General features: G+C 62.6%; 56 protein-coding genes and 3 pseudogenes (1 of these 59 cut by a window edge). 18 read left to right on the top strand and 41 right to left on the bottom strand.

Annotated elements, in window-relative coordinates; all coding sequences use genetic code 11:
- The 3 genes from J1M86_RS06365 to J1M86_RS06355 all read right to left on the bottom strand — a co-directional run.
- A protein-coding gene (locus J1M86_RS06365) for a hypothetical protein (protein WP_206509253.1) crosses the window boundary here: on the bottom strand, positions 1 to 154 show its 5' portion. 62 nt of this gene lie to the left of the window's left edge; only the first 154 of its 216 coding nucleotides appear in the window; it begins with the start codon at positions 152 to 154; its stop codon lies off the left edge, out of view.
- Positions 155 to 281: 127 nt separating this feature from the next.
- Positions 282 to 1121 (bottom strand): ABC transporter permease subunit, encoded by an 840-nt coding sequence (locus J1M86_RS06360; RefSeq protein ID WP_075838324.1) that lies wholly within the window; start codon positions 1119 to 1121, stop codon positions 282 to 284.
- Positions 1118 to 2065 (bottom strand): ABC transporter ATP-binding protein, encoded by a 948-nt coding sequence (locus J1M86_RS06355; RefSeq protein ID WP_206509252.1) that lies wholly within the window; start codon positions 2063 to 2065, stop codon positions 1118 to 1120. Before J1M86_RS06355 ends, J1M86_RS06360 begins: the two co-directional genes overlap by 4 nt.
- A gap of 321 nt (positions 2066 to 2386) precedes the next feature.
- Here J1M86_RS06355 and J1M86_RS06350 point away from each other — a divergent pair, with 321 nt between their 5' ends.
- A complete protein-coding gene (locus tag J1M86_RS06350) occupies positions 2387 to 3205 on the top strand; it encodes a DUF559 domain-containing protein (protein ID WP_075838326.1) in 819 nt (272 codons plus the stop codon).
- 97 nt (positions 3206 to 3302) lie between these two features.
- Here J1M86_RS06350 and J1M86_RS06345 read toward each other — a convergent pair whose 3' ends face one another.
- Positions 3303 to 3770, bottom strand: a complete 468-nt coding sequence (locus tag J1M86_RS06345; protein ID WP_206509251.1) for a hypothetical protein — start codon at positions 3768 to 3770, stop codon at positions 3303 to 3305.
- Positions 3767 to 5344 carry an MFS transporter gene (locus J1M86_RS06340; RefSeq protein WP_206509250.1) on the bottom strand — a complete coding sequence of 526 codons (1578 nt, stop codon included), beginning with the start codon at positions 5342 to 5344 and terminating at the stop codon, positions 3767 to 3769. The genes J1M86_RS06345 and J1M86_RS06340 overlap by 4 nt, the downstream gene beginning before the upstream one ends.
- Positions 5345 to 5450: 106 nt before the next feature.
- Between J1M86_RS06340 and J1M86_RS06335 the strand changes: the two genes are divergently transcribed.
- Positions 5451 to 6017 (top strand): TetR/AcrR family transcriptional regulator, encoded by a 567-nt coding sequence (locus tag J1M86_RS06335; RefSeq protein WP_075838328.1) that lies wholly within the window; start codon positions 5451 to 5453, stop codon positions 6015 to 6017.
- On the opposite strand, the gene J1M86_RS06330 is transcribed toward J1M86_RS06335, so the two are convergent.
- The 4 genes from J1M86_RS06330 to J1M86_RS06315 form a co-directional block, all read right to left on the bottom strand.
- Positions 6014 to 6637 (bottom strand): dTDP-4-dehydrorhamnose 3,5-epimerase family protein, encoded by a 624-nt coding sequence (locus J1M86_RS06330; RefSeq protein ID WP_206509249.1) that lies wholly within the window; start codon positions 6635 to 6637, stop codon positions 6014 to 6016. The two genes, J1M86_RS06335 and J1M86_RS06330, sit on opposite strands and share 4 nt — an antisense overlap.
- Complete coding sequence (locus tag J1M86_RS06325) at positions 6634 to 7755, bottom strand: DegT/DnrJ/EryC1/StrS aminotransferase family protein (RefSeq protein WP_206509248.1); 1122 nt, start codon at positions 7753 to 7755, stop codon at positions 6634 to 6636. The genes J1M86_RS06330 and J1M86_RS06325 overlap by 4 nt, the downstream gene beginning before the upstream one ends.
- A gap of 65 nt (positions 7756 to 7820) precedes the next feature.
- Positions 7821 to 8690 (bottom strand): glucose-1-phosphate thymidylyltransferase RfbA, encoded by an 870-nt coding sequence (gene rfbA / locus J1M86_RS06320; protein ID WP_075838401.1) that lies wholly within the window; start codon positions 8688 to 8690, stop codon positions 7821 to 7823.
- Positions 8691 to 8895: 205 nt separating this feature from the next.
- A complete protein-coding gene (locus J1M86_RS06315; RefSeq protein ID WP_206509247.1) occupies positions 8896 to 9657 on the bottom strand; it encodes a response regulator transcription factor in 762 nt (253 codons plus the stop codon).
- A 247-nt stretch (positions 9658 to 9904) separates the two neighbouring features.
- Between J1M86_RS06315 and J1M86_RS06310 the strand changes: the two genes are divergently transcribed.
- The gene (locus J1M86_RS06310; protein WP_206509246.1) at positions 9905 to 10546 is read left to right on the top strand and encodes a TetR/AcrR family transcriptional regulator; all 642 of its coding nucleotides are present in this window, start codon (positions 9905 to 9907) and stop codon (positions 10544 to 10546) included.
- A 23-nt stretch (positions 10547 to 10569) separates the two neighbouring features.
- Here the strand turns inward: J1M86_RS06310 and J1M86_RS06305 are convergent, their stop codons facing one another.
- The 18 genes and pseudogenes from J1M86_RS06305 to J1M86_RS06220 form a co-directional block, all read right to left on the bottom strand.
- Entirely contained in the window at positions 10570 to 11610 is a 1041-nt protein-coding gene (locus J1M86_RS06305; protein ID WP_206509245.1) for a glycosyltransferase, read from the bottom strand.
- A 47-nt stretch (positions 11611 to 11657) separates the two neighbouring features.
- Positions 11658 to 12803 (bottom strand): glycosyltransferase, encoded by a 1146-nt coding sequence (locus tag J1M86_RS06300; RefSeq protein ID WP_075838331.1) that lies wholly within the window; start codon positions 12801 to 12803, stop codon positions 11658 to 11660.
- 63 nt (positions 12804 to 12866) lie between these two features.
- Positions 12867 to 13850 carry an NAD(P)-dependent oxidoreductase gene (locus J1M86_RS06295; RefSeq protein ID WP_075838332.1) on the bottom strand — a complete coding sequence of 328 codons (984 nt, stop codon included), beginning with the start codon at positions 13848 to 13850 and terminating at the stop codon, positions 12867 to 12869.
- Positions 13847 to 15172 carry an NDP-hexose 2,3-dehydratase family protein gene (locus J1M86_RS06290; protein ID WP_230555111.1) on the bottom strand — a complete coding sequence of 442 codons (1326 nt, stop codon included), beginning with the start codon at positions 15170 to 15172 and terminating at the stop codon, positions 13847 to 13849. The genes J1M86_RS06295 and J1M86_RS06290 overlap by 4 nt, the downstream gene beginning before the upstream one ends.
- A 196-nt stretch (positions 15173 to 15368) precedes the next feature.
- Entirely contained in the window at positions 15369 to 16307 is a 939-nt protein-coding gene (locus J1M86_RS06285) for an alpha/beta hydrolase (RefSeq protein ID WP_083667464.1), read from the bottom strand.
- 3 nt (positions 16308 to 16310) lie between these two features.
- Entirely contained in the window at positions 16311 to 16892 is a 582-nt protein-coding gene (locus J1M86_RS06280; protein ID WP_075838334.1) for an NADPH-dependent FMN reductase, read from the bottom strand.
- Complete coding sequence (locus J1M86_RS06275; RefSeq protein WP_206509242.1) at positions 16889 to 18322, bottom strand: MFS transporter; 1434 nt, start codon at positions 18320 to 18322, stop codon at positions 16889 to 16891. The genes J1M86_RS06280 and J1M86_RS06275 overlap by 4 nt, the downstream gene beginning before the upstream one ends.
- A 48-nt stretch (positions 18323 to 18370) precedes the next feature.
- The gene (locus J1M86_RS06270; RefSeq protein WP_187346709.1) at positions 18371 to 19132 is read right to left on the bottom strand and encodes an SDR family oxidoreductase; all 762 of its coding nucleotides are present in this window, start codon (positions 19130 to 19132) and stop codon (positions 18371 to 18373) included.
- The gene (locus J1M86_RS06265) at positions 19129 to 20538 is read right to left on the bottom strand and encodes an FAD-dependent monooxygenase (protein WP_206509241.1); all 1410 of its coding nucleotides are present in this window, start codon (positions 20536 to 20538) and stop codon (positions 19129 to 19131) included. The genes J1M86_RS06270 and J1M86_RS06265 overlap by 4 nt, the downstream gene beginning before the upstream one ends.
- A gap of 2 nt (positions 20539 to 20540) precedes the next feature.
- Positions 20541 to 21485, bottom strand: coding sequence for an aromatase/cyclase (locus tag J1M86_RS06260; RefSeq protein ID WP_075838338.1), 945 nt, complete (start codon positions 21483 to 21485; stop codon positions 20541 to 20543).
- Positions 21486 to 21511: 26 nt separating this feature from the next.
- A complete protein-coding gene (gene fabG, locus J1M86_RS06255) occupies positions 21512 to 22588 on the bottom strand; it encodes a 3-oxoacyl-ACP reductase FabG (protein WP_206509240.1) in 1077 nt (358 codons plus the stop codon).
- A gap of 31 nt (positions 22589 to 22619) precedes the next feature.
- The gene (locus J1M86_RS06250; RefSeq protein WP_075838339.1) at positions 22620 to 23831 is read right to left on the bottom strand and encodes a ketosynthase chain-length factor; all 1212 of its coding nucleotides are present in this window, start codon (positions 23829 to 23831) and stop codon (positions 22620 to 22622) included.
- Positions 23828 to 25099: a beta-ketoacyl synthase gene (locus tag J1M86_RS06245; RefSeq protein WP_075838340.1), complete on the bottom strand. Its 1272-nt coding sequence runs from the start codon at positions 25097 to 25099 to the stop codon at positions 23828 to 23830. The genes J1M86_RS06250 and J1M86_RS06245 overlap by 4 nt, the downstream gene beginning before the upstream one ends.
- Positions 25096 to 25425 (bottom strand): TcmI family type II polyketide cyclase, encoded by a 330-nt coding sequence (locus J1M86_RS06240; protein WP_068380367.1) that lies wholly within the window; start codon positions 25423 to 25425, stop codon positions 25096 to 25098. Before J1M86_RS06240 ends, J1M86_RS06245 begins: the two co-directional genes overlap by 4 nt.
- Positions 25426 to 25434: 9 nt before the next feature.
- Positions 25435 to 26961 carry an FAD-dependent monooxygenase gene (locus J1M86_RS06235; protein WP_075838341.1) on the bottom strand — a complete coding sequence of 509 codons (1527 nt, stop codon included), beginning with the start codon at positions 26959 to 26961 and terminating at the stop codon, positions 25435 to 25437.
- Positions 26962 to 27044: 83 nt separating this feature from the next.
- Positions 27045 to 28001 carry an ACP S-malonyltransferase gene (fabD, locus tag J1M86_RS06230; protein ID WP_206509239.1) on the bottom strand — a complete coding sequence of 319 codons (957 nt, stop codon included), beginning with the start codon at positions 27999 to 28001 and terminating at the stop codon, positions 27045 to 27047.
- Between the two features lie 239 nt (positions 28002 to 28240).
- Positions 28241 to 29866: a chaperonin GroEL gene (gene groL, locus J1M86_RS06225; protein ID WP_075838342.1), complete on the bottom strand. Its 1626-nt coding sequence runs from the start codon at positions 29864 to 29866 to the stop codon at positions 28241 to 28243.
- A gap of 233 nt (positions 29867 to 30099) precedes the next feature.
- Positions 30100 to 30958: pseudogene (locus J1M86_RS06220) on the bottom strand (DMT family transporter).
- A gap of 287 nt (positions 30959 to 31245) precedes the next feature.
- On the opposite strand from J1M86_RS06220, the gene J1M86_RS06215 reads away from it, so the two are divergent.
- Positions 31246 to 33126 carry a BCCT family transporter gene (locus tag J1M86_RS06215; protein ID WP_307786540.1) on the top strand — a complete coding sequence of 627 codons (1881 nt, stop codon included), beginning with the start codon at positions 31246 to 31248 and terminating at the stop codon, positions 33124 to 33126.
- A 59-nt stretch (positions 33127 to 33185) separates the two neighbouring features.
- Here J1M86_RS06215 and J1M86_RS06210 read toward each other — a convergent pair whose 3' ends face one another.
- The 5 genes from J1M86_RS06210 to J1M86_RS06190 are packed head-to-tail and all read right to left on the bottom strand — an operon-like array spanning position 33186 to position 37708.
- A complete protein-coding gene (locus J1M86_RS06210; RefSeq protein ID WP_206509238.1) occupies positions 33186 to 33863 on the bottom strand; it encodes a GPP34 family phosphoprotein in 678 nt (225 codons plus the stop codon).
- Entirely contained in the window at positions 33860 to 34279 is a 420-nt protein-coding gene (locus tag J1M86_RS06205; protein WP_206509237.1) for a DUF1801 domain-containing protein, read from the bottom strand. Before J1M86_RS06205 ends, J1M86_RS06210 begins: the two co-directional genes overlap by 4 nt.
- Positions 34276 to 34626 carry a UBP-type zinc finger domain-containing protein gene (locus tag J1M86_RS06200; protein WP_206509236.1) on the bottom strand — a complete coding sequence of 117 codons (351 nt, stop codon included), beginning with the start codon at positions 34624 to 34626 and terminating at the stop codon, positions 34276 to 34278. Before J1M86_RS06200 ends, J1M86_RS06205 begins: the two co-directional genes overlap by 4 nt.
- Positions 34623 to 36056, bottom strand: coding sequence for an ATP-binding protein (locus J1M86_RS06195; RefSeq protein WP_206509235.1), 1434 nt, complete (start codon positions 36054 to 36056; stop codon positions 34623 to 34625). Before J1M86_RS06195 ends, J1M86_RS06200 begins: the two co-directional genes overlap by 4 nt.
- On the bottom strand, positions 36053 to 37708 hold the full coding sequence (locus J1M86_RS06190; protein ID WP_206509234.1) for an FAD-dependent oxidoreductase: 1656 nt from the start codon (positions 37706 to 37708) through the stop codon (positions 36053 to 36055). The genes J1M86_RS06195 and J1M86_RS06190 overlap by 4 nt, the downstream gene beginning before the upstream one ends.
- Before the next feature lie 375 nt (positions 37709 to 38083).
- Here J1M86_RS06190 and J1M86_RS06185 point away from each other — a divergent pair.
- The 6 genes and pseudogenes from J1M86_RS06185 (at position 38084) to J1M86_RS06160 (ending at position 43692) form a co-directional block, all read left to right on the top strand.
- Positions 38084 to 38885 (top strand): annotated as a pseudogene (locus J1M86_RS06185) (DUF1206 domain-containing protein).
- A gap of 84 nt (positions 38886 to 38969) precedes the next feature.
- Complete coding sequence (locus J1M86_RS06180; RefSeq protein ID WP_075838405.1) at positions 38970 to 39431, top strand: SRPBCC family protein; 462 nt, start codon at positions 38970 to 38972, stop codon at positions 39429 to 39431.
- Between the two features lie 73 nt (positions 39432 to 39504).
- The gene (locus J1M86_RS06175; RefSeq protein ID WP_075838346.1) at positions 39505 to 39771 is read left to right on the top strand and encodes a GlsB/YeaQ/YmgE family stress response membrane protein; all 267 of its coding nucleotides are present in this window, start codon (positions 39505 to 39507) and stop codon (positions 39769 to 39771) included.
- 126 nt (positions 39772 to 39897) lie between these two features.
- Positions 39898 to 40614, top strand: a complete 717-nt coding sequence (locus J1M86_RS06170; protein ID WP_075838406.1) for a phosphatidylserine decarboxylase — start codon at positions 39898 to 39900, stop codon at positions 40612 to 40614.
- A gap of 10 nt (positions 40615 to 40624) precedes the next feature.
- Positions 40625 to 41485, top strand: a complete 861-nt coding sequence (locus J1M86_RS06165; RefSeq protein WP_206509233.1) for a phosphatidylcholine/phosphatidylserine synthase — start codon at positions 40625 to 40627, stop codon at positions 41483 to 41485.
- The gene (locus J1M86_RS06160; protein WP_206509232.1) at positions 41482 to 43692 is read left to right on the top strand and encodes an AAA family ATPase; all 2211 of its coding nucleotides are present in this window, start codon (positions 41482 to 41484) and stop codon (positions 43690 to 43692) included. Before J1M86_RS06165 ends, J1M86_RS06160 begins: the two co-directional genes overlap by 4 nt.
- 51 nt (positions 43693 to 43743) lie before the next feature.
- Here J1M86_RS06160 and J1M86_RS06155 read toward each other — a convergent pair whose 3' ends face one another.
- The 5 genes from J1M86_RS06155 to J1M86_RS06135 all read right to left on the bottom strand — a co-directional run bounded on the left by J1M86_RS06155 (position 43744) and on the right by J1M86_RS06135 (position 46192).
- Complete coding sequence (locus J1M86_RS06155; RefSeq protein ID WP_206509231.1) at positions 43744 to 44496, bottom strand: isocitrate lyase/phosphoenolpyruvate mutase family protein; 753 nt, start codon at positions 44494 to 44496, stop codon at positions 43744 to 43746.
- A 72-nt stretch (positions 44497 to 44568) separates the two neighbouring features.
- Complete coding sequence (locus tag J1M86_RS06150) at positions 44569 to 44922, bottom strand: NUDIX domain-containing protein (RefSeq protein ID WP_206509956.1); 354 nt, start codon at positions 44920 to 44922, stop codon at positions 44569 to 44571.
- A gap of 47 nt (positions 44923 to 44969) precedes the next feature.
- Positions 44970 to 45374: a VOC family protein gene (locus J1M86_RS06145; RefSeq protein ID WP_206509230.1), complete on the bottom strand. Its 405-nt coding sequence runs from the start codon at positions 45372 to 45374 to the stop codon at positions 44970 to 44972.
- 6 nt (positions 45375 to 45380) lie between these two features.
- Positions 45381 to 45854 carry an SRPBCC family protein gene (locus tag J1M86_RS06140; protein WP_206509229.1) on the bottom strand — a complete coding sequence of 158 codons (474 nt, stop codon included), beginning with the start codon at positions 45852 to 45854 and terminating at the stop codon, positions 45381 to 45383.
- Positions 45851 to 46192, bottom strand: coding sequence for a helix-turn-helix transcriptional regulator (locus tag J1M86_RS06135; protein ID WP_075838408.1), 342 nt, complete (start codon positions 46190 to 46192; stop codon positions 45851 to 45853). Before J1M86_RS06135 ends, J1M86_RS06140 begins: the two co-directional genes overlap by 4 nt.
- Positions 46193 to 46438: 246 nt before the next feature.
- Here J1M86_RS06135 and J1M86_RS06130 point away from each other — a divergent pair, with 246 nt between their 5' ends.
- Genes J1M86_RS06130 through mnhG form a run of 6 tightly spaced genes read left to right on the top strand, consistent with a single transcriptional unit; the run spans position 46439 to position 52829 of the window.
- Positions 46439 to 49282, top strand: coding sequence for a Na+/H+ antiporter subunit A (locus J1M86_RS06130; RefSeq protein ID WP_206509228.1), 2844 nt, complete (start codon positions 46439 to 46441; stop codon positions 49280 to 49282).
- The gene (locus J1M86_RS06125) at positions 49279 to 49914 is read left to right on the top strand and encodes a Na(+)/H(+) antiporter subunit C (protein ID WP_075838349.1); all 636 of its coding nucleotides are present in this window, start codon (positions 49279 to 49281) and stop codon (positions 49912 to 49914) included. Before J1M86_RS06130 ends, J1M86_RS06125 begins: the two co-directional genes overlap by 4 nt.
- On the top strand, positions 49911 to 51536 hold the full coding sequence (locus J1M86_RS06120; RefSeq protein ID WP_206509227.1) for a Na+/H+ antiporter subunit D: 1626 nt from the start codon (positions 49911 to 49913) through the stop codon (positions 51534 to 51536). Before J1M86_RS06125 ends, J1M86_RS06120 begins: the two co-directional genes overlap by 4 nt.
- Positions 51536 to 52252 (top strand): Na+/H+ antiporter subunit E, encoded by a 717-nt coding sequence (locus J1M86_RS06115; protein ID WP_206509955.1) that lies wholly within the window; start codon positions 51536 to 51538, stop codon positions 52250 to 52252. Before J1M86_RS06120 ends, J1M86_RS06115 begins: the two co-directional genes overlap by 1 nt.
- A complete protein-coding gene (locus J1M86_RS06110) occupies positions 52249 to 52506 on the top strand; it encodes a monovalent cation/H+ antiporter complex subunit F (protein WP_075838350.1) in 258 nt (85 codons plus the stop codon). The genes J1M86_RS06115 and J1M86_RS06110 overlap by 4 nt, the downstream gene beginning before the upstream one ends.
- On the top strand, positions 52503 to 52829 hold the full coding sequence (gene mnhG / locus J1M86_RS06105; RefSeq protein ID WP_075838351.1) for a monovalent cation/H(+) antiporter subunit G: 327 nt from the start codon (positions 52503 to 52505) through the stop codon (positions 52827 to 52829). The genes J1M86_RS06110 and mnhG overlap by 4 nt, the downstream gene beginning before the upstream one ends.
- Before the next feature lie 16 nt (positions 52830 to 52845).
- Here the strand turns inward: mnhG and J1M86_RS06100 are convergent, their stop codons facing one another.
- The 4 genes from J1M86_RS06100 to J1M86_RS06085 all read right to left on the bottom strand — a co-directional run bounded on the left by J1M86_RS06100 (position 52846) and on the right by J1M86_RS06085 (position 55684).
- Positions 52846 to 53979 (bottom strand): glutamate--cysteine ligase, encoded by a 1134-nt coding sequence (locus tag J1M86_RS06100; RefSeq protein WP_307786539.1) that lies wholly within the window; start codon positions 53977 to 53979, stop codon positions 52846 to 52848.
- The gene (locus J1M86_RS06095; RefSeq protein WP_206509226.1) at positions 53980 to 54690 is read right to left on the bottom strand and encodes a superoxide dismutase family protein; all 711 of its coding nucleotides are present in this window, start codon (positions 54688 to 54690) and stop codon (positions 53980 to 53982) included.
- A gap of 88 nt (positions 54691 to 54778) precedes the next feature.
- Positions 54779 to 55309 carry a LytR C-terminal domain-containing protein gene (locus tag J1M86_RS06090; protein ID WP_206509225.1) on the bottom strand — a complete coding sequence of 177 codons (531 nt, stop codon included), beginning with the start codon at positions 55307 to 55309 and terminating at the stop codon, positions 54779 to 54781.
- Positions 55310 to 55354: 45 nt separating this feature from the next.
- Positions 55355 to 55684, bottom strand: a complete 330-nt coding sequence (locus J1M86_RS06085) for a DUF3263 domain-containing protein (protein ID WP_206509224.1) — start codon at positions 55682 to 55684, stop codon at positions 55355 to 55357.
- A gap of 273 nt (positions 55685 to 55957) precedes the next feature.
- Between J1M86_RS06085 and J1M86_RS06080 the strand changes: the two genes are divergently transcribed.
- Complete coding sequence (locus J1M86_RS06080) at positions 55958 to 56551, top strand: peptide deformylase (RefSeq protein WP_206509223.1); 594 nt, start codon at positions 55958 to 55960, stop codon at positions 56549 to 56551.
- Positions 56552 to 56575: 24 nt separating this feature from the next.
- Positions 56576 to 56674, top strand: a pseudogene (locus J1M86_RS26815) (GNAT family N-acetyltransferase); the annotation flags it as partial.

The following is a 56674-nucleotide window of genomic DNA, read 5'->3' as shown; positions in this document are numbered from 1 at the left end:
CCCCACGTGCATAGCGCGCGGCGAACAACTCCTCCAAGGTGCTGGGACCGGCGATGCTGCCGCTCGGTTCCCAGATTCCAGAACGCGCGCCGAATCGGAGTGCTCCGAAGCTGAACACCGCCGCGAAGATGACGAGAGCGAGAACGAGTGCCATGCCGGATGGTCCTTGTCTGAAAAGGTGCGGGGAACTTGCCGTTACGTCCAGTCTGCAGATCGCCACCGTCCGGTGAATAGGGACTTGTGGCCCATACGGGCGGCCGAAGGTCTCGCTCCGTCCCTGCTCACGCGTCCCGGCGTCGGAGCAGATACGCCGCGAGGGCAAGCAACAGCACCGTCCAGATTGCCGCGACCCCGAAACCCTGCCAAGGGGTCAGAAGGTCATCGGGCGACTGTTGAGGAGAGGCGATGAGAGACCCGGCCTGAGAGGGTAGATATGCCTGAATGTACTTGCCGATGGTGCCGGGGATCAGCTGCGTCAATGGGGCCAGCACGAGAATGAACCCGATAATGCCGGTGATGGCTCCCGCCGTGTGCCGGACGATTGCGCCGACGGCGATAGCCATGACCCCGAGCAATGCGAGATACAAGCCCGCACCGATCACTGCACGCAAGACACCTGGATCGCCCAGGGACACCGACGCGCGAGAACGCATGATCGCCGATCCGAAGAAGAAGGTGGGAAACGATGCGATCTGACCGACCACGAAGACGACCACCATGAACACGCCGGATTTTGCGAGGAGGACCGGTATGCGCGAGGGGACTGCCAGGAGACTGGCCCTGATCGTTCCGCTGGCATATTCGCTGGTCACGACCAGCACACCGAGCACACAGACCGCCAACTGACCCAGCAGAAAACCAGCGCCGAGGATCTGCCGCGCCGGGTCGGCAATGATCTGCGCTTGCGCGATGGGATCCACGTTGTCCCAGTACGCCACGGTGAACCAGGTGAACAGGACCGTGAAACCTATGGTGAGCACTACCAGCAACACCAGCGACGCGATCGTCGAGCGAAGCGATATCAGCTTCGTCCATTCCGATTTCAAGAGTCCGACGACATCGGCGCTACGGTGGCTGTGCGTGGCAGGTGTCGCTGTGACGGGTGGTGAGGTGGTGCTCATGCCATGGCCTCTCCGCGAGAGTGTGAGACAACCGGCTGGTCGTCCTCATCCGAATCGGAGTGTGTGAGTGACATGAAGGCTTCCTCCAGCGATGCCTTCTGCGGCGTCAGCTGATAGATCACGATCTGCTGCTGTGCGGCAAGTTCGCCGATACGGCGTGCGGAAAGTTCGCTCACGGTGAGCGTCTCGTGATCGCGAACCTCGAAGTGTCCGCCGGCTGCCCCGATGGACGCGGCAAGTCTCTTAGAATCGGAGGACGCCACCAACACCGATGCCCGACTACTCCGGGCGATCAATTCACTGGGAGTGCATTCTGCGATCAACCTGCCGTGATCGATCACGACCAGATGATCTGCAGTCTGCGCCATTTCGCCCATGAGGTGGCTGGATACGAACACGGTTCGCCCCTCCCCCGCCAGGTGCTTCATCAGATTGCGCATCCAGTAGATGCCCTCCGGATCCAACCCGTTGATCGGTTCGTCCAAGATGAGCACCGACGGGTCTCCGAGTAGTGCCGCGGCGATCCCCAATCGCTTCCGCATGCCGAGAGAGAACCCACCCGTACGTTCGCCGCTGACGTCGCGCAGGCCGACGAGCTCGAGAACCTCCGTGATGCGCTTGTTCGCAATCGACTGTGTCTGAGCAAGATAGAGGAGATGGTTGTATGCCGATCGGCCAGGATGGATGGCTTCGGAGTCCAACAGAGTTCCGACGGTAAGCAGTGGCCGACTCAGATGCGCGTAGTCGAGGCCACCGATTTTCGCGCTGCCACCGCTGGGGTGATCCAACCCCACGATCAGTCGCATGGTGGTCGACTTGCCCGAACCGTTGGGTCCGAGAAATCCTGTGACGGCGCCTGGATCTACGACGAACGACAGGTCGTCGATCACCAGTTTGTCCCCATAGCTCTTGCTCAGAGCGCGCACCTCGATCGGATAGTTCATCGCGAATCTGCGTTTCCTGCGCTAGCCCTCATCGTCGTTTCCTTTGCCCGGCTGCTGGTGCCGTGAGTTTCGCCCGACCACCATCAGACCTTCCGCGACGTGCTCGACGCAGCGGTACAAAAGCACCGCCATCAGGGACCTTGGTCGTCTGTTCGCGGGTGCGTGAGTGCGCACAAGTCGCCTCGTAGCGTCACATCCGGCCCCGCGGACACGATTTGTGTGCACGCACGCCCTACCACAAAACCCACCGAGTCCAATCGGTTGTACACAGGCTGTGGATAGATTTCGATCCGAAACTCGACTTCCTGCAATCGTGTTCGCATGGGGGTTTACACACGCGAGTCGCTGCTGCATTCAGGCCTGAGCCGTCGGGCTCTGTCTTCGTTTCATCGAGTGCTTCCGCAGATCTATTCGGACACCGAGCCCAGCTATCTCGACCGCTGCACTGCGCTGACGCTGTGGAAGCCGACTGCGGTGCTCAGTCACGCGAGCGCCGCCTGGATGTGGGGTCTGACCGAAGAACCGGCACTCGTCGAAGCAACAGTGCCACTGGGTACCCAGGTCCGCGGCCCGCAATGGGTTCGGTTGCATCGACGGACAGTGACCAAGCAGGCGAGAACGAACGGCTTGCCGGTGGTCCCGATCGAGCACTGCCTCATCGACGTCGCCACAACTATGAAGCGGCCAGACCTCGAGGCGCTGTTCGACGCCGCAATCGGACAACGAGTGAACTGGCGCGCGGTCGCACAGATGTGCGCGGAGTCCTCCGGTCGACACGGAATCGCCGCCGTCCGCGAACAACTGCGCACGTGCTGTCCGATGACCAGATCCGAACCGGAGCGCGCCGTCGCTCGTGCACTGACAGCACGCAACTTCCGGCTCGAGATCAACACCAAGATCGGACGATACTACGGGGACCTGGTGTGTCGTCGCGCCAAGGTGATCGTCGAAATCGACGGACGCGAATTTCACATCGAACCCGAACCGTTCAACAACGATCGCAAACGCCAGAACGCGTTGATCGCCGACGGTTGGCGCATCCTCCGCTACTCGGCCGCGACAGCGATGGCGTACCTGGACGAAGTCGTGGACGAGATAATTTCGGTGGTACGACAGCGTCGGAGAAGTCGCCGTGCATGAGTGCACACAAGTTGCCCCGCAGCGTCACATCCGGCCCCGCGGACCCGACTTGTGTGCAGCCAGGCACGCGGGCCACAGGCACATCAGCGCCGACTGCCTAGTCGATCTCTACCGACATGGGACGACACAGCGCAGCGCTTGCAGTGTGCAGATTGCTCGCCATTCGATCCAGAGTGGTGCGGGTGGTCTCGTAGTCGGCTTCGGAGACGCCCTCGGTCGCAATTTGCATGGTTCGATTCTGTGTCTGCATCATTCGATTCAGCAGTTCTTCACCCTGGTCGGTGAGGACCATGATCCGCTCGCTGTCCGTTGCTCCCTCCACGTCGATCCAACCGTTCTCGGTCAGCGAGGACAGAAGCTCGGCCAACTCCGCGTCACTGTAGAACGTGCGCGCCTCGCTGGTGAACGTTGACAGCAGGAGTTTGCGGTCGCCGAACGCGGTCCGCAACGCCTGCCAATGTGCACGGCCGACCCCATGCTCTGTTCGAAGAGCGGTGTCGACATAGTCGTTCAATTCGTTGTCGAATTGCTTCACCAAGTAGCCGAGAGGTTGATCGCTGCTCATGAGTGGGACTCCTTAGCGTACGAGTTACTGTCGGCCCGAACCGACGTGGATTCGGCGTCCGTCGACTCGCCGCGCATCAACACCGGTACAACGACAGCGAGTGCGAGCATCACCACGGAGCCTGCTGTTGCGGCGACCGACAATCCGGATGTGAACGCTTCCGCAGCATTCTCGAACAGTGCATTTCCAACCTCCTCGGGCAGACTTCTCGAGACCTCACGTGCACTTGCGAAGGACTCTTCAGCAATCGCGGGGACATCTGCAGGCAGATCGAGTGATGTTTTGTACACCGTTGCTCCGATCGAGCCCATCAGCGCGATACCCAACGCGCCACCGAATTCGGATCCGGTCTCCTGGATCGCTGATGCCGCCCCTGCGCGATCCGGGGGTGCGGCCGCGACGATGGCGTCGGTTGCCAGGGTCATGACCGTCGTAACTCCCGCGCCGAGCACGACGCCGCCGCCCACGATGATGGACAGGCCGTCCGCCGCCGGTGTGAATGCGATTACGCCCAGCCCGGTGGCAGCCGCAACGAAACCGATGCTCATCGCCGACGCGGTGCCGACCCATCCGCGCAGCTGCGGTGCGAGCATCGAACCGGCCATCGCTGCAATGGTCATCGGTATCATCCACAGCGCGGCTCCGAGCGGGCTGAATCCAAGTGCCAACTGAAGGTACTGCGCGAGGTACATGTTGGGTCCGAGCAACACCATGATGCCGAGTGTCACGGCCACGAGGGCTCCGACGAAGCGCCTGCTCTTGAAAAGTGTCGTGTCGACGAGTGGGTCGGTGGCCGATCTCTGGCGTACGAAGAACAGCGCGGCGAATACGGCCCCCGCCGCCAGTGAGATCGAGCTCTTCACGTCCCAACCCGTGATTTCGGCGGCATGTTTCGCTGCATAGACGATTGGCAGAACAGCAGCCATCGACAAGGTGGCTCCGGCGATGTCGAAACGTGCAGACGACGGATTGCGGAACTCGGGAACGAGAATGGGGGCTGCAATAAGGAGTCCGATCAGGAACGGGACGTTGATCAGGAACACCGAACCCCAGTCGAAGAAGTTCAGCAACGCGCCGCCTGCGACCGGTCCGAGAGCCCCTCCGCCCGCGAAGGCTGCGGTCCAGACCCCGATCGCCTTTGCTCGCTCGCCCGGATCCTCGAACATGTTGCGGATCAACGACAGGGTCGACGGCATGAGTGTTGCGCCACCGAGCCCCATCAGCGCGCGCGCAGCGATGAGCATCTCGGGGCTTGTGGAGAATGCCGCCAAGACCGAGGCCGCGCCGAACACCACCGCGCCGATGAGCAGGATCTTTCGGCGACCGAACCTATCGCCGAGATTGCCCATCGTGATCAGCAGGCCGGCGAGCACGAAGCCATAGATATCGAGTATCCACAACATTTGGCTACTCGTCGGGGCCAGGTCAGCCGTGATGACCGGGATGGCGAGATAGAGCACGGAAAAGTCCATCGAGGTGAGCAGGACTGGCACGACCAGCACCGCCAGCGCTGCCCAGCGCGCAGGATGTCCGGTTGCCGACTTTTCGCTCGTGCCGAAAGCAGGTGCGTTCATGTCATACTCCTTCTATGCGGATGCCTCCTCCGGATTAATCGGAGACACCCTCCGCTTATAATATGGAGGCAGCGTCCGCTTAAGTCAACAGCTGAGGGAGAAACTCATGAGCGCTCCGGCCGGCCGGCCGCTGAGAGCGGACGCAGTACGCAACCGAAACGCGGTCGTTCAGGCGGCCCGGAGGGCGTTCGTCGATCGAGGGGTGGAGGCCCCACTCGAGGACATTGCAAAATCAGCCGGCGTCGGACCCGGCACGCTCTATCGCCACTTCCCGACGCGTTCGGACTTGATTGCCGCGGCCGTCGAGGATCACGTCGAAGAGCTTCGACGCGCGGTGGATCGCCTGAACACACCCTCGTACGACGCGTCGGATGTACTCCGAGACTGGGTGCGGCTGTTGTCGGACTACTCGGGTGCGTACGGCGGACTGGCCGACAGTGTGCTGGCTGCGAGTTCGCGAGGCGGATCACTCGGCGAGATCTGTCGGGAACTGGAAGATCTCACCGAAGCCGTACTGAAGCGCGTCCGCGCCACAGGACGCGTACGGGACGACGTCGTCGGCGAGGACGTGTTCGTGCTCGCGAACGCGCTCGCGTGGGCGAACGGCCACGATCCCGAGGGAGTTCGCGCGGACTACCGTCTCGAAATCCTGATGCGGGGAATCGCGAATTAGTCATACAGTCCCTTTTCGGCGCGGCGACACTGCTCCATGTTCGGCAGAAGGCCACTCTGGAGAGACATCTCCAACGTCGGAGCGGCGCAGTCGCGTTCGGACCGCGCGAACTGCATTTTGTTCACGGGAAGCGGTAGCCCGATGCGAGGATCGAGTGCCGCCACCGATTGCTCTTGCTCAACCTTGTACGGCGCCGACATCAGATAGCCGACCACAGAATTGTCTTCCAAGGAGAGCAAGCCGTGCCCGACGCCAATCGGCACGTAGATCGCGTCTGCTGCAGCTCCGGTGAGCGTCACACTCTGCCAGCCACCGAAAGTAGCCGAGTCTGTCCGTAGATCGACCAGAAAGTGCTCGGTGTGGCCGCGCGGACAATAGACGTACTTTGCGCGGCCGGGTAGCACGCTGGTGTGGTGAATCCCGCGCAGTACGCCACGCATCGACACGTTGTGGCTAATCTCGCGGACCGGAAACAGTGGGCGACCTGTTCTTTCGACGAAGCGGGTCGAAGTGAACTGGGTGGCGAAGCTTCCTCGCTCGTCGTGGTGGGCATCCGCTCGGAGCACCTCGACTCCGTCGATCCGAGTTCCGAGGACAGGGCGCCGACCGACGGCGGTCACAGCCCTGTGATCACTTCCCTGAGGGCGGCGATGACCCCTCCCTGTTCGGACTCGGACAACGAGGGATACATCGGCAACGAGAAGATTTCGGTCGCGAGCTTTTCCGTGACGGGTAGAGATCCGGATTCGTAACCGAGATGCGCAAAGCCGCTCATCGTGTGCACCGGCCACGGATAGCTGATGTTGAGTGAGATCTCGCGGTCTGCGAGTGCGTCGAGTATGGCATCTCGCTGGGGGTGTCGTGCGACGTATACGTAGTACACGTGACTGTTGCCCTCATTGGTCTTCGGCAACTGTAGTCCACCCGGGCCTTCCAGGTCACCCAGTTCTTCAGCGTAGCGGCGTGCGATCGAATTTCGCGCCGCGATGTAGTCGTCGAGGCGATGGAGCTTTCTTCTCAGTATCTCAGCTTGAAGTTCGTCGAGTCGAGCATTGTGCCCAGGGCTTCGAACGACGTAGTAGGTCTTTTCCATCCCGTAGTAACGGAGTTGCTTCAGTGCGCGGTCGACCTCGGAGTCCGCGGTGACCACGGCGCCGCCGTCTCCGTATGCGCCGAGGACTTTGGTCGGATAGAAGGAGAACGCGGACGCAGCCGACATCGTTCCGGCGATTCTTCCGTTGTAGCGCGCCCCATGCGCCTGTGCACAATCTTCCACAATCGCGATATCGTGTTTGTCGGCGATTCTTCGAAGCGATTCCATATCAACGCACTGACCGTAAAGATGCACGGGCAGAATAGCTTTCGTCTTCGGCGTGATTGCAGCCTCGACCTGAGTGGTGTCCATCAGAAAGTCCTGCTCGCGGACGTCGACGAACACCGGGACTGCACCGGCGCCTACGACTGCCACGACCGTCGGTGCGGCGGTGTTGGACACCGTGATCACCTCGTCACCCGGACCCACACCCACTGCCTCCAGGGCGAGCTTCACTGCGTTGGTGCCGTTGTCGACTCCCGTGCAGTGTGGTGCGCCGTGGTATCGGGCAAATTCGTCCTCGAAGCTGCTAACGCTGTCACCAAGAACCAAACGACCGGATTCGAAGACGGTATGTACAGCGTCCAGGATATCGTCTCGTTCCTTGGCATACTCGGGCAGATAATCCCATACACGCGTTGTCATTCGGCTTCACTCCTTGAATTCGAGTTGGCGAGTTCGTAGTGCTTCAGAGCTGACTGACTCCGGCGTCACTGTCCGGAAGCCACGTCCATGACATATTGCCCGTAGGGGGACTTGGCGAGCTGCTCTCCCAGGCGATAGCACTCGTCCTTGTCGATGAAGTTCATTCGGAGCGCGATCTCCTCGAGACATGCGATCCGTACCCCCTGTCGTCGTTCGAGGGTCTCGACGTATTGCCCTGCATCGATAAGGCTTTCATGCGTTCCGGTGTCGAGCCACACGAATCCCCGGCCGAGCTCCACCAGCTGCGCGCGTCCTTCACGCAGATAGGCGAGGTTCACGTCGGTAATTTCCAGTTCCCCACGAGCGGATGGTTCCAGCGTCTTCGCAATGTCCACTACATCGTTGTCATAGGCGTAGAGGCCGGTGATTGCGATATTCGACAGCGGCGCAGTGGGTTTTTCTTGGATATCGATCAGAGCTCCCACGTCGTCGACTTGTGCCACGCCGTATCGCTGCGGGTCACGGACGGGGTATCCGAACAGAACGCACCCGTCGACACCGCTGGCCGTCTTCTGCAGCGTGGAACTGAACCCCGGTCCGTGAAAGATGTTGTCACCCAACACTAGCATCACGGATTCATGCCCGATATGGCGTTCGGACAGCAGAAAGGCGTCAGCCAGTCCCCTCGGTTCGGCCTGCTCCACATAGGAGATGGCGAGACCGTAGCGCGATCCGTCGCCGAGCAAACCTTCGAATGCCGGTAGATCACGAGGGGTGGTGATGATCTGAATATCGGTGATACCGGCAAGCATGAGCACCGACAGCGGATAGTAGATCATCGGTTTGTCGTACACGGGAAGAAGCTGTTTGGAGACGCAGAGGGTTATCGGATGCAACCGTGTTCCGCTTCCGCCCGCCAGTATTATTCCTTTCATCACTTCAGAGTCCTCACTTTTTCGCCATTCGACTCCGATGACCGAAGTGTTCGTGCCTCGGGATAGTCCGACGCACACGACAATCATCGCGGGGCTGCGGTGTCGACACAAGACCGCCGGTGTCATGGCGAAGTCAAACTTCGTCAAGAACGCGCCGATTCGGTATCGTCCGTACAGCCGTGGATATGCAGTGATGCAACTATTTTCAAGTCGAAGCACGAACGAGACTACGATCGTTCATGGTTCGACTCGCGATGTCGTAGCCAAGCCGGAAGCCGACGCCACGAACTGTGATGATCCAATCGGCGGACCCCAGCTTGCTGCGCACACTGCTGACATGTGTGTCGAGCGTTCGCCGGGACCAGCAGTCACCCCAGACGCGACGCATGATCTGCTTGCGCGCCAGTACGCAACTGGGCGACGACGCGAGCAGATGAAGAAGATCGAATTCCTTGGGAGTCATCGAGATCGGTCTTCCATCGAGGTATACCTGACGCGCGGGTACTTCAATATGAAGGGGCCCATGAGTAATAACACGGTCGGCCGGGTGTGACGAATGTTGGGCTCGGCGGCTGACGGCGTTCATTCTCGCGAGAAGTTCACGGAAGCGATACGGCTTGACCAAGTAGTCATCGACGCCGGCTTGAAAACCGAGAATCAAGTCCAACTCGGTCTCACGCGCGGTGAGCGCGATAAGGGGAACGTCGCTGATAGATCGAATACCTCGGCATACCTCGAGCCCGTCAAGATCCGGTAGTTCCAAGTCCATCAGGACAATGGACGCATCCTCGTGAGCACGAAGTGCCTCGTCCCCCGTGGCGACGCAGTTGACCCTGTGGCCGTGCCGTTCCAAGCCTCGCGCCAACGTCTCGGTATGCGGGAGGTCGTTCTCGACGATCAGTACGTTCGACACCTGAATGTCGGCCGCAGATACACCGTTACCGTGCCATGTTCCCTTGGCGCTCATCGTGTCCAGCATCTATTCCCCGCCTCGATTGAGTAGTTCAATGTCCCGGAAGTCACTGCTCGCTACATACACGTGCGCCGCGCGGCAGCGGGCGGCCCAAGGTCCGATGCAATCTCGGCGAGCGGCGCTCGGCGCGGAACGCCGCTCGGTCTCGGCCTAGGCATTACAGTATGAAATGCAGCTATTTGCCATGGCCGTTGTTGTAGGCTAACACGGGTGAAGTAACCGTGGAAGGGATCAAACCAGCATGAGCACGAACACGCGCCCCAAAGGCGGCTTGATCGACAAACGAAACGCGATCCTCACCGCTGCACTCGCCGTCTTTGCCCGCGAAGGCTTCAGCAGAGCTGGACTCGACGCAATTTCTGCTGAAGCAAAGGTGTCGACGCGCACGATCTACAACCACTTCGAGGACAAGGCCGAGTTGTTCAGAGCCTCCATTCACGAGAGTGCCGCGCGAGTCGCGGACGTTCAGGTAGAGCTCATCGACAGGCATCTCGGTGGTCTGGCCTCGGGCGCGGACGTCGAGGCGGTGTTCGTGGCATTCGCCACTGAGTGGTCCGCCACGGTGACGCGATTCCAGGACCACTTCGCACTTGTCCTGCAGATGCCTGCTGAGTCGAAACACCTTCCGCGAGCGACGGTCGACGCGTGGCTACGAACCGGGCCGATGAGGGTTCGCCGGGAACTCGCCCACTACTTCCAGCGTTTGAACGACAAGGGCCTGCTACAAATCGACGACTCCGATACCGCTGCACAGCACTTCTCGCTGTTGACGTCAGCGGCCATACCGCCCTTCTACTGCGGCAGCGTGCACGAGGAAGGGGAAACCGCCGCCGCAGTCGCAGCGGCGGTCCGGACGTTCCTGCACGGATGCGGAGCCCGCTGATTCCAATGGCGTGAAGTCTTGTCTCACTCGCTGCGGTCTACGAGTCGCTCGAGTTCGTGACAGGTCGATTCGGGACCGTGGGTATTCGCGATTTCGGTCGCGATCTCCTCCAGCCTTCGAATGGCATGGGTATCGGCGAGCACATCGGCGACAGCTGCGGCGATCGCACCGGAGGGTGACTTGGCGGGTACCGACCGGCCAATTCCGAGCTCATCTATTCGCGCTGCATTGGCGAACTGATCGGCCGCCTGTGGAATGACAACCTGCGGAATGGCCGCTGCCAATGCACCGAGCACCGTTCCGGTCCCACCGTGGTGGACTACGACATCCGCTCCTGCCAAAACGTTCGGTTGATCTACGAATTTCAGCACGCGCACCGATGCAGGAACCGGATCGAGTGCACGGGTATCGCCTCCGGGGCCCACTGCCACCAGAACATCGAAGCCCGCAGCAGAGGTCTCGTGAACCGCCTGGCGTAGAGCATCGACTGCGCCGAACGACACTGTCCCCATGGTGAGGTAGGCCCTTGGACGAGTGCCGCTGGAATGACTCCATGGACTGGCGCCACTGGGTTCGCTCCACGCAACGGTCCGAGTATTCAGTCGGCTGGGTGACCCCGCCGAAGTCACCCCGCGCCAGGTAGGTGGCAGTGGATCGATCATGACCTCGGGGGAGATTTTCGCGTCGGCGAACAATTGTGCGGGAAAGCCTTCCCAACGACTGATAGCGAAGGGGATTGCTTGAATTCCCAGGTCTTGCGCGGCAGCGCCGGCACCGATGTTGGTCATTTCGTACACCACGAGATCAGGTTTTCGCCTAGCCCAAATCTCCCGGAGAGCCGCACGAGTTCTCGAACCGATGTACTCACCGAACATCCACCGGGGTGCCGCGAATGGATCCCCTGGATCGAGATCTACCCCTGCGACATATTTTTCGGCGTCGGACAGCGTGAGTTCGTCCGGAAATCCCTCGACGGTCGGGACGGGTAGACGACCGGCGAAAGGAGGTCCACAGGCGACCTCGACGTCGTGCCCATAGTCTCGGCATGCTAGAGCGAGAGGCATGAGTGGGTAAACGTGACCGTAAGCGGGTACCGCTGCTAACGCAATCCTCATCGTCGAAACTCGATTTCGGCAACCTGTTCCGCAGGGGTCGGCATCGCTCGAATCTGTGCCTGAAACTCCTGCGCCGCCGATCGATACGAGTTGTCGGACAAGACCCGGTCACACGCGTCCACCGCACGATCCACCACGTCGGGACCAGGGTGAACCGACACGCCAGCGCCGTACGCCTCGATTCGATCGGTGGTACGTTGCCAGATCTCGGCATCTGGGAGCATAATCTGCGGGGTTCCGGCGTCGAGAGCAGTCAAGGTACTGACTCCGCCTGCATGATGAATGATCGCGTCGCAGGACGGAGCGACGAAATCCAGAGGTATGAATCCTGCGTGACCGTGTGGGATAAGGTGTCGAACACTATCGGCGACCGCACGAGGTGCAGCGACGAGAAGTTCGGCGTCCAAGTGCGACAACGCTTTCACGAGGTCTCTGAGCTTCTTGAAACTGGTGTCGTAGGTATCGGTTGTCTCTACTCTGCTGCCCATCGTGACGCAGATACGCTTTCGACCCGCCGGAGCAGTCAGCATCCAGGGTTCGATCGCTGTTTGCGTATTCGACGGTACGAACCGCAACGGCTTGTGCGGTGAATCGTCATGCCGTGTTTGCAGCATGGCAGGAGAGACATCCAACGTGGTCGACGGTTCCGGGAGGTTCCGAAGCTCGAGTTCCGCCATTTCGGACGCAAGTTCAGCCTCCGCTCCTGGAATATAGGGCGCGATTTCGTACATGTCCCAGGTCTGTCGAACGTAAGGCACCTGTAGCCGGGCTGCAATCAAGGGGGCTGCGAAGGAGAGGCTGCCCCCGACCACTACATCAGGACTGAAAGTCTTCGTAAGCGACTTCAACGAGTGGTATGCAGTCGCCGCGTACCGTCCGAAGAACCGGCCGGCACCGAATACCATGTCTACGTCGGTCGATGCAGGCGGAACACGTTCACCATCACGATCGAAAAGGATGAACTCGGACAGCGGACGTTCAGTGACGGGATATGCAGGCAGTCCGGACGAGGTGATGGCATCGATCGTCTGCATCGAACCTGCCATGACGACTTGATGTCCCGAGTCTTTTGCTGCCCGTGCAAGTGGTGCCAGTGCGAAGGCACTGGCTTGACTGGAGTGTGCTGCGAACAGAATCTTCACGGAGTCCCGCCCTTCGATAGCGCTTCGAGTGTGCACGTTTCGGTGATGATCACACGCCTCCGGTTACGCTCGAGTGGGATGGACGGCGTGGGTATGCGGACGCTCGATGTTCGCGATGGTGTCCAACCAGAAGTCTTCGATCGACCGGTATATGGACCTCGTCGGGACCCATCCCAGATGGTCCCGCGCTGGGCCGATATCCACTTGTGTCCACCGCGGACTTCCACCAGAGGTGACGGGTTCTCTCTCTGCAAGTTCGGCGTCGACCCCGCTGATGTCGAGGAGCATCCGGACCATCTCCCTGACGCCGACTGCTTCGCCGCGTCCGATGTCGAGGACCGTACCCGGTAAGCGCACCCGGGCCGCCGCGACCACCGCGTCTGCGACATCGCGCGCGTCTACGTAATCACGTTGCGCCGTAAGGGCATCAAGCGTGATCGTTGCAGGCACGCCGGAGACTTTTGCATCTGCAAGTTGCCGTGCGACCTGTCCGAGAAGACTGATGTTGGGCGCTCCCGGCCCGGATACGTTCGCGATTCGCAGAACGACTGCGTCGATGTGGCCTTCGACAACCGCATCGAGAATGGATTCCGTCGCGGCAAGCTTTGCCTCGCCGTATGCACCCGTCGGGCGTGCTGCGTCGCGACGTGCATTTGCCGTCTCCCCCACACCGATCGTCCCGTACTCGAGTACCGAACCCAAGTGGACGAGCCATGGCCGGTGATCGGCATTTCTCAGCCCGGCGAGCAGGGACTCTACCGGCTGTGCGGCCGCAGACCACATCTGATCGTCGGATCGCCCCCAGATGCTGCCGATTGTATTGACGACCAGGTCGGGTTCGAAGGAATCCACGACTCCGCCGATGGTGCTCGCAGCTGCTGCCGAGACATCCAATTCGAGGAATGTGTAGGGAAATTCACGAGCTGGTCTTCCACGCGCGACTCCGAGGACCTCGTATCCCGATGCGACAAGCGCGGTGCACACGTGGGTGCCGACGAAACCGGTCGCACCGAGGACTATTGCGCGTCCTACCTGAGGTTCGGTCACCGCGTCACCGCGGTTCGCTCGGCAACTCCGTCAGCCATGCAGCTCAACAAGCAGCGCGCTGCGACGTTGACGTGGTTGCTGTACCGAACGAAGCCGGTCAGTTGTTCGACAGTCATCCAGCAGTAGTTTTCGGGCACCTGTTGTCCGATACTCTCGCCCACGTCAACGACGAGATAGCGGCTCTCGGCGTGGAAGAAGCGTCCCCCCTCTTCGGAATGCACGACGTCGACCAACACATCCACCGTGTCGGACTGCTCCACCAGGTCCAGAAACGGTGGGCGCTCCGCCCTCGGAAGGTTCTCGTAGCTCGCGGGGATGCACGCGACAGTCGGGCCCATCTCGACCACGTCGGCTGTCCCTGCCTCGGTGCGAGCATGAACCAGGATATGAAACTCGTCGTGGAACAACCTTCCGACGAAGGCGATCACGCCGCGACCTATCGGTCGAAGCATGGGCTGTGACCAGTGTGCCACCTCGCGATTGGTGGCAGCAACGTCTACGCCGATCACGGTGAAGTGCCGCCCGTCGGGACGCAGGATCTTGTCGCCGTCGAATTCCCACCCCGGGAGACTGTGCAGTGGTACCGTCCGCCGGTCCAGGCGGTGCCGCGACTTGGCTTCGGTGAACCAGCTCAACAGGTCCCCGAGACTGTGGACCGCTGAACTGTCGGTGGAATTGTCGTCCATGGCGAGGAACGGCAACCCGGACAGGACTGTACGTGAATCCATATTGACCAGATTCGGCACGCGGAGCAGAGCCGCTATCTGCTCGAAGCTCAACCAAATGAAGTCTTCACCTGCGGGCAACCGATCGGGAACTTCGACAATCATGTTCCTGTTCCGCTTTCCGAGAAACCAGGAACCCTGTTCGGATTGCAACGAATCGAACACGACTGAGCCAGGACGGGCGGCAACGAAGTGCTCAAGGAAAGGAACTGCGCTCCCACGGTGCACCCGCGTGTAGTTGCTGCGTGTCGCTTGAACCGTCGGTGAAAGCTGAATGAGATTGATGTTTCCCGGTTCCATTTTGGCCTGCATCAAGAAGTGATAGGAATCGCCGACTTTGGTGACGATGATCCCGAGAATTCCGATCTCGGGCTGGTTGATGATGGGCTGAGACCAGGAGTGCGACTCCATCTCCTGGGTTTCGACCGACAGTCCCTCGATCGAGAAGAACTTGCCACTCCGGTGGCGAATGGCTGAACCATCCGAATCGACCTTCCACCCTTCGAGCGCACTCAGCGATGCAATATCGATGTGATAGTCATTCTTGATATTTCGTTCGGAAAACCAGTCGTAGAATGATGAAAGATTTTCTGACACTGAACTCCTCCGGTCTGTGAGCCCGACCACCAGCCGGAATCCGGATACTGTGAAGGGATATCCAGCGTGGCGGTCTCGTCGCCGATAGCGAATTGCATGTTGACTGCTATGTCGAGTCTGATTCATCTTCTTGCCCACCACAACAGAGCGCAATGTCAAGAAGTGTCAAGTATTCTGCGAAGTTTTCATTCCTGTATCAAGCAGTGCGCAAGCCCGAATTCGATGCACGTTCGCCGAGGCATTCCTCGAGAAATGCAAGCGCCTTGAGGTGGTACGCCGCTGCGGTCCACCCCAGGCTGATGTTGTGGCCGGTTTGCGGTAGAACGTCGATCGATACTCGACAACTACCGAAACGCGAACGCAGTACATCAAGCGCATCGTCGTCGTGAATCCACCACTGTTCGTACTCGGCAAACGTGAAGCGCACCGGCGTGCCAATCCTCTCGGCAACCAGCGAAAAGCGCTCAGGCCATCCGGCGATGTCGTCCAACTCGCACGCAGGTACCTCAGCTACCATGCCGACGGCGAACGTGAAGGTTCGAGGTGGATAGAAGCTCAGCTTCCCCCAGTTCATCGGCCACGCGAGATCTGCATGCGAACGATCCAAAGGTGCGGCGCCGACTGCAAATTCGTGGCCGATACCGGACACGTCGATACCGATGAAGGACGGGCCTCCAGCGTTCGACGCCATCGTCAATGCAACCGCTCCACCGTAGGAATGAGCGAGTAGAAACAAGCCTGCACCGATCGGATGATTGCGCACGAAGTCCTCGAGGGCCTCGCCGATAGCGGTCGCCTGGTCGTCCATGCATAGCCCCGCTGGATAACGGTCCGCGTGTGCACCGTATCCCGGTCGGTCGATCGTCAGTACCGAGTACCCGAGCCGAGTTGCTGTCGCACATAGTGACAACGAAGGCTCGGACCGAGCATCGAAATAGTCCGCCGTCATACCTGCACCGTGGACAGCGACGACCACCGCGCGCGGGACGACGCCGGCAGGCGCATGAAGCGTTGCACCGACCGATACTCTATTGCCAAGCACTAGCGTTCGAACACGAGAGTCATTCGATTCACAGCCCGAAGGAGTCGACGTGTAGTCCGGCGAACCACCCCGCTTGCTATCGCCCGCGATCATCTCTCACCACGTCGGCGGGGTTCGCCGAGCTTCGCGTAATGCATGTCCCCACCAGAGAAGATGCTCGATCATCTTATCTGCCGCGGAGATGGCATCGGTGGGGTCAACGGGTTGCCCTGACTCGTCGAACTTGTTCCAGACGATCGGAAAGCTGACGCTTTCGCGCAGCGCTACTGCGTGTAGTTCGCCCAGCACCGGTCTCAGCTGTTCCACCGCACGCAAACCACCCGCGATGCCGCCGTACGAGATGAATCCGACTGGCTTTGCGCGCCATTGTGTCCCATGCCAATCGATCAGGTGCTTGAGTGACGCCGGGAAACTATGGTTGTATTCTGGCGTCACCAGAACAAAGGCGTCTGCTCGCTCGAGCCTCGGGGTGATCTGCTCGAGTGCGTGCGCATCCTCGGGCGAGGGATTCTCGGAAATTTGGTAAGGCAACGGATGGTCGGCAAGGTCGATGTAGTCAACCTGGAGATCGTCGCGTTGTTTCGCGTGGTCTACGAACCACTCCGAGATCGTCGGTCCGAGCCGACCGTCCCGCACACTTGCGCAGACGACTGCCAATTGCATGGTGCCCTCGGTCATTGTTGCTCCTTCGATCGGTCTTCATCGGATAGTGGGGCCCTCGAAATCCTGATGCCCGCACAAGCGGACAGGATTCCGAGGAGTGCGACGACGATCGCTACACGTGCAGCGAGTTGTTGGTCGACAACCCAGCACAGCGCAACAGCCATCGGGACGAAGGCAGCGGCCAATTGCACTGCAGTCTGATACAGGCCTCCTGCCGCCGACTTGTGGGCGTCGTCGACGGTGCTTGTCGCCCGAGAGTTCAACGCGGCAAATCCGAATGAGAAGCCAGCTCCGAGCAGTAGCATCCCGGGAAGTACATCGACTGTGTAGTCGGTCGGCGCTTCGGGAACTGCGAATGTCAGTGCGGCGCTGCCAGTGCACATCATGCCGGCCGCCGTCAGTGGCGCGGTTCCGAACCTCGCGATCAGGATGCCCGAGAGGGGTGCGGCCAGAACCAGTGGCACACTCGCAGGCAGCACCGCAAGCGCTGCATGTAGCGCAGTCCACCCGAGATCGTATTGCAGCCGCATGGTCACGATCACCAGCAAGGCAAGGTTCGTGCCGTTCATCGCCGCCGCGCAGACCATCGAGCTCAGCAGAGTTCGGTTGGCTAGTGCCGGTGAGAAATACAGGGGTTCCCCGTTGTTTCTCTCCGATCGAACCAGCCCGCCCGCAAAAAGCACTGCAACGGCCACACACACCACTGTTCGAGGGTCGCGCCAGCCGTAGGTCGCGGCTGTACTGATCGCTGAGACTGCCGCAATCACCGCGAGTGCGAAGAACAGGGCGCTTGCTGCACCCAAGGGCGCAAATCGGTTGATCGAATTCTGCCCGCGCCGTGGGTCCTTCGGTATCAGCCGAGCCCCTGCGACGAGAATCACCGACACCACGATCGCAGGTACCAGAAACGTCAGCCTCCAGTCGTGCAGAGTCAGAAAGCCTGCCGCGAGCAAGCCGGCAGCGAAACCGGAGCCGCCCGCGAATGCATAGATCGACAGTGCTCGGTCACGTCCTCGTTTGTCCGCGAATGTCGTAGCGATGATGGCCGAACCCAAAGGCGCAGTGAGCGCAGCACACATTCCCTTGATCACGCGAATACCGCTCAGAAGCACAGGATCTACGACGATGCTGCCCGCCAGCGACACCGTGACGAACAGCACGAGCGCAAGTAGGTACACCCGTCGCCGACCGAACCTCTCGGCCAATCGACCGCCGATCATCAATGCTCCGGCGAACCCACACGCGAACCCGCTGACGAGCCAGACAGCGGTGACACGGTGATAGCCGAGGTCCTCGGCTATCACCGGCATGGCGACCACCATGATGGACACTTCGAGCGCATCGATCAGCATGTTCGCAGCAAGCAACGCCAGCAACCCCCACGCGGCGGCAGGTCGAACTGCGCTGCTGTAGCTACCTTTCGACACTTCGATCGTTCTGTCCACGCTCGCTCCTTGTCGTCGCTCGGAGTGGTTCGCGTCGTCGCTCGAGAATCAACCCAGCAGGGTCCCGCCACTTGCGTCCAGCGTCGAGCCAGTGATCCATCGAGCGTCGTCGGAAGCGAGGAACGCCACCGCATCAGCGATGTCGTCTGGCTCACCGACCCGATTGAAGGCAGACAACGACGCCATCTGTTCGACGACCTCGGGCATACCGAATACCGGATTTCCGTTCCTCGTGATCCCCGGCGCAACACTGTTCACAGTGATACCGCGTGGCGCGAGATGTTTGGCCATGTGCATCGTGAGTTGCTCCACGGCGCCCTTCGTCATCGCATACGCAACTTCTTGCGGATTCGCGACGCGAGTCAAACCTGAAGAGATGTTGATCACCCGCGCCCCGTCGTTGAGGTTGGTAGTTGCCCGCTGCAGGATGAAGAACGGGGCTCGGGCGTTCACGGCGACGAGGCGGTCGAATTGTTCGGGAGTGGTGTCCTCCGGCGAGACACCTCCCATCACTCCGGCGTTGTTGACGAGAATGTCCAAGCTGGAGGATCCGGTCCTCTCTTTCAGGCCCTGTTCGAGTTCGAAAAAAAGTTGATGAATCGCGCCCGGCGTTTCGAGGTCTGCTCGTACTGTGAACGCTCGACCACCGTTCTTTTCGATCGACGTGACGGTGTCGAGAGCAGCATCGGCGTCCGACGACCAGTGGACGGCGACCAACGCACCGTCGGCTGCGAGCCGAGTCGCTATCGCCCGCCCGATATTGCGGCTTGCGCCGGTGACGAGTGCGGTCTTTCCCTGTAGACGAGTCATGAAGTCTCCAATCGTTGTGGTTCTCTGTCGAACTGCGTGAATCGGTGCCATTCTTCGAATGTCGAGTACGGTGAAGATCCGATCCCTTCACACTCTTCGTAACCGTCCGGTCGGATGATCTGCCACCATCGAGGAGAACAATCGGGTCGAAAGTCGATGACAGCGCCGCGGCCCTGGCGCAGATCGTCCGCAGCTCTCGGATCGGAGGCAACGACGTCGGGGTGCACTCGCGATCCGCACACTGTGGACTGCCCAGGACTGCGCTCGCGGCGATAATCGATATCCAATCCGCTGATTGTCGCGGCCAGCTGCTGTTGTACTGATTCGGTCTCGAGGAGTGCAGTGAAGATCGAACGCAGGGGTTCGATTTCGGGCCCGCCGAGCAAGAGCGAGGCCTGGGCCTCGATTCCTGCCAACACACGTGCTCCGACAGCGTGACGTTCGTCGTGGTAGCTGTCGAGCAGACGTTCGTCACCTGAGCCGCACGCAGCCATCGCAAGCTTCCACCCAAGATTGAAGGCATCCTGCATGCCGAGGTTGAGTGCCTGACCACCGACCGGCATCTGCCGATGCGCGGCGTCGCCTGCCAGAAAGAACCGCCCGGCGCGGTACTGCTTCGCCTGCTGTGATGCGTTGCCGAAGCTGTTGACCCACTGTGGCTTCGCGCTTCGGATGTCCTCTCCGGTCACCCGCTCCCATATTCGAGCGATGTCGTCGAACGTGGAATCGCTCCGGCCGTCGGCCGGGTTGGATCCGAACTCGTGAACCATCACCCGTGTGACGTCTTCTCGCCTCGCCGCAATGGCCAAACCCGAAGGGAGACGCTCGAACTTTCGATTGCGAATGTCAATTCCTGTGACATCCACGCGATGCAACAACCGGTCCGAGGACCGACCCGCGAACTCGGTGTTCATCAGCCGTGCGGTCGTACTGGTCTCTCCGTCGCAGCCGACGAGATACGACGCAAGGAGATTGCGCGACCCGTGTCGACTGTCTACCCGGGCCTCGATGCCCGACGGCGTCGTGGTCACGTTGACCAGTGAATGTCCGTCGAGTACGACAACGCCCAGATCGACGGCCCACGTTCGTAGAATGGCGGTCGTACGGGTCTGCGGAACCTTCCACTGCCCTGCGTAAGGACTGGGCAGGTTCAGATCGAGCGGGATGCCTCCGAAATGCCCGAGCGGTTCGTGTGGAAGCTCGCCGAACTCGTCCAGAAGACCGCGCAAGGCGAGAAGCTCCATGGTGCGTGCGTGCAGCGTCGATGCCCGGGATTCCGTTGATGGTTCGTCGCGGCTCTCGAGTACGACGACGTCGACCCCACGCAGGCCAAGCTCGCCGGCCAACGTGAGTCCGACAGGGCCGGCCCCGACGATCACGACGCGAGCCTCGAGCGTAGTGCGCATGGTCAGCGAACTCGTTCGGCGTAGTCTTTCGCATGGCCGAGGGTCGCCCGACTGTTGGCACCCAACGCATCTCGTACATACTTTCGCGCCTGTTCGACTCCGGCATCGGCACCCAGGATCCGCGCGAAATTCTCCTCCCGAAGAACGACGGTGTGGTGCGAGGTTGCTTGCACCCCGTTGTCGTTTTCCACGAAGGTCCACCGGCCTGTGTGAACGCTCATCAGCGCGGGCAATGTGGTTTGTTTGTAAACGATTCGCTCGAATGGCGCGCACACCCTGAACGACTTGGTGGTGTGAGTCGAGCCGTCCTGAGCCGTGGTGTCCATCTCCAGCGTCTGGAGCCCAGCGGACGGTTCGTCCAGGCGCACGCTCGAGACGTGCGGCAGCCGTTCGGCCCAGTGGTGCGCCTCATTGACGAAGTCGAATGCGTCCTTGACTGCACCGTCGATCTGAATCGAATCCTCGAATTCGAGCACGAGATCAGCTGAGTGCAAGGCTAATTCCGAGTTCGCCTTCAATGCCGCAAGCTCCGATCGGGAGTTGCGATCGACGACCTCGGAGATCCACGCGAGTGCCGCCGGATCGTCGTCTACTGCTCGGTAGTCGTGAAGTAGTCGCACCGTCGACGTGGTGTCCGATGACGCCTCGACGATCCATTCTCCGCCCATCGCGGCGACAGGTGGCGTCGAGACCTGCTGGCGGAAGGTGATCCGGCGGGCGGCTGGGTCCAACCTTCGCCGTGACGTCCACGTCTTGGCTTCGCCGTTTGCAGTTGCCCAGATTCGCAGATTCTGTTCGCTGTCCGACTGCTCCTGTAGTTCGACGAAGATCGTCGGCGGGAACAAGCGCGGCCAGCTCTCGACGTCGGCGATGAGTCCGTAGATCTCATCGGCCGGCGCCGCGATATCGATGGTGTGCTCTACTTCGTGCACAGAGTTCGGTTCCATGGTGGTTCCTTTCGGAGAACGAGGTTCTAGAAGTTGCCGAGTCCGCCACACACGTTGATCGCCTGTGCAGTGATCGAAGCTGCCGTGTCGGTGCTCAAGTAGGTGACCAGGCCGGCGACCTCCTCCGGCGTCGAGTACCGTCCAAGCGGTATCTTGGCGGTGAACTTGTCCATCACTGCTGACTCCGATGTTCCGTACGCGGTTGCGTACCCCTGGCGGACACGAGCGGCCATCGGGGTTTCCACGTAACCGGGGCACACTGCATTGACCGTGATTCCGGTAGGTGCCAACTCGTTTCCGAGCGCCTTCGTGAACCCGACCACTCCATGTTTGGACGCCGAGTACGGTGCGCCGAGAACGACACCCTGCTTGCCGGCCGTCGAAGCGATGTTGATGATCCGACCGCGCCCACGGTGGCGCATTCCGCCCGTGTTCAACGCTTCCCTGGTCAGACGGAAGACGCTGTTGAGATTGGTGTCGATGACGTCATCCCACAACTCGTCGTCGATGTCCGCAGTGACCCCGCCGCCACTTCGGCCGGCATTGTTGACGAGCACGTCGACGGATCCATACCTGTCGACCGCTGCCTGAACGAAGTTGTGGATGTCCTGACCAGACCTGACGTCGACAGTGGTTCCGTCCACATCGAGCCCATCCTCGTTCAGTTGCTTCACCGTCGCTGCGACGTTGTCCGCCGATCTGGCCCCGATGAAGACACGATGCCCGGACTCGGCGAGTGACCGCGCAATTGCGAGCCCGATTCCACTCGTCGCCCCCGATACCAGGGCGACCGGTGACGCCGCGCTCGACGCCCTGGGCGAGGCGATCTGATCAGCACTGTGACCGACGCGGTCGAGATGTTCGTTGACTGCCTGGATGAGCAGGCGAGGGGTCGTAGCTTCCACGACGAGCGTCTCGTCGAGCGAAATTCCGTATTCGCGTTCGATTCTGCCGCAAGTTTCAAGCAAGGCAAGCGATTCGTACCCGAGGAGTTCGAATTCGGTGTCGAGGATCTCACTGTCCAAATCCACTGTCTCGTCGGCGCCCGCGCCGGCCAGAAGGATCCTCTTGAGATCGTCGAGCGTAAAGGTCTCTGTGCTCATGAAACTGCCTTTCCTAGTGGAGTGTGGATGATCAGGCTGCGCGGGCAACGACGGCGGAGTTGAAGCCGTGGTGGCCGCGGGCAAGGACGAGTGCATGTCGAACAACTTGTGCTCTGGCGGATCCCGACACCAGATCGAGTCCGAACTCCGAGTCGAGTTCGGTATTGATCGTAGGAGGCACGACGCCCTCGGATATGGACAACAACCCGGTTGCCAGGTCCAGCGCCCCGCCGCCCGAGTACAGACGCCCAGTCATCGTTTTGGGCGCCGTAACCGGTACTCCCCGTTCACCGAACAGTCGCTTCAACGCGTCTGCCTCACTGCGATCAAGACTCGGATCGCCGGCAGCGTCGGCAAACACCACATCGATGTCGTCGGTGCACACGTGCGCGTCCGCAAGTGCGACCTCGATGGCGCGAATCAGTCCCTCGGATCCACCCTTCCGTTCGACTCCATCGAATGTTGCTCCATAACCAGCGATTTCGCCATATATTCGGGCACCTCGGCCACGCGCCTGCTGTGCATCCTCGATGACCAGGATGGCGCCGCCCTCTCCCGGTACGTGGCCGCAGGCGCGTGCGTCGAATGGCAGGTACGCGCTTGCGGGGTCGGGGTTGGTACTGAGTCTGCCGCTGGCAAGCAGTGCTACCCATCCCCAAGGGCAGATCGTCGCATCGATTCCACCCGTGACGACAGCCTTGGTTCCTTTTCGAATTTGCCTCCGCGCGTGGGCAACAGCGTCGAGCCCGCCTGACTGATCGCTCACGACGACGCCGCTCGGACCCCGCATGTTGTTTCGGATGGAAATCTGACCGGAGTTGACAGCGTAGAACCAGGCGAACGACTGGTAGGCGCTGACATGATGATTCCCCTGGCTCCAAAGCTTCTTCAGTTCGTTCTGGCCGAATTCGAAACCACCCGCCGATGCGGCCGTCACCACTCCCATGTCCAAGCTGTCGAATGTGTCTGCTTCGATTCCTGCGTCGAGAAGAGCCCAGTCGGTCGCGGTGAGGGCCAGGCGCGTCATCCGGTCGGTCTGGGGAAGCAGCCGACTCGGCAGATGCACGGAGGCCTCGAAGTTCGAGACCTCGCCGGCGAGGTGAAGGGGATACCCGGTCGCGTCGAAGCTTGCGATCCGATCGATCCCACTCGTGCCGTTGCAAACAGCTTCCCAGTACTGTTGGGTGCCAAGCCCGTTGGGGGCCGCCACTCCGATACCGGTAACTACCGTCGAGCTGGTCATCCCACACCTCTTTCTGGAGTGGTGAGGACCATCGCACTCTGGAATCCGCCGAATCCGCTACCGACTGTGAGTACCGAATCGGTCTTCCAGTCTCTGGCTGTGATCGGGACATAGTCCAGATCACATTCGGGATCGGCGGTGTGAAGGTTGGCTGTAGGAGGCACGACATTGTTGTCCATCGCCAACACCGATGCTGCAATCTCGATCGATCCGATCGCGCCGAGCGAGTGCCCGATCATCGACTTGATGGAACTGACCGGCGTTCGGTACGCGTGTTCGCCGAGCGAACGCTTGAATGCTGCGGTCTCGTGACGATCGTTCTGTTTCGTGCCCGAGCCGTGCGCATTGATGTAGTCGATGTCGCTGGCATCGGTTCCGGCCTCGTCCAGCGCGACACCGATGGCCGCGGCCATCTCGGCGCCGTCCGGTCGCAGACCTGTCATATGGAAAGCGTTGCAACGAGATCCGAAGCCACCGACCTCTGCGTAGATCTTGGCGCCGCGTCGTTGGGCACTGGTCAACTCTTCGAGAACGAACATGGCAGCTCCCTCACCGAGCACGAAGCCGTTTCGAGTGTTGTCGAAAGGACGCGACGCGTGTTCAGGGTCATCGTTTCGAGGGGTTGTGGCCTTGATGGCATCGAAACACGCGAGCGTGATCGGAGACAGAGGAGCCTCGCACGCACCGGCGATCATGACGTCCGCGGATCCCTCTCTCAGCAGGTCGACTGCATGGCCGACCGAGTCGAGCCCCGAAGTGCATCCTGTCGAGATCACCGTCGTCGGCCCCTGCGCGTGCACGGACCAGGCAACTTCTGCCGCGAACGAGCTGGGAACCAGATAGTCGTACAAATGCGGTACCGCGTAGTCATGGTCCACGAGCTCCAGGCGGCCCGAGTCGCTGACCACCTGATACTCCTCCTCGAGGCTCATCGTCGCCCCGACCGCGGTTCCGACGGATACGCCGACCCGGTAAGGATCGTGCTTGTCGAGCTCGATACCGCTGTCTGCCATAGCTTCTCGTGTAGCAACTACAGCGAGCTGCGCGGCCCGGTCCATCCGCCTGATCTCACGGCGGCTGAGGCCGTGCTCGCTCGGTTCGAAATCGATCTCAGCGGCAATACGAGACCGGAAGTTCGATGCGTCGAACGATGAGATCGGACGCGTGGCGGTCTTACCTTCGCTGATCAGTTGCCAGAAGTTCTTGGTACCGATTCCACCCGGCGCCATGACCCCGACGCCTGTGATCACTACACGACGTCGGCTCACCGATTCGCCTCCCAGTCGTAGAAACGTGTGGCCATTGCATCAGCAGGAGACTTCCACGATGAGGGGTCATAGGCCTGGATCAGCGGTCGCAGGTCCTCGCTTATCGTGACGAATCTCGGGTCGGTCTTGGCGGCTTCTATCCTCTCCGGACCGTTCGTCTCGTCGAAGTCCTGGAGGTGGAAGTACAACCCTCGGTAGTGGAAAAGCTGACGGCGTCGGGTTCCCATGAGATGTGGCATGTCACCCTCGTCGAACTCGCCGAAGATCTTTGCGACGTCCACATTCGCCGATGGGTCCATACGCGCGACGATCAAAGTGCTGTGCATGTGCGGTTCCTATCTGTTCGTGAGGACCGAGGTCTTGGAGTCGATCGTGGTATCGGTGCGAGAAGTGCGCTCACGCGCCGGGCCGAACCACCGTTCGAGGGACATCGCCAGATCCGCATGCGTTCCTGGCGCAGCCCAGGCCACATAGCCGTCGGGCCGGACGAGTACGGCCGACGTGCTGGTCGGCCATGACGCGGGGTGCTCGACGATCGCTGCGGTGACGACATCGACGCGGTCCGACCAGCCCTGGGCGATCCTCTGGAGTACCGGGTTGTCCTCGAAGTCGAAAAGCACGCCGCGTGCTCTTGTCAAAGCGGCCGTCGACGTCGCGGGCACTGATCTCTCATCGAAGACGAGTGGAGGCAGTCGGTACCCGAGCAGAGGGTTGGTCCCTCCACCTGAGTCGTATCGGATCTCCAGCCCACTGACCATGCCGGCCAGGTGACGCGTCACATCGTCGTATGCGGTGAGTTCGGAGAGAACCTCACGCAGCGGTTGCATCTCGGATCCGCTCAGAAACAGTGTCCCCTGTGCTCGAGTGTTTTTCAGGAGTCGCTCTCCCACCGGCCAGCGCTCGTCGTGATAGGTGTCGAGTAGTCGCTCCGGCGCACGGCCCGAAGCTACTGCACCCAGTTTCCATCCGAGGTTCACGGCGTCTTGAATGCTCGTGTTCATTCCTTGACCGCCTGCAGGCAGATGGATGTGTGCGGAGTCACCCGCCAGAAATACTCGCCCCCGCCTGTACTCGGCGGCTTGCCTCGTTGCATCGCCGAACGAGCTGACCCACACGGGATTTCCATGCGAGATGTCATCACCGGTCAGACGCTTCCACGCTGACGACACCTCGTCATACTTGGGCGGAGTTTCGCGGCGGCGCGGCGGCGCACCCCGCTCACACACGATCAACCGCGTGACACCCTCGGGGAGCAAACCAACCATGACCATTCCACCGGGAAGGGTTTCACCGATCATGCGGGGTTGTAGGTCGAGTCCCGTCACGTCGGCGAGGAACATCTCCATCGTCGATGCGGTACCGGGAAAATCGAATCCCGCCGCCTTCCGGACGGTGCTACGCCCTCCATCGCATCCGACCAAGTATGCGGCTGTCAGCGTCTTGACCCCGTCCGGCGATGCGACGTCGACCTGAACCGACAGACCTTTGTCAGAGACACCGAGCACCTCGTGATTTCGTCGAAGGTCCACGCCCAGCGAAACGGCCCACTGCTCCAGGACGGTCTCAGTTGCAGACTGGGGCACCGTTTTCGCGGCTTGGTGAGCCCCTTCGAGCAAGCCGAAATCCAAGGGGATTCCACCGAAGTGGCCTTGGGTACTTACTTCGATGGTTCCGAATCGCGGTAGCAGTCCACGCTGATCGAAAACTTCCATTGTCCGCGCAGTGAATCCCAGTCCGCGCGACTCTCCAGTTCTTTTCGGAAGCCGTTCCAATAGAATGACATTCACGCCGGTAAGCCTCAACTCGGCGGCAAGCATGAGACCCGCCGGACCAGCTCCGACAACGATTACTTCAGCATCCATACGTCCTCCTTGGCTTCGATGGCAGTGCACTCGCAGAGGTCACATCGGTGCGCTCTACTACGGATGAGAGTCGAGACAACTAGTCAGGCGACGACAGCGTCGGTCCGTTCGTTCGCCAGAACGTCGTTCAGTTCGCCCAAGGTCGATGTGGCCGCGACACGCAGTTCCGGCGTCGCTTTCTTGCTCAATCCCTTGAGTACACGGCCTGGGCCGACCTCGAGCGCACAGCTTGCACCGAGGCGTTCGAGCGTCCGCATAGTCTCTGTCCAACGAACTCGAGCGGTCAATTGATTAGTAAGAATTCTTCGGGCGTCGACGATGTCGGATACACTTTGCGCGGTAACGCTCGATACGAATTGCGTAGTCGGTGTGTGCATATCGACACTATCCAACGCTGCCGAGAATTCCTCCTCGACATCTGCCATCAACGAGCAGTGAAACGGAGCGCCGACATTCAACGGAATGGTCTTTGCTGCTCCGTATTCGAGCGCGGATTCGCACACCTTCTCTACCGCTGCAATATGTCCTGAAACGACGATCTGCCCAGGGGCGTTATCGTTTGCGACCTCGACAACCTGCGATGTTTCCGCTTGGATCTGGCCGCATAGTGCCTCGACATCCGCGATGCCGAGACCGACAACCGCAGCCATGGCACCCGGCTCGCGCCGACCTACCCGACTCATAAGCTCACCTCGAAGGCGCACCAGCAGAAGGGCGTCGGTCCAGCAGATGGTTCCTGCACATACCAACGCTGCAAACTCACCCAGGCTATGACCTGCCGTGATCGACGGCTCGACCCCGTGCTCTCGCAACACAGCCATCGTCGCAATGCTCGTGACAAACACCGCAGGTTGCGTTATCGAAGTGTCACGAAGAACATCGGCGTCTGCATTCAGGCAGATTCGAGACAGCGGAATTCCCAAAATATCGTCGGCAGAACGGAAGCACTCGGATGCGGTTTCAAAATTTCGTACAAGATCGGATCCCATTCCGCTACGCTGCGATCCTTGACCGGGGAACACAAAAGCTATTGATTTCATGCGGCGTCCTTCTTGCATTGCGCTTGAACGAGTCACCAACTCCGACCATTGCCGTCGGGCTTGGACCCAAGCTTCATACGTGACGGACGGTCGGTCAACGGCGATATGTTCAAAGGAATGCAAAGGAATGCAAGAGAGTGTCAAGGCTTTACCGGACACTTTCGAGCAATTCACACGTGCGCACGAAAAAGCCCGGCCCCTCCGAAGAGGGGCCGGGCTCTTGTCGAGAGAGATGGACTCTAGAAGTCCATGCCGCCCATGCCACCGGTCGGATCGCCTGCGGGCGCTCCGGCCTTCTCGGGCTTGTCGGCGACGACGGCCTCGGTGGTGAGGAACAGAGCCGCGATGGACGCTGCGTTCTGCAGCGCCGAGCGGGTGACCTTGACCGGGTCGTTGATGCCTGCAGCGAGCAGGTCCTCGTACTCGTTGGTCGCGGCGTTGAGGCCGTGACCTGCGGGCAGGTTGGAGACCTTGTCCGCAACAACGCCGGGCTCGAGGCCTGCGTTGAATGCGATCTGCTTGAGCGGAGCGGACAGCGCGACGCGAACGATGTTCACGCCGGTTGCCTCGTCACCGTCGAGCTTGAGGTTGTCGAGTGCGGGCGCAGACTGCAGCAGCGCGACGCCACCACCGGCAACGATGCCCTCTTCGACGGCAGCCTTGGCGTTACGCACTGCATCTTCGATGCGGTGCTTGCGCTCCTTGAGCTCGACCTCGGTCGCTGCTCCGGCCTTGATGACTGCAACGCCACCGGCCAGCTTGGCCAGGCGCTCCTGCAGCTTCTCGCGGTCGTAATCGGAATCGGAGTTCTCGATCTCGGCGCGGATCTGACTGACGCGACCGGCGATGGCCTCGGAGTCGCCCGAGCCCTCGACGATGGTGGTCTCGTCCTTGGTGATGACGACCTTGCGTGCCTGGCCGAGCAGTTCGAGTCCGGCGGTCTCCAAGGAGAGGCCGACCTCTTCGCTGATGACCTCGCCACCGGTGAGGATGGCGATGTCGGCAAGCTGAGCCTTGCGACGGTCACCGAATCCGGGTGCCTTGACGGCAACGGACTTGAAGGTGCCGCGGATCTTGTTCACCACGAGAGTGGAGAGAGCTTCGCCCTCGACGTCCTCGGCGATGATCAGCAGCGGCTTGCCCGACTGGATGACCTTCTCGAGCAGCGGCAGCAGGTCCTTGACCGTGGAGATCTTGGAGCTGACGAGCAGGATGTAAGCGTCTTCGAGGACGGCTTCCTGGCGCTCTGCATCGGTGGCGAAGTACGCCGAGATGTAGCCCTTGTCGAAGCGCATGCCCTCGGTGAGCTCGAGCTGCAGGCCGAAGGTGTTGGACTCCTCGACCGTGATGACGCCCTCTTTGCCGACCTTGTCCATTGCCTCGGCGATGAGCTCGCCGATGGACGGGTCGCCTGCGGAGATACCAGCGGTAGCAGCGATCTGCTCCTTGGTGTCGATCTCCTTGGCGGACTTGAGCAGCGACTCGGTGACAGCTGCAACAGCCTGCTCGATGCCACGCTTGAGGCCGAGCGGGTTGGCGCCGGCCGCGACGTTGCGCAGGCCTTCACGAACCAGTGCCTGAGCGAGAACGGTAGCGGTGGTGGTGCCGTCGCCTGCGACGTCGTCGGTCTTCTTGGCGACCTCCTTGACGAGCTCGGCACCGATCTTCTCGTAGGGATCTTCGAGCTCGATCTCCTTGGCGATGGAAACACCATCGTTGGTGATCGTGGGAGCTCCCCACTTCTTTTCGAGAACGACGTTGCGACCCTTGGGGCCCAACGTCACCTTTACTGCGTCGGCGAGGGCATTGAGGCCTCGCTCGAGGCCACGGCGTGCCTCTTCGTCGAACGCGATGATCTTGGCCATTGCGAAGTGATCCTCCGGATTGGGGGTGACACGCTTGAGCGACCGTGTTCCAGTCGCTCATCTGCACTTGCTCGGCCGAGTTCGGTGCCCGCGACGGACGACCAGGGGTGTCGATGATTCCCAGCCTCACCGTCCCGACCTGGCACTCACACTAAGCGAGTGCCAACTGCATTTCTAGCACTCGACCATGCCGAGTGCAAGGTCGAGCACACTCACCGGGTAAGCGGTGCCGGTCACGAGCCGATCGACGCCGGTGCCTCGTTCCGAGCGGAGGACCGCGCAAGTGCCACAGTTGCCGCGACCATCGCGACCAGAGCGACGAGCAAGACGGCGGTGGCGTCACGGTCCGCGGCCAGGTATTCCCCCAGCACCATGAACCCGAGAGCCGAGGCGACGACGGGTTCCATGACCGTCGATGCCGGTAACGAAGCCTGCAACGATCCAGCTTGGAACGCCGCTTGCTGCACGGTGATCGCACACACTGCAACGACGATCAAGGCGTACAGCTCTACGGAGGTCAACAGCGGACCAACGCCCCGCGACATCAGGTGCACCACACCTTTGGTGAGCACTGCCGCCACGCCGAACAGAGCGCCGGCCGCAGTACCGAGCAGCAGCGCTTTCCGCGGTCCATCGCTGCGCTGGGCCGCGCGGACGCAGGCGAGCACAAAGGGAATACCGATGATGCAGATGGCCGCCCAGTGCCGGGCCTCGGCGCGTTCGACGCCCGGTTTCGGATCGCCGACCACCACGAGGATGGCGACCGAGGCTGTCAACGCCGCAGCCCACAGCCATTCACGGGCACTGACGACTCGATTCGAGAGCCGCGCACCCAGCGGCAGCGCGAAAAGCTAGAGACAACACCAGGAGGGGCTGCACCAGCAGTAGGGACCCGAGCCCCAGGGCTGCTGCTTGCAGGCCGTAGCCGGCTATCGCGAGAACGTTACCCGCCCACCAAGCAGGCTTACGGACGAGCGAGGCGACGGGCCCGAACACCCCGACGTTCTCGGCGGGTACCTCGGCCGCGGTGCGCTGACGTACGACGGTTCCGACCGCGATGCAGAGCGCGGCACCCAAAGCCAGAGTCACCACGACGAGTGTTTGCGACACGTAGACGAATTTTATCGGGTGTGTGTTGCTCCGGCGACTCGGAATTGCATTCTCGCAAGTGAACATCCGTCGAATGCGGCCCGGTGAGAATACTCCCATCGAAACCAGCAGTTCGCCCGGTAGCGCGCAGTTCGGTTACTGTACTTATCGGCACTTGACCAGAAACAGAAAAAGCACGAGAACCGAATGTGGTCGGCCCGGCGCGGTAGCGATCAGCATCGGCCGCCGTCCACAATTCGCATACGAAAATTGTGAGGACGGACGCGCCAGTGAATTCCACAGAACCCAGTGCATTGAAGAAGGCGTGGGGTGGGCTGAGAAAGCCCGTGTTCATTCCCGCGTCGATCGTCATTTTCGGCATGATCGGTTTCGCCGTCGTCTTCGCCGGTACCGCCGAGGGTGCATTCGAATCGCTGAACTCCGCGATCACCGATGGCGTCGGCTGGTGGTACATCCTCAGCGCGACCGGTTTCGTCGCGTTTGCGCTCTACTGCGGCATCAGCCGGGTCGGAAACATCCGCCTCGGACGTGACGACGAGAAGCCCGAGTTCGGGGTCTTGTCCTGGTTCGCGATGCTTTTCAGTGCGGGTATGGGCATCGGTCTCGTCTTCTACGGCGTCGCCGAACCGCTTTCGCACTACGTCGATCCACCCGAGGCCGGTCGCGTGGCGGGCAGCACGGACGCGGCAGCGAATCAGGCCATGGAGCTCACCCTGTACCACTGGGGACTGCACGCTTGGGCCATCTACGTCGTCGTCGGCCTCGGCATGGCGTACATGACGTACCGCAAGGGTCGGCCACTGACGGTCCGGTGGATTCTCGAACCTCTACTTGGGCGCAAGCGCATCGAGGGCGGCATCGGCCACGCCATCGACGCCGTCGCCATCATCGGCACCCTCTTCGGCGTCGCGACCTCGCTGGGATTCGGCGTTCAACAGATCTCTGCCGGCCTCGAATACCTCGGTTGGATCGAGACCAACAACTGGGTCACGGTCATTCTGATCGCGTTCGTCACCGCGTTGGCGACATTCTCGGTGGTATCCGGTGTCTCCAAGGGCCTGAAGTGGCTGTCCAACATCAACATGGCGATGGCGGCGAGTCTCGCGCTGTTCGTGCTGATTCTCGGGCCCACCCTGTTCCTCATGCAGTCCTGGGTGCAGAACCTCGGCGGCTACATTCAGGCGCTCCCCGAGCTCATGCTCCGCACGGCACCGTTTGCCGACGACGGTTGGGCAGGCGCGTGGACCATCTTCTACTGGGGATGGTGGATGAGCTGGGCACCTTTCGTCGGCATGTTCATCGCCCGCATCTCACGTGGCCGCACCATCCGTGAATTCGTCTTCGGTGTCCTGCTCGCTCCCACCGTCATCGGTTCACTGTGGTTCACCATCTTCGGCGACGCCGCCATCCTGCGTCAGCGCGACGACCAGGACCTGCTCGTCGACGGCGAAGTGAGCACCAACACGAGTCTTTTCCAGCTGCTCGACGGCTTGCCGCTGGCCACTATCACCAGTGTTCTCGCGATTCTGGTCGTGGTGTTCTTCTTCGTCACCTCCTCGGACTCCGGGTCGTTGGTCATCGACATTCTCGCGTCCGGCGGAAATCTGGAAACCCCGAAGATCACTCGTATCTACTGGACCACGCTGGAGGGCGCTGCGGCAGCAGTCCTGCTGCTGGTCGGTGGTTCCGGATCTTTGACGGCATTGCAGACGGCCTCGATAGCCACGGCAGTGCCGTTCTCGATCATCATGGTGCTGGCGTGTGTGTCGCTACTGAAGGCGTTCCGCTACGACGTGGCCACCACGCCCCGCTACATCCGTTTGACGACCACTCCGAACACCGAAAGCACGAACGGGGCACCCCCCGTTCCGCTCGACGCGGTCGTCAAGCCGGCTCGTCGATTCGGAATCTCTTCGACGTTCTCCGGACTCAGCGCTTCGACGGACGGTCTCGCGACTCCGGATGGTCAGCACGTGGTGGTGGCGGTGCACGAGGTGTCCAGCGAATCGCTGGCCGTCGACCCCAAGACCGGGGAAGTGGAGTACTCCCACGAGAATGCTCCGGTGGATCCGCTCGGCGGGGAGACCTTCGACACCCCGGAGTTCGCGGACTCCGCTGAAGGTCAAGCACAGAAGAACAACTCGCAGTAACTACAGCGACGAAAATGGGGCCCGGCCGATCAGGCCGGGCCCCTTTTTCGTCGGTCGGGTCAGCTACCTGTCGAGCTGACGATGATCGGCACCATGACCGCCGTCATCACCGCGGTGTTGACGTCCTGCACGGCCTTGCGGACCGCCGCGCTGGCCCACTCACCTTCGGCGATTTCTTTCGCCCGCCTCTTTGCCGCTTTCTTGTCGACGCCGGGGAGGACCTTGGGGATGGCATCGATGGCAGAGATCAGGGAGATCAGGGCCGAGGTTTCGGGGGTCGGCGTGGTGCCGTCGACGATCGCACTTCCTATCGCCTGACGAGCCCGCTCCTGCCGTCGGACATCGTGTGCGGGCCATGTCGTGGTGGGAAACAGCCCCCAGATCTTGTAGTGCTTCTCTGTGACGTAGCCCTGGTGCACGAGCCGCGAGGCGATCTCCTCCTTCAGCTTGCGCTGCAGCTTCTCGATCGCCCTCTGCGGTTTGACGGGTTTCTTCTCGGCTCCGATGACGGAGTGTGCCCGCGCCAGCAACGGATCCTGCGGCGGCGGACCCGACACCACCAGACGGCCCTCCTTGACCGGCTCGTTCGGTGCCGTGATCCGAACCGCTCCGTGCATCGCCAACTCGAGCACCAACGCACCGGCGAGCACCCGCGGGAACTTGGTGCTGTCGACCGTCGGCTTGCCCGTCACATCATCGACCAGAAGCAGGAACACATCCTCGGCGAGCAGCGTCATGAGCTCATGTTTTCGACGATGTGCGGGTAGTTCACCGCGGTCAGCTCTTCGAGAACGCCGAAGTCGACGTCAGCGAGGGTGTTGACGTACAAGCATCCAGCTCCCCGTTTGTGTTTTCCGAGCCGCTCGAGCAGCCCCTCCGACTCCGGTGCGTAGGTGAGCCCATACAGCGACAGATTCGATTTACGCGGCGAGAATCCGACGACGAGGTAGTCGCCTTCCCGCCCGCTTCCGGTCCGGTAGTGGTAAGTGCCGAAGCCGACCATCGTCGGACCCCACATCACTGCGGGTTCACCGGTGACCCGACTCATCATCTCGGCAAGGGCCAGTCCGTCGGCCCGTCGAACCGGATGCTCGACGGCAGCGAGGAACTCCTGGGCCGGGACATCCGTCGGACGCGTCTTGTTCTCGTTCAATTGAGTTCACGCTGCCAGTTCGCGGGCACGAGACCAGCCGGCCCCGGCGTCGGCTGGTCGAGCGGATGATGCTGCGGCGGTGCGAGTTCGGGACCGTCGTACATCTGCTCGTCCGCGTAATTGTAGTACCAGCTCTCACCGGGTTCGAAGCTTCTGATCAGCTGATGCCTCGTGCTCTCGGCGTGTCGGCTGGCATGTTGCGACGGCGAGGAATCGCAGCACCCTATGTGCCCGCACTGCGCGCACCTGCGGAGGTGAAACCACCACCCCTTCGTCGCTGTGCATTCGGCGCAACCGGGCCCCGACGGCGCGGCGGTGACATCGATGCCGGGATTGTCCTCGCTCATGATTCCTCCTGCGCTGATTCCGACGCTATAGGCAGTCTGACAGTGAAGCGGGTGTCACCGGGCTCGGATCGTACGTTCAGCTCACCATGATGTTTGGTCACGACGATTCGCCACGAGATGTCCAGGCCCAGACCGGTTCCCTCGCCCACGGGCTTCGTGGTGAAGAACGGTTCGAAGATTCGGCCTCGGATGCTCTCCGGCACTCCGGGTCCGGTGTCGCAGATGTCCACCTGGGCCGTGTCGTGATCGAGCGAGGTTCGCACTGTCAACGTGCCGGCACCATCCATCGCCTGGACCGCGTTGTCGATCAGATTGGTCCACACCTGATTCAGCTCAGCCGCGTATGCCGGGATCGGCGGCAGCGACGGGTCGTACTCGGTGACGACGGTGACGTCGGGGCCGATCTTGCGCGCCAACATCACCAGCGTGCTCTCGAGCAGGTCCCGCAGGTCGACGGTTTGGTACGGCGCACGATCCATCTGCGAATACTGTTTGGCCGCCCCGACGAGGGTCGACACCCGCGTCGTCGAATCGGCGATCTCGTTCATCAACAACTCGGTCTCGACGGTGTAGCTGAGCCATCGAACCGCGCCCTCGAGGGTCCTCGACTCGTCGACCGTCGCGGCAACCTTGTTCAGCCATGCCACATCCAGGCCCGCCTGCACGAATGTCGGAGCCAGATCCCATCCACCTGCGATGTCGTGATCGTCGAACCAATCACCGAGCTCGTCCTCCCTGTCCGAGGCCTCGAGCGGCGTCAGCTTGGGAGCTTTCGCGACGAGTTCGACGGCTTCTTCCTGCAGGCCGACGAGGGAGGTAAGCGAGGCCCGATCGAGCGAACCGTTCGCAATCATCTTCAGCTTGTGGCGCATGTGTGCGACACGATCGCGCAGCGCCGACGTCGCCCGCACCGCGGCAGCTGCGGGGTTGTTCAGCTCGTGGGTCAGACCAGCGGACAGGGATCCCAGAGCCAACAGTCGCTCTCGCTGATCGATGAGCTGCGTGGTGTTGCGGTTGCCGAAGAACAACCCGTCCAGCAGATGCAGGGCCATCGGGAACCACTCGGAGACGATCGAGGCGAAGCAGTCGGCGTCGAGCACGAAGAAGCGCGAGGTGGCGCTCACGCGCATCGATGACTGGTACACCTGCGGCGCCCGATCACGTAGGTAGGCCTGCCACGCGCCCGCATACACGCCGCGCTGCGAGGTTCGGTTGATGACGATGTCCTCGCCGCCCGAGAGCTTCGTCAACACCAGGGAGCCCTCGATCAACACGTAGAAGCACCTCGCCGGATCGCCCTCGGAGTACACCGGCCCGGGCTCGATGGTTTCGATACTGCCCTCGGCGCAGAGTCTCGCGAGCTGCTCGTCGTCGAGTTTCTCGAAGAGGAACAGTGTTCTCAGCTCTTCCGGACTGCACGGCGCACTCATGGATTGGCCAGATATCTGTGCACGAGCATCACTGCCATCGCTCCCTCGCCCACCGCCGACGCCACCCGCTTGGCCGAATCGGAGCGCACGTCACCGGCAGCGAACACGCCGGGCACGCTCGTTTCGAGGTGGTGGGGCAGCCTGTCACGATCCCATCCGGCCGGCCCCTTGCCGTCCACGACGAGATCGGGTCCGGTGACGACGAACCCATGCTCGTCGCACACGAGGAAGCCGTCGAGCCAGTCGGTGCGCGGCGCGGCCCCGATGAAGAGGAACAGGTACTGCGCGGCGATGGTCTCCTCCGCGCCGGTGGCCCTGTCGCGGACGGTGATGGACCCCAGGTGATCCTCGCCCGCAACCCCGACCACTTCGGTGCAGGTTCGCACGGTGATTTTTCGATGCTCCTCGATCTGCTGAATCAGGTAGTGCGACATCGACGCCTCGAGCGACTGTGCACGAATCAGAATCGTCACCGACTTCGCTCCGCGCGCCAGGTACACCGCCGCTTGGCCGGCCGAGTTGGCGCCGCCGACTATGTAGACGTCTTCCTCCGCGCAGCGAGCCGCCTCCGTCATCGCCGAGCCGTAGAACACGCCGCGGCCGGTGAAGTTCTCGATACCCGGCGTCGCCAGCTGTCGGTACGCCACACCGGTCGAGAGAATCACCGTGTGTGCGGCGATGGTGCGACCGTCTGCGAAATGCACCGTCCTCGCCGATCCGTTGGCCTCGAGCGCAACCACGTCCTGGGTCGTCACCACCTCGGCGCCGAATTTGAGCGCTTGCCGACGCGCCCGCTCGGCCAGCTGAGCCCCGGATACGCCGTCGGGGAATCCGAGGTAGTTCTCGATCCGGGAACTCTGTCCGGCCTGCCCGCCAGTCGCCGTGCGCTCGATGAGCGTCGTGCGCAAGCCCTCCGACGCGCCGTAGAGTGCAGCGCCGAGCCCGGCGGGGCCACCGCCGATGACGACGAGATCGTAGAACTCGTCCGACGGCGTCGTGGTCAGGCCCAGGCGCTGGGCCAGCTCCGCGTCGGTGGGGCCGCAGAGCGCGGTGCCGTCCGAGGTGACGACCACCGGACACGCGGAATCCTCGACGCCGGCGGAGGTCAGCAGCCGAGCGCCCTCCGGTTCGTCTGCCATGTACCAGCGATAGGGCAGTTGGTTGCGAGCCAGGAACTCGCGCACCTCCGAGGATCTCGCCGACCACCGGTGGCCGATGATCCTGGTTTCCTCGACGGGACGATGATCCTGGGAGCACCACGCCTCGAGCTGGGCGTCCAACACCGGGTACAGCTTTTCCTCCGGTGGATCCCACGGCTTGAGCAGGTAGTAGTCGAGGTCGATGACGTTGATGGCGTCGATTGCAGCGTCGGTGTCGGCGTACGCGGTCAGCAGCACTCTTCGCGCATAGGGGTACAGGTCCATCGCTTGTTCGAGGAACTCCATGCCGTTCATCTGCGGCATGCGATAGTCCGCCAGCAACACGGCCACAGGCTGACCGCGCAGCTTCAATTCCTTGAGGGCATCGAGGGCTTGCGGCCCCGATTCGGCACGGATGATTCGGTAGTTCTCGCCATAGTGACGGCGAAGATCGCGGGCGACGGCTCGGGATACTCCCGGATCATCGTCGACACTGAGAATGACAGGCTTCAATGACCCTCCCGGACGAGCGTTACCTGCCCACAAGTATGACTCCGGGAGTCGAGCCGCGCGTGTCAGACCTGCCCGCGCCTGATCATCTCGATTTCGCCGGGGGTGAGGAGTCGCTCGAGCTTCTCACTGGGCCACTTCCTAGGGCTGCCGCTCATTCGAGCGGTTTCCAGCAGGGGTACTTCCGAGCTGGGACGACGCAAGATCGAATGAATGTTCACGATCGATCACTCCGAACACATACTTGTTGTGGTCTGGTTCCTCGTTCGTACTATCGCCAGTGTTCGCTTCCCGTTACCACTTTGGGGGGAGGCGCGCGGTACGTGTTTCCCGGGCGAGGCATTCGGGTACGAAAACCGGACACCACCACCATCGGGGATCTACGTGAATTCATCGGCCGGCGATACCGCCCAGCGCGCACAAGACAGTGACCTGTTCGAGAAGGCCGCACGAGGCGGGCATGTCGTCTCCGGTCTCGTGCACCTCCTGATCGGCTACATCGCGATCCGTCTCGCCTTCGGCGACAGCGGCAGTGCAGACCAATCCGGTGCCCTCGGCACCCTGGCCGCACAACCCGGAGGCAGGATCGCCCTGTGGGTCGCCGTCGTCGCTTTCGCAGCTCGCGCTGTGGCGGATCATCGAAGCGGTCGTCGGTAAGAAGACGGACCAAGATGCGGGCAGCGCGATGGACCGACTGAAGGCCCTGGCTCTCGCTGGGGTGTACATCGCGTTCACGTGGACGACCTTCCAGTTCGCCAGCGGATCCGGTGAGTCCAGCGGGCAACAGAACGCCGGCATGTCGGCACGGCTGATGGAGAACGGCTTCGGCAAGGCGGCGCTCGTCCTCATCGGACTCATTGTCATCGGCGTCGGCGGCTACCACGTCTACAAGGGCGTCTCCAAGAATTTCCTCGATGACCTAGAAGGCCATCAGAGCAAATTGGTGGAACGGCTGGGCATCGCCGGATACGTCGCCAAGGGCATCGCGCTGATCGGCGCAGGGGGCCTCGTCGTCGCTGCTGTGTTCACCTCCGACCCCAGCAAGGCCACCGGCATCGACGGCGCTATCAAGACGCTCGGCGCCCAGCCGTTCGGCCGGTTTCTGCTGATTCTCGCCGGCGTCGGGATCGGCCTGTACGGGCTGTACGCATTCGTCCTCGCCCGTCGCGCACAGATGTAGTGCCGCATCGGTTGTGGGCATGCCTATACGATCAGGCGAAATGTCTGTAACGGTCGGTTGCAAACAACCCCAATGGAGGCGCACGTGAGCAAGACCCTGGAAGCCAGCATCGATGTCGAGGCCACCCCGGAGCAGGTGTGGAAGGTCGTGTCCGATCTCAAGCGCATGGGCGAGTGGAGCCCTCAGTGCAAGAAGATGAAGGTCTTCGGCGGCGATGTGCGCAAGGGCACCACCACGCTGAACATCAATCGCAAGGGCATGCTGGTGTGGCCGACCACTGCAAAGGTCGTGGAATTTCAGCCGAACAAGGCCATTGCGTTCCGGATCGTCGAGAACAAGACGATCTGGTCCTACACGCTCACACCGTCCGCCACCGGCACCGGCACCACCGTCGTGGAAAAGCGCGAAGCGCCCACCGGCACCAGCGCGGTCTCTGGATTCCTGGTCAAGAACGTTCTCGGCGGAACCGAGCAGTTCGATGTCGAGCTCCTGGAAGGCATGAACAAGACCCTCCAGCGCATCAAGTCCGAAAGCGAAAACGCATAACGGTGTTTGCGCCTCGATAGTTCCGGGCAATCCCCCTCGAGTCATCAACGACACCAATAAGAGGGGGCACCACATGTTGGGCTTGGGAATCATCGGCTGGATCATCATCGGCGGCCTCGCCGGTTGGATCGGTAGCAAGATCATGAAAACGGATGCTCAGATGGGCATCATCCTCAACATCGTCGTCGGCATCGTCGGTGGCCTGCTCGGTGGTTGGCTGCTCAGCGCCTTCCTCGACGTCGAAGGCGGCGGAATCATCTTCAGCTTCCTGACCTGCCTGCTGGGAGCTGTCATTCTGCTGTGGATCGTGAAGATGGTCATGGGTCGATCGAAGGTCTGATCTCCCGGCGCACGCGTTCGGCAACTGCCGGGGCTTCTCACGTACTGTGTGAAGCCCCGGCAGTGTTCGTTGGACCATGCTGTTCTTTCGACCATACTGTCCGCCGCGATTCACAAGAGGAGCTCAGTGGCACGCCGTCCAGCCCCGATCGGTCAACCTCCCCGCACCGGCATCGCGCACGTCGCCGAACTGGTGAAGGAAGCCGTTCCACCGCTTCACCCCGCAGGCCTGCCCTTCGTCGCCGGACCCCTGGCGGTTGCCCTGCTCGGCCGTCGGCACCGGTGGATTCGACGCGCAGGACTCACCGCCGCAGGAGCATGCGCCACGTTCTTCAGGCACCCCAACCGCGTGCCGCCCAACCGCCCGGGTGTGGTCGTCGCACCGGCGGACGGACTCGTGACACTCGTCGACACGGCCGTCCCACCGGCCGAACTCGATCTAGGAACCGAAGCGGTCCCTCGCGTCAGCATCTTTCTGTCCGTACTGGACGTACACGTCCAGCGCGTACCGGTAGCCGGTGAGGTCGTGGAGGTAGTGCATCGGAAGGGTCAGTTCAAGTCCGCCGACCTGGCCGAGGCCAGCGAAGTCAACGAGCGCAACAGCATGCACATCAGAACTCCAACGGGACACGACGTCGCGGTCGTCCAGATCGCCGGTCTGATCGCACGTCGCATCATCAACTATGCCAAGGTCGGCGACGTCCTCTCCATCGGTGACACATACGGCCTCATCCGCTTCGGATCGCGCGTCGACACGTATTTTCCGGCCGGAACCACGCTGCTCGTCGAGCGTGGCCAACGATCGATCGGCGCCGAGACGGTCCTCGCGGAACTACCTCGGTAGAGGCGCCACGATGATCACGCGACGATCACGCCGACCGGCGGCTGTCCGTCTACTGCCGTCGGTGGTGACGATTCTCGCCCTGTGCGCCGGCCTCTCCGCGGTCAAATTCGCACTCGACGACCAACTGGGAACCGCGCTGGCAATGATCGGAGCCGCAGCGATTCTCGATGCCCTCGACGGCCGAATCGCTCGCCTGCTCGACGCCACCAGCAAGATCGGTGCCGAACTCGATTCGCTCGCCGACGCGATCTCCTTCGGCGTCGCGCCGGCCCTAGTGCTCTACGTGACGCTGCTGGAGGGATCACAGTTCGGTTGGATCGTCGCGCTCGTGTACGCGGTGGCGGTCGTCCTGCGGCTGGCCCGGTTCAACACACTGCTCGATGTCGACGACTCCCCCGGGTACGCGAGCGAGTTCTTCACCGGAGTACCCGCGCCGGCAGGTGCCCTGATCGTCCTCACCCCGATGGCCGCGTTCCAGGTGTGGGGCGACGGCTGGTGGGCATCATTCCCCGTGGTGACCGGCTGGACCTTGTTCGCAGCCGGTCTTGCAGTCAGCAGAATCCCGACGCTGGCACTCAAGACGGTGTCGGTACCGCCGCGCATGGCAGCAGCCCTGCTCATTCTCGTCGCGCTGACGGCTGCTGCGCTGATCACGTACCCGCTGATACTTCTGATCGTTCTGGTGGCGGTCTACCTGGCGCACATTCCGTTCGCGGTCCGCTCGCAGCGGTGGGTCGCCGCTCGCCCGTACACCTGGGATGCCAAGCCCTCGGAGCGACGGGCCGAACGCCGCGCCATCCGCCGCGCCCCCCGCGGACCGCGCCGGTCCACTGCCCGCCTCGGCCTCCGTCGTCCCCGGAGCCCATCATGACCGAGAGCGCCTCCCGGCCGGAGCTGGTACTGACCGCCCGGCTCAACACCTCCGCCGCCGACGCCAGGCGGGGTGTCGTGCGGCTACACCCCGAAGTGCTGGCGGCACTGGGCATTCGAGAATGGGATGCCATCGCGCTGGTCGGCGGCCGGCGAACCGCATCCGTCGCTGGCCGTGCTCCCGCGAACACACCGCACGGAACAGCGTTGCTCGACGACGTGACGCTGTCCAACGCCGGTATCAAGGAAGACGGTTCGATCGCTGTGACGCCGGTATCGGTGCAGGGCGCGAGGACTGTCACCATCGCGGGATCGGCGCTCGCCACCGGGTCCATCTCCGACGCCACCCTCCGGCAGGCCCTGCTCGGCAAGGTACTGACCGTCGGGGATACGGTCTCGCTGCTCCCCCGCGACCTAGGCCCCGGAACGAGCACGAGTGCCGCTACCCAAGCACTGTCGCGAACGTTCGGTGTGGCGTGGACGACGGAACTGTTGACGGTCTCGTCCACCGACCCCTCCGGCGGCCCGGTCAGTGTCCAGCCCAATTCGGCTGTCGGCTGGGGCGACGGCAACCACGGCGCGAAAGCCCACGGTGCGAAAGCCCCCAGTGCGCAGGTCCCCAGCGTGACGGTCGAACGCCGTATCGCCCCGACCGTGCCCGCCACCGAGTTGGTCGGGGTGACGGCGCAGCTGGAGAAACTCTCCGAATGGCTACGTCTGGCTCTGGACGAATCCGAGCTGCTGGCCAGACTGGGCGCCTCACCGCATCTGGGTGTGCTCGTCACCGGTCCAGGTGGAGTCGGCAAGTCGACGCTGGCCCGCGCCGCGCTGGCCGGCAGGTCGGTCGTCGAGCTCGACGGGCCTTCGGTCGGGGCGCTCGATGCCGCCGCACGCGTGGAGGCCATCTCCTCGGCCGTCGATCGCCTCAGCGGAGGTGGCGTCCTGCTGGTCACCGACATCGACGCCCTCCTGCCCGCCACCCCGGAACCCGCGTCGACGCTGGTGCTGGATCAACTGCAGCGAGCCGTCGACACCACGGGGGTCGCTTTCGTGGCCACCACGGCCCACCCCGAGGGGACCGACTCCAGACTTCGCGCACAGGATCTGTGCGACCGCGAGCTGACGCTGTCCCTGCCGGACGGGGCAGGGCGCACCGCATTCCTCGAGCATCTCCTTCGCACAGCACCCACGGACAACCTCACGCTCGGCGAGATCGCCTCGCGAACACCGGGTTTCGTGGTGGCCGACCTTGCCGCGCTCGTTCGGGAAGCTGCCCTGCGCGCCGCCACGCGAGCGAGCAACGGGAAATCGGAGCCACAGATCATTCAGGACGATCTAGTGGGCGCCCTCGACGTGATTCGACCGCTTTCACGCTCGGGTAGCGAGGAACTCGCCATCGGAAGCATCACGCTCGACGATGTGGGCGACATGGTCGAGACGAAGCAGGCTCTCACCGAGGCGGTGCTGTGGCCGCTACGGCACCCGGATTCCTTCGCGCGCTTGGGTATCGAACCGCCTCGTGGGGTGCTGCTCTACGGACCACCCGGATGCGGCAAGACGTTCCTCGTTCGCGCCCTCGCCAGTTCCGGTCATTTGAGCGTGCACGCCGTCAAAGGTGCGGAGCTGATGGACAAGTGGGTCGGTTCCTCGGAGAAGGCCGTGCGGGAATTGTTCCAACGCGCCCGAGACTCCGCTCCGTCACTGATCTTTCTCGACGAGGTCGATGCGCTTGCGCCGCGGCGTGGACAGAGTGCCGACTCCGGCGTCGGCGACCGGGTGGTGGCGTCCTTGCTGACGGAGTTGGACGGCGTCGAACCGCTACGCGATGTCGTCGTGCTCGGCGCGACCAACAGGCCCGATCTGATCGATCCCGCGCTGCTGCGGCCCGGTCGTCTCGAGCGCTTGGTATTCGTCCCACCGCCGGACGCCGAGGCACGCAAGGCCATTCTCCAGGCGTCGGGCAAGTCCGTTCCGCTGGCCGAGGATGTCGACCTGGATGCGCTGGCAGACGACCTCGACGGTTATTCGGCAGCGGACTGTGCCGCGTTGCTCCGCGAGGCCGCACTGACGGCGCTGCGTAGGTCGATGGACGCCACCGATGTCACCGCCGAGGACGTCGAGACCGCGCGCCGCACGGTGCGTCCCTCGCTCGATCCCGAGCAGGTGGCGAACCTGAAGGCGTTCAGCGAGGGCGCTTCGCGCATGTGAGCGGAAATACGTGTCCCACTATGTATTTCCGCTCACGTGCGCCGGAGGCGCCTATTTCCAGCGGGCCAGCAGCCGGTCGGCCTCGCTGGCGAGCGCGCCCTGCAGCAGCGGGCCGAAGCTGATGCGGCCCACGCCCAACGATGCGAAGTGCGCCAGGTCCCCCTTGGCCGGATCCGCGATGGCGTTGATGGGCAGCGGAAGCTCCTCGGCCAGGCGTTTGTGGTCCGCATCGCTGTGGAAGCCCACGGGGTACAGCGAGTCGGCGCCTGCCTCCGCGGCGAGCTTCAGCCGGGCGATGGCACGGTCGACACGGTCGCTCTCGTCGCCGACCTGCTTGACGAACAGGTCCGTGCGGGCGTTGACGACCACGTGCACGTCGGTCGCGTCCGAGGCGGTTCGCAGTGCGCCGACGAAGTCCGCGTGCTCCTGGGCCTCGCGGAGCCGTCCACCTTCACTGTGCACGGTGTCCTCGATGTTGAGACCGACGGCGCCAGCCGCGATCAAACCCTCGATCAGCCGGCTCGGCTCCTGCCCGTAGCCGGATTCGATGTCGACCGAAAGTGGTACATCGACGGCGGAACTGATCTGGGAGATCCGCGTGAGGAGTTCCTCGAAGGTGATGCCTTCGTTGTCGGGCTTGCCGATGGAGTCCGAGACGGGGTGACTCCCGACGGTGAGTGCGGCGAATCCGGCCGAGACCGCCAGATTTGCCGACCATGCGTCCCACACGGTGGGCAGAACGACGGGTGCGCCCGGCTTGTGCAGTTCGAGCAGGGTGGTGGCCTTCTGAGACAAACTCGTCATAGGTGCTCCTGACCTCGGGTTGTGAGAACGTACGTTCTCGCAGTCCCCAGCGTACCTGCGCCCGCCGCTACGTCAATCGATCAAGCCCAGTTCTTTCATGCGGTCGAACACCATCAACGAGCCAGGGGCGACGTCCGGCATCGCCGCGTACTCATCCCGCGTGAAGAAGCGAATCTCGGCAATCTCACTGGTCGGCTCGGGCTCGGAGAGTAACTCCGCTCGAAAGCAATGAAGCTCGAGCGCAGTGCCGGGGGCGTGCCCCCACGCTTGGCATCGGAACACGCCCAGCAGCTCGACGTCGGCCACCCCGGTGTCGAGCTCCTCGCGAATCTCTCGGTGCAGCGCGTCGACAGGAGTCTCGCCGGGGTCGATCTTGCCGCCGGCCATGTAGAACGCGGACTTGCCCGCAGACCTGGCCTGGATCATTCGACGATCCCGCACATACGCCAGGCCTGCGGTTCGAATCACGGAGGTCACTTCGGGATCAGTGGCTTCTCGGCCCGCACCTTCAACTGCTGAACCGCCCAGGTGTTGCCGTCCGGATCCGCGAAGCCGAACAAGGTGCCACCATCACGCTCATCTACGACGACGATCTCGCTCGCCTCCACGCCGCGGCCGAGCAACTCCTCCCGGGCGGCATAGGCGTCGGACACCACGAGCTGTAGACCTCGCAGCGAACCCGGCGCCATCTCCTGCTGCCCAGGCAACCTCCCGATCACGATGGAGCATCCCGATCCGCGCGGAGTGAGCTGAGCGAAGTTCATGTGCTCGTTCACCGTGTGATGGTCCAGCGCGAAGCCCACCTTGTCGCGGTAGAACTCGATTGCCCGATCGACTTCGGACACAGGAACGACGACAACTTCCAGAGTCCAGTCCATCGCCCGTCAGCTCTCCTGAAGAATCCGGTCGAGACTTCGATATCCCTCGGTCACACCCTGCTCCATCCCGCTCTGCACCATTCCATCGCGCGCCTCGACAGAGGGGTAGACACTGTGGGCTTCCAGACGCGTGCGTCCGTTCAGGTCGACGAACGTCAGCGACTCGATGCTGACAGAATCAGGGAACCCTTCGAACTCGAATGTCTGGATCGCGAACTCGTTCTCGCGCACCACGTGGAATACCCCGTTGAACGCATACTCGGAGCCCTCGGGGTCGATGTGCACATAGCGGTATCGACCGCCCGTGCGGAACTCGTAGATATCTATCCGCATTTCGTAGCCGCTGGGGCCCAGCCACTGCTTCAACAGGTCCGGGTCCCGGTGAGCCCGGAAGACGGCGTCGACCGGCGCGTTGAACTCGCGCGTCATGTCGATGAAGGGGAGGCCCTCCGGTGCTGTGATGTCGACAGGATTACTCATCTTTGTTCTCCCTGTGTGGTGAGCAGCTCGTCGAGGTTTCGGAACTGCTGTTCGGCGATGATTCGGTACTTGTCGATCCACGCGGTCAGCTCCTCGAGCCGGCGTGCGTCGAGATGCACGGGTCGACGCTGGGCGTCACGCGAGCGAGTGACCAGGCCTGCTTTCTCGAGCACCTGGATATGCCGCGAGACCGCTTGCTTGCTGATCTCGAACGGCTCGGCCAGATCGTTCACGGTCTGCGGTCCACGACTCAAACGCGCCACGATTGTCCGACGGACCGGGTCGGCGAGAGCCATGAACGCCGAATCCAGCCGAGCGACGCTCGATTCGTCGCTCATGATCAACTAACTCCTTTATCAACCAATGTGTTGATAACGGTAGCAGCAGGCACACCCACCGGTCAATGGATTCCGACCGCACGGTGCGCAACGAAATATGTACCCGAAGTAAGATGAACTCACCCTGCACTCGAAGGCCGAGTGTCCGGCACGCGAGCACACCCACACCCACACCCACTCGACGCCGCCCCGACGACCACCGTGTCGCATGCACGACACGATCACAGAGACGACGGAGTACCTTCCTTGCTCGCCATCCTGATCGCGCACACGGTGGCAGCTTTGTGCGCGCCGATGTTGGTCCGCTGGTGGGGCCGTAACGCCTTCTTCGCGCTGGCTCTGGTCCCGCTCGTGAGCCTGGGCTGGGTGGTCGAGCACTGGAACACCCAGCAGACGCTGAGCATCGAGTGGGTCCCGGGTCTGTCGATGAACATCGACATGAGGTTCGACTCCCTCGCCGCCATCATGTCCCTGCTGGTCCTCGGCATCGGCGCCCTGATCCTCCTCTACTGCGCGCGCTACTTCGAGGACGACGAACCCCGACTCGGCCTGTTCGCCGCCGAGATGGTGGCGTTCGCCGGCGCCATGTTCGGCCTGATCACCAGCGACAACATGCTGGTGCTGTACATCTTCTGGGAGATCACGACAGTCCTGTCGTTCCTCCTCGTCGGCCATTACGCCGAGCGCGCCTCCTCGCGCCGCGCGGCAACACAGGCACTTCTGGTCACCACCGCCGGCGGGCTGGCGATGCTTGTCGGCATCATCGTGCTGGGCCAGGCGGCGGGAAGCTACAACCTCTCCGACGTCATCGCCGACGCGCCCTCCGGCTGGCTGCCCGGTGTGGCGATCGTGCTCATCCTCATCGGCGCGCTGTCCAAGTCCGCGATCGTGCCACTGCACTTCTGGCTCCCCGGCGCCATGGCCGCGCCGACCCCGGTCAGCGCCTACCTCCATGCAGCGGCGATGGTGAAGGCCGGCATCTATCTGGTGGCCCGACTGGCCCCGGGCTTTGCCGACTCGGGACCGTGGCGCGCCACCGTCATCACGCTCGGCCTGCTGTCGATGATCATCGCCGGCTGGCGAGCCCTACGCGCATTCGACCTCAAACTCGTCCTCGCCTTCGGCACGGTCAGCCAGCTGGGCTTCCTGATGGTTCTCGTCGGCATCGGCACCGAGAAAGCGATGCTGGCCGGCCTGACGATGGTGCTGGCGCACGCGATGTTCAAGGCGACGTTGTTCATGGTGGTCGGCATCATCGACCACACGACGGGCACCCGCGATATTCGCAAACTCGCTCACCTCGGCAAGAAGGCTCCGATCCTCGCGGTCATCGCCGCCCTTGCCGCCGCCAGCATGGCCGGGCTGCCACCGTTCCTCGGGTTCGTCGGCAAGGAGACCGCATTCTCTGCGGTCCTCGACACCCCTGCCCTCGCTCCCGCGGTCAGCGCCCTCGTTCTCACCGGGCTCGTTCTCGGGTCGATTCTCACGGTCACCTACAGCATTCGTTTCGTGTGGGGCGCTTTCGGCCGCAAGCAGCTCGAACGTCCGAGTCCCGCCGTGGCCTCGATGCACGCCCCCGGCGCACTGTTTCTCGCCGCCCCGGCGTTCCTCGCCGTTCTCGGCGCCGTGGCCGGAGTCGCCTCCCCGGTGGTGGGGCGTCTCGTCGAGCCCTACACGTTCACCGTCGACTCCTACGGACAGGCGCCGTACCATCTCTCGCTCTGGCACGGCTTCAACCTGCCCCTCGCGCTGTCGGCGGTAGTCGTCACCGGCGGTGTCGCGCTGTTCATCGCGCATCGCGTGGTCAACAGACTCAACTTCGAGCATCCACCACTCGGCAACGCCGACCGGGCCTACGACGCCGTGCTCAAGGCCATGGACACCATCTCCATCCGTATCACCGGCACCACCCAGCGCGGCTCACTGCCACTGACGCAGGGAATCATCCTCACCACACTCGTCCTGCTGCCGATGATGATCTTGGCCACCAGCAGCGCGCCCGATCTGAAATTCGTCCTCTTCGAGACGCCGCTGCAACTGATCGTCGGGGGCATCATGATTGCCGGCGCGCTGGGCGCGACGGTGATGCGCAACCGCCTCGCCAGCGTGATTCTGGTCGGGTTGACCGGCTACGGCTGTGGCGTGATATTCGCCTTGCACGGCGCCCCGGATCTGGCTCTCACACAGCTGCTGGTCGAGACACTGACCCTGGTCATCTTCGTTCTCGTACTACGCAAATTGCCGGCCGAGGTCGACGACCGTGGATCAGCGGGCTACCGCCTACCCCGAGCCCTGCTGTCCATCGCGGTCGGCGTGACCGTCACCGTTCTCGGCGTCTTCGCCATGAGTGTTCGCAACACCGACCCGATATCGCTGCTCCTACCCGAGGCCGCATACGAACTGGGCGACGGCAAGAACATCGTCAACGTTCTACTCGTCGACATCCGCGCCTGGGACACCCTCGGCGAAATCTCGGTCCTGCTGGTCGCCGCCACCGGCGTCGCGAGCCTGGTATTCCGCAACCGCCGGTTTGGCAGCGCACCGCGTGTGTCCGACGCCCCGGCCACCGACTCCGGCAACGGCGGCAGCTCGGACACCACGTGGCTGCTCGGCGGCGAGCTCATCGATCCTCGACACCGCTCACTCGTCCTCGAAGTCACCACTCGGTTGCTGTTCCCGACGATCATGGTGCTGTCGGTGTACTTCTTCTTCGCCGGGCACAATGCTCCGGGCGGCGGATTCGCAGGCGGGTTGACGGCCGGTCTCGCGCTCGTCCTGCGGTACCTGGCCGGCGGTCGCTACGAACTCGGCGAGGCCGTTCCCATCGATGCAGGCAAGATCCTCGGAATCGGACTGGTCTTCGCCTCCGGCACAGCGCTCGCCTCGATGTTCCTGGGTGCGCCCGTGTTGAGCTCTGCCACCCTGGAGGTCACGCTGCCGCTGCTCGGCGACATCAAGCTCGTCACTGCCCTGTTCTTCGACTTCGGTGTGTATCTCATCGTGGTCGGTCTCGTACTCGACGTACTCCGAAGCCTCGGTGCTCGTCTCGACGCACAGGCGGAGTTGGATGTTCAGGTGAAGTCCCGATGACCGCGAACCTCGGCCTGCTGTCCTTGGCGGGCATGCTCGTCGCGTGCGGGGTCTACCTGCTGCTCGAGCGCTCTATCACCAAGATGTTGCTGGGAGTGTTGCTGTTCAGCAACGGCGTCAACATCTTGATCATGACGGTCGGCGGTCCCAGCGGAAACCCGCCGATCGTCGGCCGGGACAGCGCCATCCACGACACGATGGCCGACCCGTTGGCGCAGGGTGTGATCCTCACCGCGATCGTCATCACGATGGGTATCGCGGCGTTCGTCCTCGCCCTCGCCTACCGCTCGTTCACCCTCAACACCAAGGACGCGATCGAGAACGACCCGGAGGACACCAAGGTCTCCAGGCGACGCTCCGTGGCCGAGGCGCCCGACCGAGACCGTTCCGACGACCCGGTCACCGGTGAGCCCAGCTTCGGCGGAGATGCGTTCGACTCCCGCGGAAATCCCATCCCGATCGAGGAGTTGAAGAACCTCGAGGACCTCGAATGCTACGAGGATCTGCATGACGGTGACTTCGAGGACGACGAGGACGAACTGCACGGGCTCGACGGCCTCGACAACGCGGAGATGTCCGACAGCGAGAAACGCGAGAACGATCGCGAAGAGAAGAAGGGAGAGACGACATGACGGTCTCCCCCGACGTCCTGAGCATCCTCACGCCGCTACCCGTTCTGATTCCGCTCTTCGCCGCCGCATTGACGCTCGTCCTCGGTCGCCGACCCCGCGCTCAGCGACTCATCACGATCACGGCACTCGTCGCCGTCCTCGCTGTGTCCTCGATGCTGCTGTATCTCGCAGACCGGGGCGGCGCCTCCGCCATCCAGGTGGGCGGCTGGGATTCGCCGATCGGCATCTCGCTCGTCGTCGACCGGCTCTCGGCCATGATGCTGGTGGTCAGCTCCATCGTGCTGCTCGCCGTCATGGTCTACTCGATCGGTCAGGGTATTCGAGACGGCAACGAGAACCAGCCCGTATCGATCTTCCTGCCGACGTACCTGGCATTGACCGCAGGGGTCAGCAACGCGTTCCTGGCAGGTGACCTCTTCAATCTCTACGTGGGATTCGAAGTCCTGCTCGTGGCGTCGTTCGTGCTGTTGACACTCGGGGCGAGCGCCGACCGAGTCCGGGCGGGCGTCTCGTACGTCATGGTCTCGGTGGTGTCCTCGCTCATCTTCCTCACCGGCATCGGCCTGATCTACGGTGCGACGGGGACACTGAACATGGCGCACCTGGCCACCCGTCTCGACGACATCCCGACGGGCACCAAAACCGCAATCTTCGCCGTACTGCTCGTCGCCTTCGGCATCAAGGCGGCCGTGTTCCCACTGTCGACGTGGTTGCCGGACTCCTACCCCACCGCGCCCGCCCCCGTCACCGCGGTGTTCGCCGGCTTGCTGACCAAAGTCGGCGTCTACGCCATCATCCGGGCCCACACGTTGCTGTTCCCCGACGGCTCCCTCGACAAGGTGCTGATGGTGTGCGGGTTGCTGACGATGCTCGTGGGGATCTTCGGTTCGCTGGCGCAGACCGACATCAAGCGCCTGCTCTCGTTCACCCTCGTCAGCCACATCGGCTACATGGTGTTCGGTGTCGCGCTCTCCACGCAGGCGGGCCTGTCCGGGGCCATCTACTACGTCGCTCACCACATCATCGTCCAGACCACGCTCTTCCTCGTCGTCGGACTGATCGAACGGCAAGCCGGCTCGTCCTCGCTGCGGCGTCTCGGCGGACTCGCCGCCGCCAGCCCGGTCCTGGGAATCGTGTTCCTGGTGCCGGCTCTGAATCTGGGCGGTATCCCACCGTTCTCGGGTTTCATCGGGAAAGTTGCGTTGCTGCAGGCCGGCAGCGCCGACGGCAGCGTGCTCGCCTGGATGCTCGTCGCCGGCGGTACGGTGACCAGCCTGTTGACTCTCTACGCCGTCACCCGCGTGTGGACCAAGGCGTTCTGGCGGGCGCGCGCCGACGCCCCCGAGGGCGACCTGGCCGACAGCTCCCCGTCGGCGCTGCTCGACGATTCGAACGACATCCAGCTCGCCGACCGCGAGGACGTCGGACGGATGCCCGCCTTCATGCTCATCCCGACGATCGGGTTGGTGATCGTCGGCTTGTCGCTCACCGTGTTCGCCGGCCGAATCATCGACATCAGCGATCGCGCCGCAGCCGATCTGCGTGACCGGTCGGTGTACATCGACGCCGTCCGCGGTGAAGGATTTCTCGGCGACGCTCCCGAGGCTGCGGAGGGCCGGTGATGTTCAACAAGGATGTGTTCAACAACCGTTTCCTGCTGCTGAGACTGTGGACACTGATCTGGCTCACGGCGGTCTGGGTCCTGCTGTGGGGCAATCTGAGCTGGGCGAACGTTCTCGGTGGCATCGTCATCGGGCTCGGGATCATGATGCTGCTGCCGCTGCCCAAGGTGCCGGTCCAGGGCCGAATCCATGTATTGTCGCTCGTTCGGCTCGTGGGGCTGTACGTCTACCTGGCCGCCGAATCCAGCGTCAACGTGGCCTGGTTGGCGGTCCGGCCCAAGGCGCCACCGATCACGGGCGTGGTTCGTTTCCGCATCACCATCAAGTCCGATCTCGTGCTCACCCTCTTCGTGGACGGGCTCAACCTCTTCCCCGGCACGCTGGTACTGGAAATCGACCAGACCCGCAGGCTCATCTACGTCCACTTGCTCGATATGGGAAGCCAAAAGGCCGTCGATTCGTTCTTCCAGTCCGTCCGTCGCCTCGAAAGATTGTTCATCGCCGCATTCGAACGTGACGCCGAGTGGGCCCCCAGTTCCAGTCACGGCGAGAACCAAGCAAGCCACCACGGAATGGCCAGCGATGACTCAGCAGACGACGACACAGTCGGCGATGCCATCATCGACACCGAGGTGATCGGAGAAGATCTGAAGGCACCGCCGGAGCGTCGCGACGACAAGAAGATCGACGACGAACGACAGGGAGACTGGACGTGATTGTCGTACTCGCAATCTCGGGGGTACTGCTGATCGCCGCCGCTGTCATCACCACCTACCGACTGCTCGCCGGTCCGGGCACCCTGGATCGGCTCGTCGCCATGGACACCATTCTGGCGGTGGCGATGTGCGGCCTGGCCGTATGGTCCGTGTACAGCCTCGACACCACCATCGTGCCCGCCATCGTTGCGCTGTCGCTGATCAGTTTCGTCGGCTCTGTCAGCGTCGCGCGATTCAGAGTGAAGGACGAATGAACACAGTTCTCGATGTGATCTCAGGAACGTTCATACTGCTGGGCGCCGTTTTCGCCTTCACCGCAGCGGTAGGGGTCGTTCGATTCGCCGACACACTCTCGCGCATGCACGCTGCTACCAAACCGCAGGTAGTCGGGCTGGTCCTGGTGCTGACCGGCGCCGTGATTCAGCTGCGCGGAAACGTCGATATCTGGATGTTGGTACTCGTCGGCATATTCACGCTGACCACCGCACCCATCATCGCGCACAACGTGGGGCGCACCGCCTACCGCGAGCAGCGCGGCCGCGACGGCCTCAGGATCGTCAACGAGCCCGAGAACTGAGCCGCACGACCTTGCGTCACGAACGCAGCTCCGCGACCAAGGACGCGACGACGGACTTCAGGTTCCCGCCGGACTCGGCGGCAACGCGCCGCTGACGCTGATACGACGCGCCGCGCCGCGGAATCTCGGCGACCGAGGCCAACTCGTCGGCGCACCCGAGGCGCACAGCCGTCGGAGTCAGCTTCTCGAGCAGATCGTTCAAATCGTCGGTGACCAAACGTTCGTTGCTGTCGGCGTCCAGGATGATCTCGGCGTCCAGCCCGTACCGGGCGGCGCGCCACTTGTTCTCCTGAACATGCCACGGCGGCATGCTCGGAAGCTGCTCCCCCGCTTCCAGGCGTGCGTCGAGATCGACGATGAGGCAGTGCGTCAGGGCGATCAGCGCCGCCAGCTCACGCCGAGTGGACACGCCGTCGCACACGCGGACCTCGATCGTCCCCCACTTCGGGGCCGGCCTGATGTCCCAGTGCAAACCACCCAACTGCTCGATGACGCCGGTCTTCATCTGATCGCGAACGAAACCCTCGAATTGACCCCAGTTCTCGAACTGGAACGGAAGACCCGCGGTGGGCAGTTGCTGAAACATCAGTGCGCGATTGCTGGCGTATCCGGTGTCCGAGCCAGCCCAGATCGGCGACGAAGCCGACAACGCCAACAGGTGGGGATACTGCAGAAGCAACGAGTTGAGGATCGGGAACACTTTGTCCGGAGACGACACGCCCACATGCACGTGCACTCCCCAGATGAGCATCTGGCGGCCCCACCACTGGGTTCGTGCGATCAACTCGTCGTAGCTGGGTGACCTGGTCAGCACCTGCGTGGACCACTCCGCAAACGGGTGTGTTCCGGCGGAGAAGAGATCGATACCGAGCGGGTGCGCGGCCCGGCGTACCAGCTCGAGCGATTCGCCGAGGTCATCCATGGCCTCACCGACGTTGTCGCACACTCCTGTGACGAGTTCGACGGTGTTGCGCAGGAGTTCCTTCGTCACGCGCGGCGTCTGCGCCCCGGCGAGTTCGGTGACTCCGGCCATCACCTCTTCAGCGGAATTGACCAGGTCTAGGGAAGTCTTGTCCACCAACGCGATTTCCCATTCGACACCGAGCGTCGGACGAAGCGAGGAGTCGAAGTGGATCCGCGGAGCGTCCACTTATTCCAGGACCGCGCAAGCAACCCGTCCGCCGGCGTCACCGGTCATAAGGGTCATCTCGTCCGGCACTGCAGCACCGTCGGCAAGGGTGTAGCGCGGCGGGATGTTCGCGAAGTTGTCCGGGCCCTCGTGGATGAGCAGGGACCGGCCGCCGTCGGCACGCAGATCGTCGAGAGTGACTGCGTCAGTGGTGGTGACGAGCATCCCGGTGCCGTCTTCGCCGACCCTCAACGATGTCAGATCGCCGCTCGACGGGTACTCGGTGCGGCCGTCGAGCTGCAGGTGACCGCCGGCGGACAGGAAGTTGCCGGGCTCGCCGCCTGCGGGGGCAACCGAGTTCGGCTCGCATACGCCGACGGTGTGGATGTGCATGCCGTGGAAGCCCGGTTCCATATCCTCGGCCTCGACCGTGATCGTCAGGTGGTCGCCATCCTCGACGATCGACACCGTGCCGACGGTGTTGCCGTCTGCGCTTTCGAGATCTGCGGTGATCGCGCTCTCGGATGCCCGGCTGCCCACGGGAGCATCGGCTTCGACTGCCGAGGCATTCGGGTCCTCGCTACCGGTCCATACCGGGGGCGTCGTGCCGGGCACGTCCGATGGCGTCTCCGGGGCGCCGCACGCCACCAAGCCGAATGCCGCCACGGCGACTACCGGTGCCGCAAAACGCAGGGAGCGAGTCGCCGATCGGGGTGTGGTGCTCGGTGCCATGAAAAGTGCTCCTTCGTGGGGCAGGCTGGGCGTGTGCGTCGATCATAACTATGCCCGGTAGTACTGACTCATTCGGTCATAGCGGGAGCTATTCGGTGACAACGACGACCACACCGTCGCTGTACGCGGAGACCGTGGCCGGGGCGGCTTCGGCGCTCACACCGAGCTGCTGTGCGATCTCCTGCGCCGCTGCTTGCGCGCCGGAAGCCGAGCCGTAGTAGACGGTCGTCGTAGGAATCTGTGATTCGACGTAGTTGCCGGTCTCGGCGATCGTCCATCCCTGGGCCGTGAGAGTCGACGCGGTGCCCGCCGCCAACCCCGAGACGTTGCTGTTGTTGAGCACAAGCACATCGATATCCGACGGATCGACGCTGGCCTCCGGTTCCGGGGTGGCCGAGGCCGCTGGGGCCTGGGGCGCCGACGCTGCAGACCCTGATGCCTGGCCGTCCGGCGCCTCGGCGACCTCACTCGTCGCGTCGGGAGCTGCTTCTTCGCTGTCGCTGTCCGAGCCGCTCAACGACAATGCACCGATCGCTGCGAACAGAATCGCCAGCGATATCAACACCATTGCCAGTGCGCGGAGCGGAGGGCCGGACGATTCCGGATTGGGACTGCTCACACTCGAAGACACTAGTTGATGGAAACTCTGCCCCTACCAAACCCTTCAGACGTCGAAGCCGAGCCTGCGGGCCGCCCGGGCCTTCTGCCTGCTGGCGCGCAGCCTTCGTAGTCGCTTCACCAGCATCGGATCGGCAGCGAGGGCTTCCGGTCGGTCCACCAGAGCATTGAGGACCTGGTAGTAGCGGGTCGCGGACATCGAGAAGAGTTCTTTGATGGCCTCTTCCTTGGCGCCGGCGTACTTCCACCACTGGCGCTCGAAGGACAGGATGTCGTGCTCACGCCGAGTGAGACCGTCCACGCCGACCTCATTGACGTTGGTGGCCTTGTCGGACTGCTGAGACTGGTTCTGGTCACGCGCTGCTGCGCCGTCCATCTCACTCCTCGACTTCTCGAACCCGCATCAGCGGATCCGTCTTCTGTGCGTTCATGCTGCCTCTGCCGCCATGCCGGCCCCCCTCAGATTCGCATCGACGCACCCGCCGAGGCGGGTATCCGACACGAATTACACACGTGTGTTTCGGCCCTTATTCAACCACGATGCATACGACGCGCACGCCGCCTGCGGTAGGCGCGGCGAGTCGCGTGCATCTCGTTCGGGTTCACCGAGTGCAGTGTCCTCGATTGCGCGCCGTTATTCTTGTCGACCATGGCAATTCTTCCGATCCGGATCGTCGGCGACCCGGTCCTCCACACCCCGACCGAACCCGTCACACAAACGCCCGCCGAACTCGCCGATCTCATTGCTGACATGTACGAGACACTCGACGCAGCCAACGGCGTCGGGCTGGCCGCGAACCAGGTCGGCATCCCACTGCGGTTGTTCATCTACGACTGCCCGGACGAGGGCCCCGACGGAAAGATGATCCGCCGGACGGGCGAGGTGATCAACCCCGTCCTCGAGACGTCGGCCATCCCCGAGACGATGCCGGACCCGGATGACGACGACGAAGGATGCCTGTCCGTTCCCGGGGAGCAGTATCCGACGGGGCGGGCGGACTGGGCGCGCGTGCGAGGTACCGACGCCAAGGGCGAGCCGGTCGAGATCGAAGGCACCGGCTTCTTTGCCCGCATGCTGCAGCACGAGGTCGGTCACCTCGACGGCTTCCTGTACGTCGACGTGCTGATCGGGCGCAACGCCCGCGCTGCGAAGAAGGCGATCAAGCGGGCGGGGTGGGGCAAGCCGGGCCTGTCGTGGATACCGGGAACCGTCAGCGACCCGTTCGGCCACGAGGACGACTGAGTGGCTGCGGCCGAGGGAGTTCCAGTGGGGGCGATTCCAGCGGGCACGAGGGTCACGCTGCGCTACCGGCTTCCGCCCGGGTCGAGCCATCCGATGACCGACATCATCGGTGAACTCATCTCC

This window comes from Rhodococcus sp. KRD197, assembly GCF_017168235.1.
Classification (GTDB): Bacteria; Actinomycetota; Actinomycetes; order Mycobacteriales; family Mycobacteriaceae; genus Rhodococcoides.
This window is presented reverse-complemented; position numbering and strand designations above follow the sequence as displayed.

Bases quoted from the DNA above. Each gene is read 5' to 3' on its own strand.
- J1M86_RS06360 (WP_075838324.1), bottom strand. From the start codon at position 1,121: ATGAGCACCACCTCACCACCCGTCACAGCGACACCTGCCACGCACAGC.
- J1M86_RS06355 (WP_206509252.1), bottom strand. From the start codon at position 2,065: ATGAACTATCCGATCGAGGTGCGCGCTCTGAGCAAGAGCTATGGGGAC.
- J1M86_RS06350 (WP_075838326.1), top strand. From the start codon at position 2,387: ATGGGGGTTTACACACGCGAGTCGCTGCTGCATTCAGGCCTGAGCCGT.
- J1M86_RS06345 (WP_206509251.1), bottom strand. From the start codon at position 3,770: ATGAGCAGCGATCAACCTCTCGGCTACTTGGTGAAGCAATTCGACAAC.
- J1M86_RS06340 (WP_206509250.1), bottom strand. From the start codon at position 5,344: ATGAACGCACCTGCTTTCGGCACGAGCGAAAAGTCGGCAACCGGACAT.
- J1M86_RS06335 (WP_075838328.1), top strand. From the start codon at position 5,451: ATGAGCGCTCCGGCCGGCCGGCCGCTGAGAGCGGACGCAGTACGCAAC.
- J1M86_RS06325 (WP_206509248.1), bottom strand. From the start codon at position 7,755: ATGACAACGCGTGTATGGGATTATCTGCCCGAGTATGCCAAGGAACGA.
- rfbA (WP_075838401.1), bottom strand. From the start codon at position 8,690: ATGAAAGGAATAATACTGGCGGGCGGAAGCGGAACACGGTTGCATCCG.
- J1M86_RS06315 (WP_206509247.1), bottom strand. From the start codon at position 9,657: ATGAGCGCCAAGGGAACATGGCACGGTAACGGTGTATCTGCGGCCGAC.
- J1M86_RS06310 (WP_206509246.1), top strand. From the start codon at position 9,905: ATGAGCACGAACACGCGCCCCAAAGGCGGCTTGATCGACAAACGAAAC.
- J1M86_RS06305 (WP_206509245.1), bottom strand. From the start codon at position 11,610: ATGCCTCTCGCTCTAGCATGCCGAGACTATGGGCACGACGTCGAGGTC.
- J1M86_RS06285 (WP_083667464.1), bottom strand. From the start codon at position 16,307: ATGATCGCGGGCGATAGCAAGCGGGGTGGTTCGCCGGACTACACGTCG.
- J1M86_RS06280 (WP_075838334.1), bottom strand. From the start codon at position 16,892: ATGACCGAGGGCACCATGCAATTGGCAGTCGTCTGCGCAAGTGTGCGG.
- J1M86_RS06270 (WP_187346709.1), bottom strand. From the start codon at position 19,132: ATGACTCGTCTACAGGGAAAGACCGCACTCGTCACCGGCGCAAGCCGC.
- J1M86_RS06265 (WP_206509241.1), bottom strand. From the start codon at position 20,538: ATGCGCACTACGCTCGAGGCTCGCGTCGTGATCGTCGGGGCCGGCCCT.
- J1M86_RS06260 (WP_075838338.1), bottom strand. From the start codon at position 21,485: ATGGAACCGAACTCTGTGCACGAAGTAGAGCACACCATCGATATCGCG.
- fabG (WP_206509240.1), bottom strand. From the start codon at position 22,588: ATGAGCACAGAGACCTTTACGCTCGACGATCTCAAGAGGATCCTTCTG.
- J1M86_RS06250 (WP_075838339.1), bottom strand. From the start codon at position 23,831: ATGACCAGCTCGACGGTAGTTACCGGTATCGGAGTGGCGGCCCCCAAC.
- J1M86_RS06240 (WP_068380367.1), bottom strand. From the start codon at position 25,425: ATGCACAGCACTTTGATCGTCGCGCGTATGGACCCATCGGCGAATGTG.
- J1M86_RS06235 (WP_075838341.1), bottom strand. From the start codon at position 26,961: ATGGATGCTGAAGTAATCGTTGTCGGAGCTGGTCCGGCGGGTCTCATG.
- fabD (WP_206509239.1), bottom strand. From the start codon at position 28,001: ATGAAATCAATAGCTTTTGTGTTCCCCGGTCAAGGATCGCAGCGTAGC.
- groL (WP_075838342.1), bottom strand. From the start codon at position 29,866: ATGGCCAAGATCATCGCGTTCGACGAAGAGGCACGCCGTGGCCTCGAG.
- J1M86_RS06210 (WP_206509238.1), bottom strand. From the start codon at position 33,863: ATGACGCTGCTCGCCGAGGATGTGTTCCTGCTTCTGGTCGATGATGTG.
- J1M86_RS06200 (WP_206509236.1), bottom strand. From the start codon at position 34,626: ATGAGCGAGGACAATCCCGGCATCGATGTCACCGCCGCGCCGTCGGGG.
- J1M86_RS06195 (WP_206509235.1), bottom strand. From the start codon at position 36,056: ATGAGTGCGCCGTGCAGTCCGGAAGAGCTGAGAACACTGTTCCTCTTC.
- J1M86_RS06175 (WP_075838346.1), top strand. From the start codon at position 39,505: ATGTTGGGCTTGGGAATCATCGGCTGGATCATCATCGGCGGCCTCGCC.
- J1M86_RS06165 (WP_206509233.1), top strand. From the start codon at position 40,625: ATGATCACGCGACGATCACGCCGACCGGCGGCTGTCCGTCTACTGCCG.
- J1M86_RS06160 (WP_206509232.1), top strand. From the start codon at position 41,482: ATGACCGAGAGCGCCTCCCGGCCGGAGCTGGTACTGACCGCCCGGCTC.
- J1M86_RS06155 (WP_206509231.1), bottom strand. From the start codon at position 44,496: ATGACGAGTTTGTCTCAGAAGGCCACCACCCTGCTCGAACTGCACAAG.
- J1M86_RS06150 (WP_206509956.1), bottom strand. From the start codon at position 44,922: ATGATCCAGGCCAGGTCTGCGGGCAAGTCCGCGTTCTACATGGCCGGC.
- J1M86_RS06145 (WP_206509230.1), bottom strand. From the start codon at position 45,374: ATGGACTGGACTCTGGAAGTTGTCGTCGTTCCTGTGTCCGAAGTCGAT.
- J1M86_RS06140 (WP_206509229.1), bottom strand. From the start codon at position 45,854: ATGAGTAATCCTGTCGACATCACAGCACCGGAGGGCCTCCCCTTCATC.
- J1M86_RS06135 (WP_075838408.1), bottom strand. From the start codon at position 46,192: ATGAGCGACGAATCGAGCGTCGCTCGGCTGGATTCGGCGTTCATGGCT.
- J1M86_RS06125 (WP_075838349.1), top strand. From the start codon at position 49,279: ATGACCGCGAACCTCGGCCTGCTGTCCTTGGCGGGCATGCTCGTCGCG.
- J1M86_RS06120 (WP_206509227.1), top strand. From the start codon at position 49,911: ATGACGGTCTCCCCCGACGTCCTGAGCATCCTCACGCCGCTACCCGTT.
- J1M86_RS06115 (WP_206509955.1), top strand. From the start codon at position 51,536: ATGTTCAACAAGGATGTGTTCAACAACCGTTTCCTGCTGCTGAGACTG.
- mnhG (WP_075838351.1), top strand. From the start codon at position 52,503: ATGAACACAGTTCTCGATGTGATCTCAGGAACGTTCATACTGCTGGGC.
- J1M86_RS06095 (WP_206509226.1), bottom strand. From the start codon at position 54,690: ATGGCACCGAGCACCACACCCCGATCGGCGACTCGCTCCCTGCGTTTT.
- J1M86_RS06085 (WP_206509224.1), bottom strand. From the start codon at position 55,684: ATGGACGGCGCAGCAGCGCGTGACCAGAACCAGTCTCAGCAGTCCGAC.
- J1M86_RS06080 (WP_206509223.1), top strand. From the start codon at position 55,958: ATGGCAATTCTTCCGATCCGGATCGTCGGCGACCCGGTCCTCCACACC.